Source organism: Methylobacterium guangdongense, from assembly GCF_038442355.1.
GTDB lineage: Bacteria > Pseudomonadota > Alphaproteobacteria > Rhizobiales > Beijerinckiaceae > Methylobacterium > Methylobacterium guangdongense.
Genome location: NZ_JBBXMX010000018.1, coordinates 55523 through 100639 on the forward strand (window position 1 = coordinate 55523; position 45117 = coordinate 100639).

Here is a 45117-nt window from a genome sequence, read left to right on the forward strand (position 1 = left end):
CGGCGGAATTCCAGCATGAAGGCGTCGACATCGGCGGTCTGGCGGGGATCGAGATGACCGACGCCCGTGGGGAACACGTCGAGGCTGCGGGTGCCGTCGGTCAGGACGATCGGGTGCCGGACCCGGTAGTCCGCGACCTCGATCGCCCCGGTGGTGGCGACCGGCTGGCTGTTGCAGCCGGCCGCGAGGGCGCCGAGCGCGCAGGCGGCGAACAGGGGGGCAAGGCGGTGCGGCTGGGTAGCCGGCCGGAGGGGCGGGTGGCGTCCGATCATCGATCCGATCCTGGAAGGCGCTACTCGACGATGAAGCCGACGCGGCCGCGACTGGTGTGCCCGAGCGGGGCCGCGCCGGTGGGGGCGACCTTGCCGTACAGGCGGTTGATCTGGCCGAGCAGCACGGCCTGGCCGTCGGTGGAGTCGACGAAGTTGTCGTCGGGCCGGCTGACCTGCTTCGGCTCCATCGCCCGGGCGATGTACGGGGTGACCATGATCATCAGCTCGGTCTCCATGCGCTGGTAGTCCCGGGAGCGGAACAGGGCGCCGAGGATCGGCAGGTTGATCAGGCCGGGCAGGCCGGAGATCGCCTGCTTGTTCACCTGCTGGATCAGGCCGGCAGTCATCATCACGCCGCCGGAGGGCAATTCGACCGTGGTCTCCGAGCGGCGGACCCGCGTGCCCGGGATGGCGGTGGTGACGCCGTCGTTGGTGTAGTTGAAGCTGGTCGTGGGATCGATCTCGGTCACGTCGGTGGCGACGCGGATCGAGATGCGGTTGTCGGCCAGCACCACCGGCGTGAAGCTCAGGGCGACGCCGTAGGGCTTGAACGTGATGCCGGGGGCCGAGCAGATGCCGCCGACGCAGCTCGACGCCGCCGAGGGAACCGGGAACTCGCCGCCGGCCAGGAACTTGGCGGCCTCGCCGGAGATCGCCGTCAGCGTCGGCTCCGCGAGGACGCGCGAGACCCCGGCCTGCTCGAAGGCCTTGAGCGTCGCCTGGAGCGAGAAGCCCCCGGCCCGCACCGAGGCCTGGATCTGGTTGCCGGTCGGCGTCGTCCCACCGGTGATCGGGAAGGGCAGCTGATTGTTCAGCGACGGGATATTGGTGGCGTTGCCGAGCGGGTTCAGCGCCGACCAGTTGCCGTTCAGGTTGATGCCGAACTGCTTCAGGACGTTGCGCGACACCTCGACCACGGTGACGCGCAGCATCACCTGATCCTTGTTGCGGATCGTCAGATTGTTGATCACCGCACCGCGGGCGCCGGCCGCGACGCCGCCGCTCGCACCCCCCGCGGCCCCCGCGGCACCGGAGCTGCCAAGCCCCACGAAGGCGTTGGCGATGTCGATCGCCTGCTGGGCATCCGCCGAGGAATTGACCGAGCCCGACAGCAGCACCGAGGCCCCGGAGGAGCGCACGTCGAACCGCCCGCCCGGGATGCTCTGGTTGAGCAGCTCGCGCAGCGTCCCGAGATTGAGGTCGCGGGCGACGGTCACGTCGAGGGCGGCGATCTGGCGGCCCTCGGCATCCATGATGAAGATCGAGGTCGCGCCGTCGGCCATGCCGATCACGAAGACCTTCCGGGTCGAGCGGACCACGGCGTTGGCCACCGCGGGATTGGCGACGAACACCTCCTTGGCGTCCCGCGGCAGGTCCACGATCACGGACCGGCCGGCGGTCAGCTCGACGCGGCGGGTCGAGGCGGATTCGGCGGCGCCGACCGTCAGGACCGGCGCCGGGCCGTGGATCGGGCGCTCCTGCGCGGCGGCGGGCGCCGCCAGGGCGGCCAGCAGCGCGAGGACCCGGGTCGGGCGGGCGAGGGGCAGCGGAGCGATCATGGCGGTCACGGCGTCTGCTGCCGCGCGACTCCGAAGCGCACCACGGTCAGTGCGGGATCGGTCTGCGACTGGAGCGAGTCGGAGGGATTGATTTCGGTGGGCTGGCCGGCATCGGCCAGGCTGCGCAGCGACAGCGACAGCGCGCCGTCCTTGCCGGCGAGCGTCAGGGTCTCGGCCTGGGCGGGGGTGACCGCCAGCGTCGCGGTCTCGCCGGTGACGACGTTGGTGCCGTTCTTTTCCTGGATCAGCTGGCCGATCGCCAGGACGCGGATGTCGGTCAGGATCGTCTGCGAGATCTGGACGTCGCGGTTCTCGCCGTTCGTTCGGCTGATCTTGTGGAAGGTGCGGATCACATCGACGTGGTCGTTGGGCAGGATGAAGCCGCCGGCCGAGTTGGTGCCGCGGCTGTCGGTCGTGATCGCGACCGCGCGCTGGCCGGATGGCAGGATCGCCGCCATGAAGCCGCTCTCCGGGCGCACGAGCTTCTGCGCGCGGATCGGCTCGCCCGCCAGGAAGCCCGAGCGGGCCGAGGCACCCGCGGTCTCCTCCAGGCCCTTCGGGTTGGCCTTGCGGGTCACGAAACCGGAATTGACGGCATTGTCCGGCCAGGGCTGCCAGCGCAGGTCCGCGGGGCGCAGCACCTGGCCCATGGGCATGTCGGTGGCGGCCACCAGCACGTCGGTCATCGGCACCGGCGGGGCCTCGACCTTCATCGGCGTCGGCGGTGGGGCCGGATCGCCGCCGCTCATCAGGAAGGCCGCTCCGCTGCCCGCCGCGAGGGCGATGCCGAGGACGGCGAGACGGGCTGGTTTCATCGCATGGCCACGCGCCGGAGACGGCCGAATTGCCGTTCATGACCGGAATCTGCGCGGGGAATCGTGTAATTATGGTTAAGGTTTAATAACCCCGCCGCCCTGACGGTCCGGAAACGGACATTGGCCGAGCCCCGTCGCGGCCGCGCATCACAACCGGCGCGATCCTTCAGCAAACGGTGCAGCTTGGCCGTGGTGTCCCACGGCTGCGTGATCTATTTTGCATCCGGAACCGCCTCAGAAGCGGGCGCCCGGGTGAATCGGGGGGAGACATGATCAAGACATTCGGCAGTGCGGTGCTGGCGGCGGCGCTTGCGGGGACAACACTGGCGGGGATGGCCGGCGGGGCCGCCGCGCAGGGCGGCACGGACGCATTTTCCGGCAACGCGGTGCGCATCGGCGTCCTCAACGACCAGTCCGGCCTCTACGCCGAGTATGGCGGCCAGGGCTCGGTCGAGGCCGCCCGCATGGCGGTGGAGGATATGGGCGGCAAGATCGGCAGCGTGCCGATCGAGATCCTCACGGCCGACCACCAGAACAAGCCCGACATCGCCTCGGCGATCGCCCGGCAATGGTACGACCGGGACGGCGTCGACGCGATCATGGAGCTGACCACCTCCTCGGTGGCGCTGGCGGTCCAGGGCCTGTCCAAGGAGAAGAAGAAGATCACCATCACCACGGGGGCGGCGAGCAGCGACCTCACCGGCAAGGCCTGCACGCCCTACGGCTACCACTGGGCCTTCGACACGCGGGCGCTGGCGGTGGGCACGGGCGGCGCGCTGACCCGGGCGGGCGGCAACACGTGGTTCTTCCTCACGGCCGATTACGCGTTCGGCTCGGCGCTGGAGGCCGACACCAGCAAGGTGGTGATCGCCAACGGCGGCAAGGTGGTGGGCAGCGTCCGGCACCCGCTCTCGAACCAGGATTTCTCCTCGTTCCTGCTCCAGGCCCAGGGCTCGAAGGCCAAGGTGATCGGGCTCGCCAATGCCGGGCTCGACACTTCGAACGCGATCAAGCAGGCGGCCGAATACGGCATCGTCGAGGGCGGCCAGAAGCTCGCGGCTTTGCTGTTCACCCTGTCGGAGGTTCACGGACTCGGCCTGAAGGTGGCCCAGGGCCTGACGCTCACCGAGGGCTGGTACTGGGACGCCAACGACGAGACCCGCGCCTTCGGCCAGCGCTACATGAAGCGCACCGGCCGGATGCCCAACATGATCCAGGCCGGCACCTACTCGGCGGTCCTGTCCTACCTGAAGGCCGTGAAGGCGGCCGGCACCGACGAGACCGACGCGGTCAACGCCAAGCTCAAGGCGCTGCCGGTGGACGACGTCTTCGCCCATGGCGGCGTCGTGCAGCCCGACGGGCTCATGGTGCACGACATGTACCTGTTCGAAGTCAAGAAGCCGGCCGAGTCGAAGGGCGAGTGGGATCTCTACAAGCTGATCTCGACCATCCCCGGCAAGGAAGCCTTCGCCTCGCCGACCGAGAGCGGTTGTCCGCTGACGGCGGCGAAGTAGGGCCGGGCCGACAAAATCGATCCAACCCTCCACCTCATCCTGAGGCGCCGGAGCGCAGCGCAGGCCTCGAAGGAGCCCTCCAGAAGTCTCGCGATCCCTGGAGCCCTCCTTCGACGCCCGCTGACGCGGTCACCTCAGGATGAGGATGAGGGTTGGATACCCTCCGATTGAGGTCCCTGCTGAACCGGGTGGACCATTCAATCGTCCGCATTCAGGTCGGCCATCAGGGCATCGACATCGACGAAGCGCTCGCCCTTCTCCGCCTCGAGTTCCGCGAGGGCCGCGCGCGTCGTCGCGTTCGGTGCAAGGTCCTTCGTGGCGGCATCGATGTACGCACGGACCACCGTATCGGCCGCCATGGCTTCCAGCCCCTGTTGTAGCTCAGACGTAACGACAACAGGGGTCGATTGCCGGTTTGCCCGATCCTGCTCGCTCGCTCACGCCGCCCAGACGCGCCGATACAGCGCCACGATCTCCTCGGCGCTGGGCTCGACCGGGTTGTTGGCCGGCGACCCGGAGGCCAGCGCCTGGGCCGCCATGGTGGGGAGCAGCGCCTCCCAGCGGGCCGAGTCGATCCCGTATTCCTTGGGACCGGGGACGTCGAGGTCGTCGTTGAGCGCTTCCAGTTCCGCCACCAGGGCGGCGGCGGCGGACCTATCGTCGGCCTCCGGCTTGGCGACCCCGATGGCCCGCGCGCAGGCCGCGTAGCGGTCGATGGCGGCCGGCGCCGAGAACGACGTGACCGCCGGCAGCAGCATCGCGTTCGACAGCCCGTGCGCCACGTGGAAATGCGCGCCGATCGGCCGGCTCATCCCGTGGACCAGCGCCACGGAGGAATTCGAGAAGGCGATGCCGGCCTGGGTCGCGCCGAGCATCATCGCCTCGCGGGCCGCCCGGTCGCCGGGATCGGTCCAGACCCGGCGCAGGTTCGGGGCGATCAGCTTCATCGCCTGGAGCGCCAGCCCGTCCGAGAACAGGTTCGACTTGCGCGACACGTAGGCCTCGATCGCATGGGTCAGCGCATCGATGCCGGTATCGGCGGTGAGCCGCTTGGGCTTGGTCAGCGTCAGCTCGTAATCGACCAGAGCCGCCACCGGCAGGTAGGCGAGGCCGATGCAGAGCATCTTCTCGTCGGAGGTCTCGTCGGTCACGATGGTGAAGCGCGTCGCCTCCGAGCCGGTGCCGGCGGTGGTGGGGATCGCTACGATCGGCAGGCCGGGCTCGTCCTGCTGGCGGGGCGCCTTGTAGTCGCGCATGTGGCCGCCGTGGCGGGCGAGCACGGCAACCGCCTTGGCGGTGTCCATCGGGCTGCCGCCGCCGAAGCCGACCACGCAGTCGAAGTCGCCGGCCTTGAGCGCGGCGAGCGCCGCCTCCACGGAGGCCACGGTCGGGTCGGGCACCGTGTCGGCGAACACGGTGGCCTGCGTGCCGGCGCCCGAGAGCCGTTCGGTGAGCCGCTCCACCTGGCCGCTGCCGGCGAGGTAGGGGTCGGTCACCACGAAGGGGCGCGACAGGCCGAGCTGGGCGAGCACCTCCGGCAGGAGCCGCGAGGCGCCGGCGCCGACGCGCATCAGCCGGGGCAGGGCGATCGAGGCGACCATGATGTGTCCTCCGACCCGGCGCCTGTTCCGATCGGCCGGGTTCGCGCGATCTTAAGGCGCCGCCGGATCCGGCGAAACCGCCGGTGCTGACATCGCCGGCCCGGCGAACAGCCCGGCCGCCGCCTCGACCTCGGCGGCGATGAAGGTCGCGACCGCACGGATATGGGCCGCCTTCCGGTGGTCCTCGTGGATGTGCATGTGGAACGCGCGCGTCAGCGAGACCTGCTCGGGCAGCACCGGCACCAGCCCGGGATGGGCCGCCGCGATGAAGGCCGGCAGGACGCACAGGCCGGCCCCGGCGCGCGTCGCGTGGACCTGGGCCAGGAGATTGGTCGAGCGCAGCCGGGCGCTGAGCGGCGGCCCAAGGGCGCCCAGGTAGTTCAGCTCGCGCGTGAACAGCATGTCCTCGATGTAGCCGACGAAGGGGTGCGCCGAGAGATCCGCGACCTCGGTGATCGGCGCCGCAGCGGCGCGGTAGGACTCGGCCGCGTAGACGAACAGCCGGTAATCGGTGAGCCGGCGCGCCACCACCCGGGCCTGCTGCGGCCCGGACAGGCTGATGACGATGTCGGCCTCGCGCTTGGACAGGCTGAAGATCCGGGCGGTCGCCATGATCTCGACCTCCAGCCCCGGATGCCGTGCGGTCAGCCGATGCATGCGCGGGGCGAGGAAGACGCTGCCGAACCCGTCCGGCGCGCCGATCCGCACCGTGCCGGAGACCGTCTGGGCCGCCCCCGTCGCGGCGCTCGCCGAGAGGAACGCGCTCTCCATCGCCTCGGCGACGCCGAGCAGGCTCGCGCCATCCTCGGAGAGCGCGTAGCCCACGTTGCTGCGATGGAACAGGCGGGCGCCGAGGCCATCCTCCAGGGCGCGGATCCGCCGGCCGACCGTCGTGTGCTCGGTGCCGAGCCGCGCGGCGGCGGCGCTGAGCGTGCCGGTGCGCGCGACCGCGAGGAAGTAGCGCAGATCGTCCCAGTTCGGCCCGATCCTGGCCATGGCCGCACTCCCGCTGTGCATCGATGCACAGCGGCTGTAAGCGCATCCGGCTTTATCGCTCAAGCGATCCTGTTAGGGTGCGCCAAAATCATACGCCACATCACAGGGAGGCGCGCATGCGCACGATCGGGCATTACATCGGCGGCCGGAACGTCGGCGGCGAGAGCGGTCGGTTCGCCGACGTGTTCCATCCCTCGACCGGCGAGGTCCAGGCCAAGGTCGCGCTGGCCAGCAAGGCCGAGATGCGCGCCGCCGTCGAGAACGCCAAGGCGGCTCAGCCGGCCTGGGCGGCCACGAACCCGCAGAAGCGCGCCCGGGTGATGATGCGCTTCCTCGAACTCATCCGTGGCGAGAACGATGCGCTGGCCGAGCTGCTGGCCTCCGAGCACGGCAAGACGGTGCCGGACGCCAAGGGCGACATCCAGCGCGGCGTCGAGGTCGTGGAGTTCGCCTGCGGCATCCCGCACCTGCTCAAGGGCGAGTACACCGAGGGCGCCGGCCCCGGCATCGACGTCTATTCGCTGCGCCAGCCGCTGGGCGTGGTAGCCGGCATCACGCCGTTCAACTTCCCGGCGATGATCCCGCTGTGGAAATGCGCCCCGGCCATTGCGTGCGGCAACGCCTTCATCCTGAAGCCGTCCGAGCGCGACCCGAGCGTGCCGATCCGCATCGCCGAGATCTTCCTGGAGGCGGGCCTGCCGCCGGGAATCCTCAACGTCGTCAACGGCGACAAGGAGTCGGTCGACGCGATCCTCGACGACGAGGACATCAAGGCGGTGGGCTTCGTCGGCTCCTCGCACATCGCCGAGTACATCTACGTGCGCGCCGCCGAGACGGGGAAGCGCGCCCAGTGCTTCGGCGGCGCCAAGAACCACATGATCATCATGCCCGACGCCGATATGGGCCAGGCGGTCGATGCGCTGATCGGCGCCGGCTACGGCTCGGCCGGCGAGCGCTGCATGGCGATCTCGGTGGCGGTGCCGGTGGGCGAGAAGACCGCCGACCGGCTGATGGAGAAGCTGATCCCGCGGGTGGAGTCGCTCAAGATCGGCCCGTCGCATGACGGCTCGGCCGATTACGGCCCGCTGGTCACCGCCGAGGCGGTAGAACGCGTAAAAAGCTACATCGACAAGGGCGTCGCCGAGGGCGCGCAGCTCGCCGTCGACGGCCGCGGCTTCAAGCTCCAGGGCTACGAGAACGGCTTCTACATGGGCGGCTCGCTGTTCGACCGCGTGACCCCCGACATGACGATCTACAAGGAGGAGATCTTCGGCCCCGTGCTCTCGGTGGTGCGCGCCAAGGATTACGAGGAGGCGCTGGCGCTGCCCTCGACCCACCAGTACGGCAACGGCGTCGCGATCTTCACCCAGGACGGCGACGCGGCCCGCGACTTCACCGCCCGGGTCAACGTCGGCATGGTCGGCGTGAACGTGCCGATCCCGGTTCCGATCGCCTACCACACGTTCGGCGGCTGGAAGCGCTCGGGCTTCGGCGACCTGAACCAGCACGGACCGGATTCGATCCGCTTCTACACGAAGACCAAGACCGTGACGCAGCGCTGGCCGAGCGGCATCAAGAGCGGGGCGGAGTTCTCCATCCCGACGATGCGGTAAGCCAAAACCCTCCCCCCTCTGCGGGGGAGGGTGCCCTGCGGATGCAGGGCGGGAGAGGGGAGCGACGGTGCAGAACCAGGCATTGAGCTTCATGCCGGTTGCGCCCTGTCCGGACGCGTCGCTCCCCTCTCCCGACCCCCTTCGGGGGCCACCCTCCCCCGCAGAGGGGGGAGGGACACCGCCCGTCTGACCTTTGGAGCCACGCCCATGCGTTTCGGGCTCGATGAGGACCGCACCGCGATCCGCGAGATGGCTCTCGGCTTCGCGGCCGAGCACATCGCCCCCCACGCCCTCGACTGGGACCGCGACAAGACGTTTCCCGTGGGGACCCTGCGGGAAGCGGCCGCTTTGGGCATGGCCGGCATCTATGTCCGCGAGGATGTCGGCGGCTCCGGCCTGTCGCGCCTCGACGCGACCCTGATCTTCGAGGCGCTGAGCACCGGCTGCCCGACCGTGGCGGCGTTCCTGTCGATCCACAACATGTGCGCCTGGATGATCGACGCCTACGGCGACGAAGCCCAGCGCCAGCGCTGGCTGCCCTCGCTCATGGGGATGGAGCGCATCGCCAGCTACTGCCTCACCGAGCCGGGATCGGGCTCCGACGCGGCGGCGCTCCGCACCCGCGCCGAGCGCGACGGCGACCATTACGTTCTCACCGGCGAGAAGCAGTTCATCTCGGGCGCCGGCGCCAGCGACCTCTACGTCTGCATGGTCCGCACCGGCGAGGCCGGCCCGTCGGGCATCTCGGCGATCGTGGTCGAGAAGGGCACGCCCGGCCTGTCCTTCGGGGCCGACGAGCGCAAGATGGGCTGGAACGCCCAGCCGACCCGCGCGGTGCGCTTCGATGGCTGCCGGGTGCCGGTGGAGAACCGCCTCGGCGCCGAGGGCCAGGGTTTCAAGATCGCCATGAGCGGGCTCGACGGTGGGCGGCTCAACATCGCGGCCTGCTCGCTCGGCGGCGCGCAGGCGGCCCTCGACAAGGCGCTCGCCTATATGGGCGACCGGCGCGCCTTCGGGGCGAAGCTCACCGACTTCCAGGCGCTGCAGTTCCGCCTCGCCGACATGGCGACCAGCCTGGAGGTGTCGCGCACCTTCCTGCGCCACGCAGCCGCCGCGCTGGACGCCAAGGATCCGGCGGCCACGCAGCTCTGCGCCATGGCCAAGCGCCATGTCACCGATGCCGCCTTCGAGATCGCCAATCAGGCGCTGCAGCTGCACGGCGGCTACGGCTACCTCGCCGAGTACGGCGTCGAGAAGATCGTGCGGGACCTGCGTGTCCACCAGATCCTGGAAGGGACGAACGAGATCATGCGGGTGATCATCGCCCGCGGGCTGACCGGGGGCCGCCGATGAGCGATGTGATCGTCGAGCGCGTCGGCGCCCTCGGGCGCCTGCGGCTCGACCGGCCGAAGGCGCTGAACGCCCTGACCCACGGGATGGTCGGCGCAATCGACCGGGCGCTCGATCAGTTCTCGGCCGATCCCGGCATCGCCGCGGTGCTGCTCACCGGCGAGGGCGAGCGCGGCCTCTGCGCCGGCGGTGATCTGCGCACCCTGTACGACAGCACCGACCTCGTCGAAGCCGAACGGTTTTGGCGGGACGAGTACCGGCTGGATGCGCGCATCGCCCAGTACGAGAAGCCGTTCGTCGCGGTGATGGACGGCATCACCATGGGCGGCGGCGTCGGGCTCGCAGGCCATGCCGCCCACCGGATCGTCACCGAGCGTTCCCGCGTCGCCATGCCGGAGACCGGCATCGGCTACTTTCCGGATGTCGGCGGCACGTGGCTGCTGCCCCGCGCCCCGGGCGAGGTCGGCACCTATCTCGGCCTCACCGGCGAGCCGATGGGCGCCGCCGACGCGATTTTCTGCACCTTCGCCGATGCGCTTGTGCCCACCGTGGCGCTCCCCGACCTGATCGACGCCCTCGCGGCGCTCCCGCCGGATGCCGGGGATGCGGGCGTGCGGGACCTGATCGCGCGCCTCGCGCAGGATCCCGGACCGGCGCCGCTGGCCGCGCATCGGGAGGTGATCGACCGCTGCTTCACCTTCGACATGGTGGACGAGATCCTGTCGGCGCTGGCCGCCGACGGCTCGGATTTCGCGGCGGCGACGCGGAAAACCCTGCTGACCAAGGCGCCGACGAGCCTCGTCCTGACGCTCTACCTGCTGCGCCTCGGCCGCGCCTCCCCGAACCTGGAAGCCTGCCTGGAGCGCGAGTTCCACGCGTCGCTGGCCGTCCTGGCGGAGGGCGATCTGCGCGAGGGCATCCGCGCCGCGGTGATCGACAAGGACAAGAACCCGCGCTGGAACCCCGCACGCCTCGATGACGTCGATCCCGCGCGGATCGCCCGCTGGCTGGAGAAGCGGGCGGAGCCGGTATTCTCGGACGCGCGCACGGGGGCGGTGTGAGGTGAGGCTGCTCGCCCTGGCCCCGCTCTAAGGCAGCGCCCTTAGTCCTTGTCGGAGCGTAGGTCCCCTCTCCCGTGCGGGAGAGGGACAGGGTGAGGGACCAAGTTTTTCCGGAGAGGGCGTATCCCTCACCCCAACCCTCTCCCGCACGGGAGAGGGGGCGCGTCGCGCTCACCCCGACCGCCATGGCGGGCCGTCATGGTGAGCGCGGCGAAGATAACAAGGGAGGGTTGGATGGCGCAGACCATCGGGTTCATCGGTCTCGGCAACATGGGCGGCCCCATGGCGGCCAACCTTGTGAAGGCCGGCCATACGGTGCGCGGCTTCGATCTGGTGCCGGCCTCGCTGGAGACGGCCCGCGCAGGCGGCATTGCAGTGGCGGACTCGGCCCTGGCCTCGGTCGAGGGCGCGGATGTCGTGATCACCATGCTGCCCGCCGGGCGGCACGTGATCGAGGTCTGGACCCAGCTCGCCGAGGCGCTGCCGGCCGGCACCCTGCTGATCGATTCCTCGACCGTCGATGTCGAGAGCGCCCGCAAGGCCCACGCCCTCGCGGAGGCCCGGGGCTGCCTGTCGGTCGACGCGCCGGTCTCCGGCGGAACCGGGGGCGCGAAGGCCGGCACGCTGACCTTCATGGCCGGCGGCACGGACGCCGCCTTCGCCAAGGCCGAGCCCCTGCTGAAGGCGATGGGCAAGAACGTGTTCCATTGCGGCGATGCCGGCGCCGGGCAGGCGGCCAAGATCTGCAACAACATGATCCTCGGCATCTCGATGATCGGCGTCAGCGAGGCCTTCGCGCTCGGCGAAAAGCTCGGCCTGTCGCATCAGGCGCTCTACGACGTGGCCTCGGTCTCCTCGGGCCAGTGCTGGTCGCTGACCACCTATTGCCCGGTGCCGGGCCCGGTGCCGACCTCGCCGGCCAACAACGGCTACAAGCCGGGCTTCGCCGCCGCCCTCATGCTCAAGGACCTCCGGCTCGCCCAGGCCGCAGCCCTCGCCTCCGGCGCCGCGACGCCGCTCGGCGCCGAAGCCGCACAGATCTATGGCCTGTTCGAGGGCGCCGGCCACGGGGGAGAGGACTTTTCCGCGATCATCCGTATGCTCCGCGGGCAGGGAGGCGAGTCGTGAGCGACCCATACGAGACGATCCTGACGGAGACGCGCGGCCGCGTCCGGCTGATCACGCTGAACCGGCCGAAGGCGCTCAACGCCATCAATCTCCAGCTCACCCGGGAGGTGATCCGGGCGGCGACCGAGGCGGATGCCGATCCGGAGATCGGCTGCATCGTGCTGACCGGCTCCGCCAAGGCCTTCGCGGCCGGCGCCGACATCAAGGAGATGCAGCACGCCACCTACGCCGAGATGTACGCGGGCGACCGGTTCGGCGACTGGGAGCGGTTCACCGCCGTCCGCAAGCCGATCATCGCGGCGGTGGCGGGCTACGCGCTCGGCGGCGGCTGCGAGCTCGCCATGATGTGCGACATCATCCTGGCCGCCGACACGGCGCAGTTCGGCCAGCCGGAAATCAAGCTCGGCGTGATGCCGGGGATCGGCGGCAGCCAGCGGCTGACCCGCTTCGTGGGGAAGGCGAAGGCCATGGAGATGTGCCTCACCGGCCGGATGATGGACGCCGCCGAGGCGGAGCGCGCCGGCCTCGTCTCCCGCGTCATCGCCGCCGACCAGCTCCTCGACGAGGCCCTGAAGGCGGCCGAGACGATCGGGTCGATGTCGCTGCCGATCGCCATGATGACCAAGGAGGCGGTCAACCGCGCCTACGAGACGACGCTCGCCGAGGGCATCCGCTTCGAGCGGCGGGTCTTCCATGCCATGTTCGCCACCAAGGATCAGAAGGAGGGCATGGCCGCCTTCGTGGAGAAGCGGCCGCCCCGGTTCGAGAACACCTGAATGGGCAGAAGGCCATGGATGTCCTGGACCACGATTCGGAACACCGGTTCGAGATGGCCTTCCCCCGCGCGATCGTCGCCCAGAAGGCGCGGGGCCGCGAGGAGACCATCAACGAGCACTTGGTGAAGTTGCTGGCCTTCGAGGTGGCGCCGGAGACGCGGGCGGTCTGGTGGAAGGAGTTGGCGCGCCATTTTCGCTTCCTGGCTGCCCTGCGGGTCAAGCCGGGGGCCAGCCTGATCCCCGCGCGGGACTGGTGGACGTGGCTCTATGCCGACCCGTTCGAACACAACGAAGCCGGCTACACGGCTGGCCTGATCGCGCTGAACGCCGACGATTTTACCCGCAACGGCCGCAGCGTCGGGGCGATTGCCGGGCAGATCCGTGACTTCCACGCCGGCATGGTCCAGCGCCTCGGGCGCGGCGAAGCCGGCGAGGACCTGATCCCGGCCTGAAGAAGCCGGGACAGGAGAGGCAACGACGAGGAGGGGGAACGACCATGCCGAGCTTCCAGGAGGCCCGCGATCTGCTGCTGGCCCATCGCACCGATTACGCCGCCGCCGTCTCGGCCTTCGCGTGGCCCGAGCCGGTGCCGTTCAACTGGGCGCTCGACTGGTTCGACGCCGTGCTGGCCGGCCCGGAGAGCCGCGACCGGGCGGCGCTGCGGATCGTCGAGGCCGCCAGCGGCGCCGAGCAGAGCTTCTCGTTCGGTGACCTCGCCCGGCGCTCCAATCAGGTGGCCAACCACCTGCGGCAGCTCGGCCTCAAGCGCGGCGACCATCTGCTCCTGCTGCTCGGCAACGTCCCGGCCTTGTGGGAGACCATGCTGGCGGCGATGAAGCTCGGCGCCGTGGTCATCCCGGCGACCACCCTGCTGACCGCCGACGAACTGTCCGACCGCCTGGCCCGCGGGCGCCCCCGGGCGATCGTCGCCGGGCCGGAGCAGATCGCGCGGTTCGCGGGCCTCGACACGGGCGGTGCCATCCGCCTCGTCACGGGCGCCGCCCAGGCGGGCTGGGGCGCCTACGACGACGCCTTCGGCACCCCGGACAGCTTCGCGCCCGACGGGGAGACCGGGGCCGACGACCCGCTGCTCCTCTACTTCACCTCCGGCACGACGGCGAAGCCGAAGCTGGTGCGCCACAGCCACCGCTCCTATCCGGTGGGCGCGCTCTCGACCATGTACTGGCTCGGGCTCCGGCCCGGGGACGTTCACTGCAACGTCTCCTCGCCGGGCTGGGCGAAGCACGCGTGGTCGTCGTTCTTCGCGCCCTGGAACGCCGGGGCGACCATCCTGGTGATCAACCAAGCGCCGTTCAACGCTGCTGCCCTGCTGAGCCAGCTGGAGCGCACCGGTGCGACCACGCTCTGCGCGCCGCCGACCGTCTGGCGCATGATCATCCAGGAGGATCTGACCGGCCGGAACCTCGCCCTGCGCGAGGTCTGCGCGGCCGGCGAGCCCCTGAACCCGGAGGTGATCGAGCGCGTGAAGACCGCCTGGGGCCTCACGATCCGAGACGGCTACGGCCAGACCGAGACCACGGCACTCATGGCTAACACCCCCGGCCAGCCGGTGGTGCCGGGCGCGCTGGGCCGGCCCCTGCCGGGCTACCGGGTCCGCGTCCTCGACGCCGACGGCCAGCCGGCCCAGGAGGGCGAGGTCTGCCTGGAACTCGGTGCACATCGCCCGGCGGGCCTGATGCAGGGCTACGACGACGGCCAGGGCCACCTGTCGGGGGCGGAGGGCGACCTGTACCACACCGGCGACGTGGCCTTCGTCGACGGCGAGGGCTGCTACACCTTCGTGGGCCGGGCCGACGACGTATTCAAATCCTCCGGCTACCGGATCAGCCCGTTCGAGCTGGAGAGCGTGCTGATCGAGCACCCGGCGGTGGCCGAGGCCGCGGTGGTCCCGGTGCCGGACCCGATGCGCCACACGATCCCGAAGGCCTACGTGTCGCTGGTGGCCGGCGCCTCCGCGGGGCCCGAGACGGCCCTCGACATCTTCCGCTTCACCAACGCGCGGCTCGCGACGTTCAAGCGCCTGCGCGGGCTCGAGTTCGTGACCGATCTGCCCAAGACGATCTCGGGCAAGATCCGCCGGGTGCAGCTGCGCCGGCTGGAGCATGAAGGGGTCACCGAGGATCCGCACCGGGGGCGGGCCTACACGCAGGCGGATTTTCCGGAGCTGAAGGGCGAGGCGGAGCGCAAGCTCGACCAGACGGCGGGGTGAGGCGGCGACCCTTGCCGGCGCGTCTCGGGGCGCTCAAATCATGAGGATCGGAACGCTCGAGAATCAGGGCCGATGGCCGAGACCTCTACGCCGGACTCGCTCGATCTTGCTGAGCAGATCACACGGGTCTTCCGTGTGATGGACGAGTCACAAAAATTCGTCGCTGAGCAGAAGAAGCTGATGGCCGAAGCTGCGAAGCTCGAGCGGGACCGGGCGCTTGCCCCGTGGCAGGTCGCCCTGGCCGGGATGACGGCGGGTGCTGCCTTCTTCGGAGCCGGCGTCGCCTTCGTGAAGCTCCTCGGCCCTTGAACGAACGGTCAAGGTTTCCGCTTCGCGAAGCCGAACCCGCGGATTTGCCGAGCTTCCCAAGCCACCCGTCGACGCTGTCGCGCAGGACCCGGGGCCCGGCGGCAGATCGATAAAATTGCGCGCATCGCCTTCAGCGCCGCGGAGGCTCTGCGGCGCAATCCTGGCCTCAACAACGGGGACGGGTTCGATGCGCGCGGGGTTTCTCAGGACGGTTCGGGGGGCGCTGGCGGGCGCGGCGGCGCTGCTCGGTCTCGCCGCCACCGCCGAGGCGCAGACGCTCGCCAGCCTGCCCACGGAGGCCGGCGCCACGACTTTGGGCGATGCGAAGCCGATCGCGGCGTGGGTGACGTTCTGCCAGTCCTACGCGGCCGAGTGCGCGGTGGACCGGACCGAGCCCGCCCGCATCAGCCTGACGCCCGCCACCTGGGCGACGATCGTGTCGGTCAACCGCCGGGTCAACAAGGCCGTCGAGCCGATGACCGATCAGGACCACCTGCACGTGGCCGATCGCTGGGATCTGGCCGAGGACGGCATCGGCGACTGCGAGGATTTCCAGCTGCTCAAGCGCCACCTGCTGGTCCAGGCCGGCCTGCCGCGCCGGGCGATGCGCATGACCGTGGTGATCGACGAGAAGGGCGAGGGCCACGCGGTGCTGACCCTGATCACCGACCGGGGCGATCTGGTGCTCGACAACAAGACCAGCGCAATCCTGCCCTGGCACAGGACCGGCTACGTGTTCATCAAGCGCGAGAGCCAGGATGCGGTCGCCTGGGTATCGCTCGGCGGCGTCACATCCCCCGTCACCACCGCGAACCGCTGACGCCAGGACCACGGGGAGCGCCCGGCGGCCTCAGGGACCGGCTCGCGCGGGCCGAAACCGGGCCGAAGCTTCTGCTGCGGGATAGGGACGACGTTAACCGCACGCTAACCGCATCGGCACACTCTGCCCGGGTCGGAGTGCCTGAACGATGCCGCAAGCCCGCCTCGTAGCGCCGGTCCCGTTCCTGATCACCGTGCTTCTGGTTGCCATCGCCTGCCCGGCGCAGGCCGATGCCGGGGCCGCGTCACGTCACACGATCTGGCGCGATTGCCTCGCCCGCAACTTCAAGGTCCAGGCCGCGCTGACGGCACGGGATCTCGCCGCGGACGCCGCCTTTCAGGCCTGCCGGGCTCCCGAGGAGGCCTATCTCGCCGCCCTGACGGGCTCTCCACTCCTCGATGAGGAAGACGTCGCCCGCGCAGGGCCGCTGCTGGCCGGCCGAATCCGTGCGTGGCTCATCAGCAATCCCGGGTAAGCCGACGGGATACTGCCCGGGGGGCGATGCCGGTCGCGTTGCGACCGAAAACAGCGCCCAACCTCGAGTCTGTTGCGCGCACGGTACGCTCACACCCCACAGGCGCAACAGCTTCGAACGTTGGCGATCCTCTGCTCAGGCGATCCGTAGGCCGCCTTCCACGTGCCGTAGGCTCGCCAGTGCCGGATCCACTGCCGGACGTAGTGCCGGCCGTTCGGCGCGGCCGCCAGCTGGTGGGCCGCCCAGCAATCGGCCAGCTTCGTGGATCGCTTGTGAATCGCCAGCTGGCCGTAGGCTTGGACAAGATAGAAATGACTCGCATCGGAAACTTGCGTGTCGGCAATCGCGGCGCGCGATGGGCAATAGAAGATGCCATCTGAAACGACCAGAGCGATTTCACCTTCTGTCATCGAGCAGTTGTTTGTCACCGTAACATCGACAACCTCCCCAAAAGGGCTCCATTGTGCAACGGATGCGCCAATAAAAGAGGTATAAATGATAGACAAATGAATAAAAAATCGGAATTTGATCATAATAGGAGGTGAACCTCGGCTCGCGATAGCTGTCCGACGATAATGCCGAGTCGTCCTACTCTGACAAGAGATATCGCGCCGCTCCAAGCGAACCTTGCGCGGGGGCGTTATACGACCGATGCACCGGGACGGTCCGATCGGCCGCAGGGCGCATGCCATTGCTGCGCGGCTGTCGATCGGCATCGGCGTCTCGAACCGAATGCGCCCGGGCGGGACGGCCGTGATTGCACGGGGTCGGCGCGCGTCGGATCGTGGCCGGCGCTACGCCTTCAGCCGGGCCTTGATCCGCTGCGTGAGCCCGTCGCGGACATCCCGATAGGCGTCGAGCCGTTGCTCGCGCGAGGCCTCCTGCACCAGCGTCGGATCGGGGGTCGGCCAGTACTCGACATCGGCCGCGAGGGTGTGGGTCAGGTCGAGGGCCCGGTGATGGGCCTCCGGCGAGAGGGTGATGATCAGATCGAAGTTCAGCCCCTCCCAGTCCTCCAGTTCCTCGACCGTGCGCGGGCGATGGCGGCTCGCGTCGATCCCGATCTCGTCGAGGGCCGCGATCATGAAGGGGTCTGTCGGCTCGCCGGAGCGGACCCCGGCCGATTGCACGTAGGTGGATTTGCCGAAATAGGCGCGCGCGATCGCCTCCGCGGCCGCCGAGCGCACCGCGTTGTAGTTGCACATGAACAGGACGGACTGCACCCGCCGCTTCTTCGGAGTGCTCTCGGGAGGGCTCGCGGGGGTGAGCTCGGGAAGGGGCTCCGCCATCGACGGTCGGCGCGGAAGGCGCCTCAGCCCTTCCAGTGCAGGGCGAAGATCAGGGTGAACAGGCGGCGCGCCGTGTCGTGGTCGAGGTCGACCTTGCCTTCGAGCCGCTGCTTGAGCGTCTCGGACGCTTCGTTGTGCAGGCCCCGCCGGCCCATGTCGATCGCCTCGATCTGCGAGGGGGAGGCGGTGCGGATCGCGTTGTAGTAGCTCTCGCAGATCATCTCGTAGTCGAGGATCACCCGCCGGAACGGCGTCAGCGACAGCAGGTGCGTCATCACCGGCTCGCCGTCCACGGTGCTGATCGCGAACGAGAGCTTGTTCTCCACGAGGCCCAGCGTCAGCGCGTAGGGACCCTCGCGGCCGGGGATGGTGAAGGAATTGTCCTCCAGGATGTCGAACAGCGCGATCGCGCGCTCGTGCTCCTGATCCGGATTGCCGCGGGCGATGGAGGCCTCGTCGAGGCTCACCTTCGCGAGGCGGTTCGGCCCACGCTGCTTCTCCGCCATCCCCATCCCCTTACAGGTTCAACCGGATCGCGACGGAGCGGGCATGCCCCTCCAGGCCCTCCGACCGGCCGAGGTTTATCGCCGCCGGGCCGAGCGCCCGCAAGCTCTCGGGCGTACAGGCGAGAATCGTGGTCCGCTTCATGAAATCCAGCACCCCGAGCCCGGAGGAGAACCGGGCCGAGCGGGCGGTGGGCAGGACGTGGTTGGGGCCGCCGACGTAGTCGCCGATCGCCTCTGGCGTGTGCGAGCCGAGGAAGATCGCGCCGGCATTGCGGATTTTCGCGGCCAGCGCCTCGGCGTCGTCCGTCTCGATCTCCAGATGCTCGGGGGCGAGCCGGTCGACGAGGGGCACCGCCTCGTCGAAATTTCGCACCCGCACGATGGCGCCGTAATCGCGCCAGCTCGCCCGGGCGATCTCGTGGCGGGGCAGGGTGGTCAGCGCGCGCTCGACCGCGGCTTCGGCCGCCTCGGCGAGATCGGCGCTGTCGGTGATCAGGATCGCCTGGGCGGCCACGTCGTGCTCGGCCTGGGCCAGGAGGTCGGCGGCGATCCAGTCCGGGTTGGCGTGGCCGTCGGCCAGGATCAGCACCTCGGACGGTCCGGCGATCATGTCGATGCCGACCTGCCCGAACACCCGGCGCTTGGCGGCCGCCACCCAGGCGTTGCCGGGCCCGACGATCTTGGCGACCGGTGCGATCGTGGCGGTGCCGTAGGCGAGCGCCGCCACCGCCTGGGCGCCGCCGACCCGGTAGATCTCGTGGACGCCGGCGCGCTGCGCGGCGGCGAGCACCAGCGGATTCATCTGGCCGTCCGGGGTCGGCACCACCATGACGACGCGCGGCACCCCGGCGACCCGGGCGGGCAGCGCGTTCATCAGCACGGAGGAGGGATAGCTCGCCGTCCCGCCCGGAACGTAGAGGCCGACCGATTCCAGCGCCGTCCAGCGCCAGCCGGCGGTGACCCCGAGCGCGTCGGTGGCGCGGTGGTCGGATGGCCGCTGGCCACGGTGAAAACTCTCGATCCGCTCCGCGGCGAGGTCCAGGGCGTCGAGGAGGTCGCGCGGGCAGGCCTCGACCGCCGCGGCGATCTCCGCCTCGGTCACCCGGAGATGCGCGGCGGTGAAGTCCGCGCCGAGCCGGTCGAAGCGCCGCGTATAGTCCACCAGGGCATCGTCGCCACTCTGGACGACGTGCCGGATGATGCCGCGCACGGCTTCATCGACATCCTCGGCGATCTCGCGCTTGACCGTGAGCAGCCGCGCGAAATCGGCGGCGAAATGCGGATCGCTGCTGTCGAGCCGGACCATCGGAAGTCTCCTCTCAGGCGGCCGTGTTGGGGGCCGCGTCCGGCCGATCGACCTCATGGCCGGGCCGCGTGGCCGCCTCCCAGACCGGGCCGAGATCCTTCATCCGGACTTCGATGCACTCGACCTCCAGGCGCACATCCACACCTCCGGAAAAGACGAGATCGATGACGCCCGAGGGCGCGTCCGTCGGCGTGAAGGTCAGGGCGAGCAGGCTCATGGGCATCGCGTCGTCGCGCCGGAGACCCCGCGTCTTCACGGCGAGCACGCGCTCGATGTGCAGCCCGGTCAGCCGCCGCCGGGGCGGCACGTCGGGCGTCCAGTCGAAGCGCCGCGCCACCATCAGGAACCGCTGCTCGTCCGCGAGATAGGTCAGATCCTCCGGCCGCAGGATCGCGTCCTGAAGGTGCGCGGAGATCACGGTCAGGTCCTCGGCGTCGAGGGCGGCGAGCCTGAGCAGCTCCATGAAGGGGTCCTTGGGGAACACGGGGTGCGTGGGCGTCCGGTGCGCGTACGCGAGGGGCGCGGCAGGGCGTAGGTAGCGGCACCGCCCCGTTCGGGCAACGGCCGCAACCGCGATCGCGGTCCGGCTGCGCCACAGGTTCGCGCCAGCCCGGGCGTGCAGGATCACCCGGCCGACGATTCGAGGCGGGACCGGGATGGGAATGCGCATCACGCACGCGGCCTTGGTCGGAACACTTGTGGCCGCCCTGACGCTGGGCCTCCCGCTTGCCGTCCCGGTGCGCGCGCAGATGGAGCCCCCGGCCAAGACCTACATGTACGGGGAGCCCGGACCGGGCCGCTACGAGTACGGGGCGCCCCGGCCGCACCACCGGCCGCCGCCGCCGCCGCCCGCGGACGACGACTGGAACCTGCCGCCTTTGCCGCCACCCCCGCCGCCGCCCTATGACGCGTACGATCGGCCACGGGACCGATGGCGGGGGCCCGAGGCGCGCCGCCGGTGGGACGACGCCGTCTGCGTCACATCCCGCGGCACGTGCGCGGCACCGCCCGGGCTGCCCAATACGCCGTGCGGCTGCGAGATCCCGGGCTTCGGTTACAAGCGCGGACTGATCGGCGATTGAGCTCTCAGGCGGCGTCGTCCTCCAGGCGGTAGGGGGCCGCCAGCAGCGCGATCGGCAGGTTCCAGGCCGCGCTGATCGCCCGGATCTGGCCGAGGCTCAGCGCCCGCTTCCGGTTCAGGATTTCCGACGCGCGCGCCCGCGAGCCGAGCAGGCTGGCGAGTTCGCTCTGGGAGCGGCCCATATCGGTGATGGCGAAGTGCAGGATCTCGATCGGATCGGCCGCGGGAATCGGGAAATGTTGCTCTTCGTAGGCGGCGATCAGGGTGAGAAGAACCTCGAACCGATCGCCGTCAGGGGTCCCCACGACGGGCTCCTGCGCGAAGTAGCGGTCGACCTCCGCGAGCGCCCACCCTGATCCGCGGGCGTGCGGATCGGCCTGATATCCGCGACCGGTCCTGCGTGCTGCGTCCGATTCGTGTCGCTCTGCATTATCTGATCTCCACCGTAAGTGGATCGATGGCATCATACTCACTGTGGGTGCCGATACACTTAACTTGGCATGCCTTTCATGTGTAAGATATCCTGACAATTAATCGGTATTTGTTGCCGCCGATGTCGAAAATAGCGCGATTGTCGCCAATGAAATCGACGGCGTTGCCGGGCGCCGATTTGATGTCGGCGGGACTTGCCCACGTCGCCTTCGTGACTTGATCATACCACGTCTTGAGCGGCACTTCCGGCCGGGGATACCGCTTCCAGAAGGCCACGAGGGCAGAGCGCGCGATGACGTTCACAGCCAAACTAGGCTGTTCCCAAAAAGGGAACAAGCCGTGTGACGCCTTGCTGGAATCAGACCGGCCTCAGGCCCGCACCCGCTCGATCTGCGCGCCGCAGCGGCCGAGCTTGGCCTCCAGCGCCTCGAAGCCGCGGTCGAGGTGATAGACCCGGTTGATCTGGGTCTCGCCCTCGGCGGCGAGGCCGGCGATCACCAGGGAGACGGAGGCGCGCAGGTCGGTGGCCATCACGGGGGCGCCCTTCAGCCGCTCCACGCCCTCGACCACCGCGAGGTCGCCGTCGAGCCGGATCTTCGCGCCGAGGCGGGCCAGCTCCTGCACGTGCATGAACCGGTTCTCGAAGATCGTCTCGCGGATATGCGACTGGCCCTTGGCGAGCGTCATCAGCGCCATGAACTGCGCCTGCAGGTCGGTGGGGAAGCCCGGATAGGGATCGGTGGTGACGTCGACGGCGGCGATGCCGGCGCCGTTGCGGCGGACCCGGATCCCGCCCTCGACCGAACTGATCTCGGCGCCCGTCGTGGACAGGATGTCGAGGGCCGCGTGCAGCAGGTCGGCTCGCGTATCCTGGAGCACCACGTCGCCGCCCGCCATCGCCACCGCCATGGCGTAGGTGCCGGTCTCGATCCGGTCGGGCAGCACCGCGTGGCGGGCGCCGCCGAGCCGGGCCACGCCCTCGATCTCGATATGGGGCGTGCCGGCGCCGCGGATCTTGGCGCCCATCTTGTTCAGGCACTCGGCGAGGTCGACCACCTCGGGCTCCCGGGCGGCGTTCTCGATCACCGTGGTGCCGTAGGCGAGGGAGGCCGCCATCAGCGCCACGTGGGTGCCGCCCACGGTGACCTTCGGGAAGGCGATCTCGGCCCCGCGCAGGCCGTTCTTCGTCCGGGCCACCACGTAGCCGGCATCGATCTCGATCTCGGCCCCGAGCTTCTCCAGGGCCATGATCAGCAGGTCCACCGGCCGGGTACCGATGGCGCAGCCGCCCGGCAGCGAGACTTTCGCCTCGCCGAACCGCGCGAGCAACGGCGCGACGACCCAGAAACTCGCCCGCATGGTCGAGACCAGCTCGTAGGGGGCGGTCGTGTCGATCACGTTCGAGGCGGTGAGCCGGATCGTCTGGCCGGTCTCGGTGGTCTGCCCGGGCCGCTTGCCCACCACCATGTGGTCGACGCCATGGTTGCCGAGGATCCGTGTCAGCGCCGCGATGTCGGCGAGGCGCGGCACGTTGATCAGCTCCAGCGTCTCGCCGGTGAGCAGGCTCGCGATCATCAGCGGCAGCGCCGCGTTCTTGGCGCCCGAGATCGGGATGACGCCGTTGAGCGGCGTGCCGCCGGTGATGTGGATGCGGTCCATGCTGTGTCCTTGGGGCGGCGCGCCTCAGGGCGCGCGACCGTGCTCCTCGTCGGCGCCGCGGCGCCCAGGCTTGACCGTTCCTATAGCCGGGATTTGTCGGAATCGGGACCGTCCGAATCGGTCTCGTTCCCGCGGGTCTGATCCGCGCCGGGCGCCGGCGCCGGCTCGGAGCGGCCGCGGACCTGTGCCTTCCGGCGACGCAGATTCTCCCGGAGCGCGGCCGCCAGGCGCGCCGCGCGCGTCTCCTTCGCGTCCGTCATCGCGCGACCCTTCGTCGCCGCAAGATCCGATCGAGGCCAGCGTCCGGACAGGCGCCGGTTTCGGAGGACGAGGATCGGCGGCTCAAGGAACTAACACCCTATTGAGGGGGACGAGAGTGCCGCAACGCTAGCGCGTTCGGGCGGCCCTCTCAACGGATGCAGGGCAGCGATGCCGGAACCTTACCTTGAACCAGTTCCAGATCCGCGCGTATCTTGCGCCCCTCACGCGAAGGACTGACCGAGGCCGTACCTCGATCGCGGGACTGAGGGCGCCGGAGGGTGCCGCCCGCGCGGCCGAACACGCGAAGGACGCTCGATGACCGTGACCCGGATGCCCAGCACGACGCTCGCCCCCACGGGATCGACGCGGGCCGGATCCGGCTACGAGCGCTATTTTCGCGGTGCGCTCGATCAGCTCCACGGCGAGCGGCGCTACCGGGTCTTCGCCGATATCGAGCGTATTTCCGGCCGCTTCCCGACCGCGAAGTGGCGCCAACCGGACGGCAAGACCGCCGAGATCACCGTGTGGTGCTCCAACGACTATCTCGGCATGGGCCAGCACAAGGAGGTGGTGGCCGCCATGACCGAGACCGCCGCCCGCTGCGGCGTCGGCGCCGGCGGCACGCGCAACATCGCCGGCAACAACTCGCCGCTGGTCGATCTCGAGCGCGAACTGGCCGACCTGCACGGCAAGGAGGCGGGCCTCGTCTTCACGTCCGGCTACGTCTCGAACCAGGCCGGCATCTCGACCATTGCCAAACTGATCCCGGACTGCCTGATCCTGTCGGACGCCTTCAACCACAACTCGATGATCGAGGGCGTGCGCCATTCCGGCTGCGAGAAGAAGATCTTTCGCCACAACGACCTCCAGCACCTGGAGGCGCTGCTGCGCGAGGCCGGCGACCGGCCGAAGCTGATCGTGTTCGAGTCGGTCTATTCGATGGACGGCGACGTGGCGCCGATCGGCGCGATCTGCGACCTCGCCGACCGCTACGGGGCGATGACCTATCTGGACGAGGTCCACGCGGTCGGCCTGTACGGGGAGCGCGGCGCCGGCATCGCCGAGCGCGACGGGGTGATGCACCGGGTCGACGTGATCGAGGGCACGCTGGCCAAGGGGTTCGGCTGCGTCGGCGGCTACATCACGGCCTCGGCGGCGATCTGCGACGCGGTGCGCAGCTTCGCCCCGGGCTTCATCTTCACGACCGCGCTGCCGCCGGCTGTTGCGGCGGCGGCCCGGGCCTCGGTGCGCTACCTCAAGCGCTCGAGCGTCGAGCGGGAGGCGCACCAGCGCCAGGCGGGGGCCACCAAGGCGGCGCTCAGCGCGGCGGGCCTGCCGGTGCTGGAGACCGAGACCCACATCGTGCCGGTGATGGTGGGCGACGCCGAACTGTGCAAGGCGGCGGCGGATCACCTGCTGGAGCACCACGGCATCTACATCCAGCCGATCAACTATCCGACCGTGCCGCGCGGCACCGAGCGCCTGCGGATCACGCCCTCGCCGTTCCACGACGCCACGCATATCGAGCGCTTGGCTGCGGCGCTGACCGAAACCTGGGAGACGCTGGACCTACCGCGGGCCGGGACTGTGTTCGTCGAGGCGGCGGAGTAGGGCGCACGGCGCTCTCCGCGCGTCTCCCTCTCATCGCAGAGGGCTACGATAGTCACGCTTCGCGGGCCAGAGCGCGCTCTCCTCCCCCTTGCGGGGAGGAGTTGGAGGTGGGGGTGGTTCAGGATCGAGTGTTGCGGTGCCTCCTGCACCACCCCCACCCCTGACCCCTCCCCGCAAGGGGGAGGGGAAAGCCGCTCTGTTCTCATCGTGTTGGTGCCAGACGGAAACGTGTGAATCCCGGGCCCTCAGGTGTGGAGGGGAGCCGTGATGCGCTCAGCGCCGTTGCCGGCATCCCCCCATCTCCCGCCCCCATCTCGTCTTTTCCGGCGCCGGCCTGTAACGACGGCGCCAACCCGTCCTCGCGAAAAGTCCCGAACGATGATCTCCTCACCCCTCATGACCGTGATGGTCGATGCCGTGCGCAAGGCCGCCCGCGGCCTGCGCCGCGACTTCGGTGAGGTCGAGAACCTCCAGGTCTCGCGCAAAGGCCCCGGCGACTTCGTCTCGGCGGCCGATCGCAAGGCCGAGGAGGTGGTGCGCGACGGGCTCATGAAGGCGCGCCCCGGCTACAGCCTCGTGCTGGAGGAGAACGGCCTCATCGAGGGCACCGACAAGAGCCACACGTGGCATGTCGATCCCCTCGACGGCACGTCGAACTTCCTGCACGGCGTGCCCCACTTCGCCGTCTCGGTCGGCCTGGAGCGCGAGGGCCAGATCGTGGCCGGCGTGATCTTCGATCCGATCAAGGACGAGCTGTTCGTCGCCGAGCGCGGTAAGGGCGCCTATCTCAACAACCGGCGCCTGCGCGTCTCCGGCCGTCAGGACATGGCCGATGCGCTGGTCGGCTACGGCACGCCCTATCTCGGCCGGGGCAGCCATCCGCGCCTGCTGCGCGAGCTCGGCGCCGTGATGGCGGTGGCGGGCGGTACCCGCCGGATGGGCTCGGCGGCCCTCGACATGGCCTATGTCGCCTGCGGGCGCCTCGACGCCTACTGGGAGCGCGACCTCCAGACGTACGATTTCGCCGCCGGCGTGATCCTGGTGCGCGAGGCCGGCGGGTTCGTGAGTTCGGCGGACGGCGCGGCCGAGCCGCTGGCCCCCCGCTCGGTGGCCTGCGGCAACGAGGGGCTGCACCGGGAGCTCGTCGCCATCCTCAAGAAGGTCCAGGCGGCCTGAGCCGTCGTTCGGGCATCATTCCGAGAGCCGGTGACCGCCTCTCGGAATGATGCATGAAACTGGTCAGGGCGCCGGGCTTCTGCTTTAAGCCCGCGGTTCCTCACGGAAGGCCGAACGCATGGAAGCCCGCCGCCACGTCGCGCTGAAGGAATCGATCCGCTCGATTCCCGACTACCCGAAGCCCGGCATCATCTTCCGCGACATCACCACGCTGCTGAGCGACCCGCGCGCCTTCCGGCGGGCGGTGGACGCCCTGGTCCACCCCTATGCGGGCGGCCAGATCCAGCAGGTGGCCGGCATTGAGGCCCGGGGCTTCATTTTGGGCGGCGCCATCGCCCATCAGCTCTCCGCGGGCTTCGTGCCGATCCGCAAGAAGGGCAAGCTGCCGCACAAGACCGTCTCGATGGCCTACGCGCTGGAATACGGCACCGACGAGATCGAGATTCACGTCGACGCCGTGAAGCCCGGCGACAAGGTGCTGCTGGTCGACGACCTGATCGCCACGGGCGGCACCGCCACCGCGGCGGTGAACCTGCTGCAGAAGATCGGCGCCGAGATCGTGGCCGCCTGCTTCGTGATCGACCTGCCCGAGATCGGCGGCGCGCAGCGCCTGCGCGACATGGGCGTGGAGGTGCGCACCCTCATGCAGTTCGAGGGTCATTGAGGCCGGCGGGGAGAAATTCTGAGCCGCTGCGCGGCGCCTTGTGCGCTGGATCCCGGATCAGGTTCTGCTTTGCTCCACCGGTCCGGGAAACGATGGCGCCTGAGAGTGAAGCGCGGCGCCCTTTCCCGGGCGCATGCCGCGCCGGCGGAATGCGACCCGGGACTCAGCACCAGAATTGCCGCGTCGCGGCCCCGATCGAACGCCACAAAACGTTGACTTCGCCGGACCCATCCGCCATAAGCCCGCCACTCGCGACGTGGCGCCCCGCATGGGCGCCCTTCGTGTTTGCAGACAACCAGGACGCGTGAAGGTCGGGTGCAGCATCAGCTGCCCGCGAGCGCGCCTCGACCTTTGAAGGCTCTGTGCCATGAAGAGAACCTACCAGCCGAGCAAGCTCGTCCGTAAGCGCCGCCACGGTTTCCGCGCGCGCATGGCCACCGCCGGTGGCCGCAAGGTGATCGCGCGCCGCCGCGCCCACGGCCGCAAGAAGCTGTCGGCCTGAGGCCGGAGAGCCCCTCGCGGCCATGCCGCGGGGACTGGGATTGGCCGGGATCGGACCATCGATGGCGACGATCGAGCGGCTTAAGAAACGACCGGACTTCCTGGCGGCGGCCGAGGGTCGCCGCTTCCATACCGAGCGGATGAGCGCCCAGGGCCGTCTCCGGACTTCGGATGGACCGCCCGGGCTGCGGCTCGGCTTCACCATCACGAAGCGGGTCGGCCACGCGACGGAGCGCAACCGCATCCGCCGCCGCCTGCGCGCCGCCGTGACCCTGGTCGCGGCCGATCTTCCCGGCGACCTCGCGACCCTGCCGGCCGATATCGTGCTGATCGCCCGCCGCCCCGCGCTGAACGCACCCTTCGAGGCCCTCGCTGAGGATCTGCGACGTGCCTTGCCCGTGGTGACGCGCCCGGCCGCCCCGCGGCCGCCCGGCCAGGGCCGCGGCAAGCGGTCCGCGAACACGTCTGGCGACCGGCCGACCGACACCACACCTCTTCTCTCTGAGGCGGGCCAGCCCGCCCCGTCCGGCCAAGCCGACATCGGCGCGTCGTACGGGCGCGGCAGAGGTCCCCAAATCACAGGCGCGCGCGGGTCCGACGGGACCGGCGCCCGCCCTGACGTCACTCCGAACGCGTGCGGCGGTGTCCCTGATGGGCAATGACAAGACGAACATGTTCGTGGCCATCGGCCTGTCGCTGCTGGTGCTGCTCGGCTGGCAGTACTTCGTGGCCGGCCCGCGCATGGAGCAGCAGCGGCTGATCGAGGCGCAGAACAAGGCCGCGCAGCAACAGCAGCAGCCCCCGGGCGTGACCCCGGACGGGGTGCCGTCGCCGTCCCCGAAGGAGGGCGGCCCGGCCGCGCCGGTCCCCGGCACGCTGCCGACTCCGCAGGGCGGCCCGGTCTCCCGCGAGGCGGCGCTCGCCCGCTCGCCGCGCATCCGGATCGACACCCCGGCGATCTCGGGCTCGATCGCCCTGAAGGGCGGCCGCGTCGACGACGTGTCGCTGAAGAACTACCACGAGACCGTCGACCCCAAGAGCCCCGAGATCGTGCTGCTCTCGCCGGCCGGCAGCGAGACGCCCTACTACGCCGAGTTCGGCTGGGTCGGCGCCAATGCCGGGCCGCTGCCGACCAACGACACCCTCTGGACCAGCGACGGCAAGACGCTCTCCCCCGGCAGCCCCGCGACCCTGACCTGGGACAACGGCGCGGGCCTCGTGTTCAAGCGGATCATCGCGGTCGACGACAAGTACATGTTCACGATCCGCGACGAGGTCGAGAACAAGGGCTCGGGGGCGATCACGCTCTACCCGTACAGCCTCGTCTCCCGCTGGGGTAAGCCGCACACCCAGGGCTACTACGTCCTGCACGAGGGCATGATCGGCTATCTCGGCAACGACGGCCTGCAGGAACTCACCTACGACAAGCTCGCCAAGGAGGGCGCCTACGGCGGCGCCAACACCAAGGGCAAGGCCTGGACCGGCGTGACCGGCGGCTTCGTGGGCATCACCGACAAGTACTGGGCTGCGGCCGCGATTCCCGATCAGGACACGCCCTATACCGGCGCCTTCACCGACCGGACCGACGGCACCACCAACGTCTATCAAGCGAGCGTGCGCGGCGACGCCGTGAACCTCGCGGCCGGCGCCTCCGCCACCGCGACGCAGCGGCTGTTCGCCGGCGCCAAGGAAGTCAACGTCATCAACGGCTACGAGAAGGACCTCGGCATCAAGCACTTCGATCTGATGATCGATTGGGGCTGGTTCTTCTTCATCACCAAGCCGATGTTCCGGGCGCTGGACTTCTTCTTCCACCTGTTCGGCAATTTCGGCGTGTCGATCCTGGTGGTGACCTTCTGCCTGAAGCTGCTGTTCCTGCCGATCGCGAACCGGTCCTACGTCTCCATGGCCAAGATGAAGGCCGTGCAGCCGGAGATGGCCGCCATCCGCGAGCGGTATAAGGACGACCGCATGAAGCAGCAGCAGGCCACGATGGAGCTGTACAAGAAGGAGAAGATCAATCCGGTCGCCGGCTGCTGGCCGGTGCTGATCCAGATCCCGGTCTTCTTCGCGCTCTACAAGGTCCTGTTCATCACCATCGAGATGCGCCACGCGCCGTTCTTCGGCTGGATCCACGACCTCGCGGCGCCGGATCCGACGAGTATCGTGAACCTGTTCGGCCTGCTGCCCTTCCCGGCGCCCGACTTCGTCCATCTGGGCGTCTGGCCGCTGATCATGGGCGTGACCATGTTCGTGCAGATGAAGATGAACCCCGCGCCGCCGGACCCGGTCCAGGCGCAGATCTTCACCTTCATGCCGATCGTGTTCACCTTCATGCTGGGCTCGTTCCCCGCCGGCCTCGTGATCTACTGGGCCTGGAACAACACCCTGTCGGTGACGCAGCAATACATCATCATGCGCCGCAACGGCGTGAAGGTGGAGCTGTGGGACAACCTGCGGAACACGTTCCGGCGCGGGGGCACCAAGGCGGCCACCACCAAGGGCTGACGGGCGAGACGCCGTGCAAGAGATCGAGACCACCGACGACGCGGCCGACCTCACCGAGGCCGGCCGCCTTCTCTTTGCCGGCGCCGCCGACTTCTACGCGGCTGCCCAGACCCTCGACCGGCTGCCGCCGATGGAGGGCGTCGAGATCGCCTTCGCGGGGCGCTCGAATGTCGGCAAGTCGAGCCTGATCAACGCGCTGACCGGCCGCAACACCCTGGCGCGGACCTCGCACACGCCGGGGCGGACCCAGCAGCTCAACTTCTTCCGGATCGGCGAGCGCCTGTCGCTCGTCGACATGCCGGGCTACGGCTACGCGGCGGTCGAGAAGGCCAAGGTCGAGGCCTGGACCCGGCTGATCCATTCTTATCTCAAGGGGCGCTCGAACCTCGCCCGGGTGTTCATGCTGATCGACGCCCGGCACGGCTTCAAATCGATCGACACCGACGTGCTCGATGGCCTCGACAAAGCGGCGGTGAGCTATCAGGTCGTGCTGACCAAGGGCGATTCGCTCAAGAAGAGCGAGGTCGCCGCCCGCATCGCCGGGATCGAGGCGGGGCTCGCCAAGCGCCCAGCCGCCTATCCGCAGGTGATCCTCACCTCGAGCCGGGACGATTCCGGCGTGCCGGAGCTGCGGGCGGCGATCGCCAAGCTTCTGGTGGAGCGCGGCGCGTGAGGTTTTCGGGCGTCGACCGCGCGCTTGCGGCGCTCGCCTGCCTCTCCGGGCTGCTCGGGGTCGCGCTCAGTGCCGCGGCGGCGCACATCCCCGGGGCGGATTCGCTGAAGACCGCGGCGCAGTTCCTGCTGTTCCATGCGCCTGCGATCCTGGCGCTGGTCGCCTTCGGAGCCACAGGTCTCGCCCGAGCAGCACTCGCCCGCGCCGCGGCGGCGCTGCTGGTGCTCGGACTGGTCCTGTTCTGCGGCGACCTCGCGGTGCGGACCTGGCTTCAGCACCCGCTCTTCCCGATGGCCGCACCCACCGGTGGCTTCGCCCTGATGGGTGGCTGGCTGGTGGGGATGCTCTGTGCGCTCGTGCCTGTGCGGCACGGCGCCTGAACGCATCCGCGGGCGTCGCCTTATCGTGCTCTGACCTGCAGGAGGGCCAGCGCCGGCCCCCGCATCTCGGAAAAGACTCCGGCCGTGAGCATCCCGCCATAAACCGCCCCCGTATCGAGGTTGGTGCGGAATCGGCGCTGCTCCGGGCGGCCGTTGCGCTGGGGCGTGTGGCCGTGGACCACGTGCCGGCCGAAATCGTGATCGCCCTCCAGGAACGGCTCGCGGATCCAGAGCCGGTTGTGATCATCCGGATCCGGAATATCGGCCCCGGGCCGGAACCCGGCGTGGACGTACCAGTGGGCTGCGTCCCCGTGCAGGGTCGGCAGCGCCTCGATCCAGTCGAGGGTGTCGCGCGGCAGGTCGGCGGCCTCGTGGGCGCCGAACGAAGCGAGCGTCGCGTCGCCCCCATTGTACAGCCAGCGCTCGGCGGCCTGCGGCGTGTGGAGCGCGTCGAGCAGCATGCGCTCGTGATTGCCCATCAGGCAGGTGACGCGGTCCGGCTCGGCCCAGGCGAGGCGGCTGATGGTATGCAGGACCCCCGCGCTGTCCGGGCCGCGGTCGATGTAGTCACCCAGGAAGACGAGCCGGTGGGCGCGGTCTCCGGCGTGGTCGGCGATGCGTTCCAGCAAGGCGTCGAGGAGGGCGGCGCAGCCATGGACGTCGCCGATGGCATAGGTGAAGGGTCCGGAATCCATGGCCGCATCGTCCACCGGGGCGATCCGGGCCGCAAGTCCGGGCGGGACTCTATTCCGCGAGGTCCCGCATCACGGCGATCAGATCCGCCTTGCCCTCGAAGCCGATGCCGGGCAGCTCCGGCATGGTGATGTGGCCATCCTCGACCCGCACCCCGTCCGGGAAACCGCCATAGGGCTGGAACAGGTCCGGATAGCTCTCGTTGCCGCCGAGCCCGAGGCCGGCCGCGATGTTGAGCGACATCTGGTGGCCGCCATGCGGGATGCAGCGGGCCGGCGACCAGCCGAACTCGGCCAGCACGTCGAGGGTGCGCAGATACTCGACCAGCCCGTACGACAGGGCGCAGTCGAACTGCAGCCAGTCGCGGTCGGGCCGCATGGCGCCGTAGCGCAGCAGGTTGCGGGCATCCTGATGCGAGAACAGGTTCTCGCCGGTGGCCATCGGCCCGGGATAATAGGGCGCGAGGGCTGCCTGGAGCGCGTAGTCGAGGGGATCACCCGCCTCCTCGTACCAGAACAGCGGGTAGTCCCGTAGCATCCGGGCATACGCGATGGCGGTTTCGAGGTCGAAGCGGCCATTGGCGTCCACCGCGAGGCGGCCGCGTCCGTCGATCTCGGCGAGCACGGCCTCGATCCGGCGCCGATCCGCGTCGATCGGCGCGCCGCCGATCTTCATCTTCACGACGGTGTAGCCACGGTCGAGATAGCCGCGCATCTCGGCCCGGAGGGCGGAATCGTCCTTGCCCGGATAGTAGTAGCCGCCGGCCGCGTAGACGAAGACCCGCGGGTCGGCCGTGCGGCCCTTCTGCTCCGCCAGCATCCGGAACAGCGGCTGTCCGGCGATCTTGGCCGCCGCATCCCAGACCGCCATGTCGAGGGTGCCGACCGCCACCGAGCGCTCGCCATGGCCGCCCGGCTTCTCGTTGCGCATCAGCGCGGCCCAGATCCGGTGCGGATCGAGGTTGTCTCCGGCATCCGTCAAGAGGCTGGCCGGATCGGCCTCGAGGATCCGGTCGCGGAACCGCTCGCGGATCAGGCCGCCCTGGCCGTAGCGTCCGTTGGAGTTGAAGCCGTAGCCGACGACCCGGCGCCCGTCCCGCACCACGTCGGTGACCACCGCGACGAGGCTCGTGGTCATCTTCGAGAAGTCGATATAGGCGTTGCGGATCGGCGAGGCGATCGGCTTGGTGACCTCGCGGACGTCGACGATGCGCATGGCGGACCCTCCGGGCTGACTGATCCCGGCGCCGTAGCGTCGATCGGGGTCGATCGGCCAATGCCGTTTCCGGTATGCGCGATGCCCGGACGGCATCGGCCGCCCCCGGCGCGGAGCCTCCCATGGACCTCGACTGGCTGAAGGATTTCCTGGCGCTCGCCGAGCACGGGACCTTCTCGCGGGCGGCCGAGGCCCGCCACGTCACACAGCCCGCCTTCAGCCGGCGGATCCGCGCCCTGGAGGACTGGATCGGCACGCCGCTGTTCGTCCGGGGTGCGCAGGGGACGATCTCGACCCGCGCGGGCGAGGGCTTCCGGCCGCAGGCGGAGGCGCTGGTCCGCGACCTGGAGCGCGCGCGGCGGGAGGCCCGGGCGGCCGACGAGCGGGCGGCGGCGAGCCTCGCGATCGCCGCGACCCACGCGCTGTCGTTCACCTTCTTCCCCGGATGGATCCGGCAGCGCGTGCAGTTCGAGGCCCTCGGCGCCCTCAACCTGATCTCCGACAGCATGGAGGCCTGCGAGGCGATCATGCTCGCCGGGGAGGTGCAGTTCCTGCTGTGCCACCATCGCGCCGACGTCGCGCTGCGCCTCGACCCACGCTTCGAATCCGTCCGCGTCGGCCGGGACAGCCTCGTCCCGCTCTGCGCGCCCGCGGCGACGGGCGCGCCGCTCTGGCCGCTCGCGGACCAGGGGCAGCCCGCCCGCTATCTCGCCTATGGCAGCGCCTCGGGTTTGGGCCGGATCCTGGCGGCGAGCGGCGTCGCGGGGGCGTGCGAACCCGTCTTCACGTCCCATCTCGCGGCCACGCTCCTGACCATGGCCCGGGAGGGCTACGGCGTGGCGTGGCTGCCGGCGACCCTCGCCGCCGAGGCGCTGGAACGCGGGCAGCTCGTCCGCGCGGGGCACGAAACGCTGGATGTCCCGGTGGAGATCAGGCTGTTCCGCTCGCCGACGAACCGGACCGGCGCGGCCGACGCGCTCTGGCGGGGGCTGGGCGACGTCGATCCGGCGGGTCCGCCTCAGCCGTTCGCGGGCCTGGCGTAGCGTCCGTCGTAGCGGCCGGACCGGATCAGCGCGAGCACCTCCGTTTCCCGGATGGCTTGCGCGCGCACGGCCTCGCGCAGGTTCGGGATGATCCCGGGCGGGAAGGTGACGACCCCGTCCGCGTCACCCACCACCACGTCGCCCGGATTGACCGTCCATCCGCCGATGCTGACCGGCAGGTTGGTCGCGCCGGGCCCGGTCTTGAACGGGCCGCGGGGCGTCGCGGCGCGGGCATAGCAGGGGAAATCGGACGTGGCGAAGGCGTCGGTGTCCCGCACGGCGCCGTCGATGACGAAGCCCGCGAGGCCGCGGCTCTCGGCGATCGCCTTCATGATGTCGCCCACGAGGGCGCGGCTCGTGTCGCCGCCGCCATCGACCACGATCACGTCGCCGCGCCGAGCCGCCTCGAGGGCCTGATGGATGGCGAGGTTGTCGCCCGCCCGGACCTGGACCGTGAAGGCCGTGCCGATCAGCTGGCCGCCGCGATGGAAGGGGCGCAGGCCCGCCAGGACCGGCATGCGATCGAGGCAGTCGCTGATCATCGCCGTGGCGATGCCCCGGAAGGCGCCGAGCAGGCCGGGATCGACGGGATGCGGCAGCGGGTGGTGCGTAACGTCTGTCATCGGCCCGGATCTCTTCCCATGTCGCGGTCGCCGGAACCCTGAAGGGTTGGGCGCGTCGGCGCGGGATCCTGCCTCAAGCGGGGCGCGCTGTCGCGCGGCGTCCCGCGCCCGTCAGCGATCGGCCCCCGGCGCGGCACTGCTCGTGGCGAGCCTGCGGCGGGCATCCGCTTGGCTGCTGGTCGCGCCGAAATAGTTCGCCGAGTCGCCGAGCTGCACCGCGGGCTGGCAGTTCGGCGTGCAGGACAGCGACTCCCGCTCGAGCCCGCGCTGGACCGTGATGGTCGAGTCCCGCGAGGCCTCCACGCGGATCATCGTCTCGGCGACCATCGAGCCGGCATTGTCCAGGGCGATCAGGTTGGTCGACCCGAAGCTCTTGCCCGTGAGGACGAGCACGCCGTTCTTCTGCGGCGTGACCTCCGCGATGATCGGATTTCCGACGATGACGGTCGAGGTCTTCTCCGGCAGCCGGATCACTTTGGCGTTATCCACCAGCACGGTCACCACCGGCAGCGGCTCGGGCTGGCCGGCCGCGACCGCCGCGGTGCTCATCATCAGGACGAGGAGGCCGGCTCGGCCCGCCTGCGACAGGGTGCGGCGCATCGAAAAGGCTCCCGTGGAAGCGGTCGGTTGACGGGACCAGGCCCGCACCTGTGGATACGGGACACGGGTGAAGGAAGCGCTAAGCAAACCCAAGTCCTCGGCCCTGTAGGCGATACCGGGATCGGCGCACGACCGCTGAAACCGAACCTTCACCACGCTGGCGGCCGATGAGGTTCTTGGTGCGACCAAAATCGAGTTTAACCGATTTTCAAGGCGATATCGGCAGTTTGTGCGAGCCGCCGATCGAGACCTGAAAATTCTTCGTCGGTCATCGCGTAAGTTTTGGTCGCACTGAATTGATCGAAGGATCGTTCCTCATGAAGAGCCTGTTCACGCGCTTCGCCTCTGACGAGTCCGGCGCCACCGCCATCGAGTACGGCATGATCGCGGCCCTGATCGCGGTCGCCATCATCACCGCCCTGCGGACCGTCGGTACCAACCTGACGAACAAGTTCACCCAGATCTCCGGCAACCTCCAGTAACGGGTCGAGGCTTCACGGCCACGATCTGCGGCAGGTCCGAGCCGCCCCTGTCGTGCATGAGCCGACGGGGGCGTTCTCGACCGGCCGCCGCTGCCGTAGCGGACGCGTAGACGGCTTCCGAGGGTCGGATGGTCCCGGCCCCGTACCAGTTCCACCAACAGGCATCGCAGGTTGGCTCCGAGATGATCGGTGCAGGCGTCGCAAGTTCTCAGATGGCAAGTCTGGGTCTGGCAGGCTTCGGCCTGCTCGTGCTGTTCCCGTTCCTGATGGCCTATGCCGCAGCGAGCGACCTGCTGACCATGCTGATCCCGAACCGGATCTCGCTGGCCCTGGTCCTGGGCTTCGCGGTGCTCGCGGTGACGGGGCCGATGAGCTGGACCGAGATCGGTTTCCACCTCGGCGCCGGGGCCGCGATCCTGGTGGCGACGTTCACGCTGTTCGCCTTCGGGGTGATCGGCGGCGGCGATGCCAAGCTGGCCGCCGCGACGGCCCTGTGGCTCGGCTTCGACGGCCTGGGCGATTATCTCCTCGTCGCATCCCTGCTGGGCGGCGGCCTGACCCTGGCGATCCTGTTCGCGCGCGCCCATCCGCTGCCGATGCGGATCGCGCGCATGCCCTTCGCCCTGCATCTGCACGATGCGAAGACCGGCATTCCCTACGGCATCGCGCTCGCCGCCGCCGCCCTCATCGTCCTCCCCGAGACGGATGTCTGGAGCCGGGCGCTCGCGGGCTGAGCGTCCGAACGCGCTATCGCGGGCCCTTGGAGATCGCCGGTCTGCATCGAGAGCGGGTTCCGGGATCTGGAGCCCCGCCGCCGGCCCCGCTAGAAGTTGGGCATGCCCCTCGCGCTGCTGCGTCGTCCCGATCCAGATCACCTTGAGGTCCAGCACGAGGGCGTGCGGTTCCGCATCGCCCTCCGGCGGCGTCCGACCGCGCGGCGCATCACCCTCCGGGTGTCGGCCGCCACCGGCGAGGTGGTGATCACGCTTCCGAGCCGGACGGCCGTGAACACCGCGCAGCGTTTCGCGACGAGCCATGCCGGCTGGATCGCCGCGCGCTTGGCCCGCCTTCCCGAACGCGTGACCTTCGAGCCGGGCGCGAGCGTGCCGCTGCGGGGCGAGCCACACCGTGTGTGCCTGCGGGGCGCCCGGGGCGGCGTGCGCGTCGAGCGCGAGGCCGATGGGCCGGTCCTCTCCGTCGCCTGCGATCCTGCCCACGTGGCGCGTCGGATCCGGGATTTCCTGGCCCGGGAGGCCCGGAGCGACCTGACGGAGGCGGTCGAGCGCTACACGCCGCGCCTCGGGCAGCGGCCGGTCCGCATGACCCTGCGCGACACCCGCAGCCGCTGGGGCTCCTGCACGGCGCGCGGCGAGCTGAATTTCTCGTGGCGCCTGATCCTGGCTCCGCCGATGGTGCTCGACTATCTCGTCGCCCACGAGATGGCGCACCTGCGGGAGATGAACCACTCACCCCGGTTCTGGGCGCTCCTGCGCGAACTCTGCCCGAACGTGGACGCCGCGGAGGCGTGGCTCAAGCGGAACGGCGCGAGTCTTCACCGCTACGGCTGAGCGCTGCCCGATCCATCGGTCAGGCAGCCCCGGGCTTCAGCCCTTGGAGTGCAGCACCCGCTCGCGGGCGATGGCGTCGGCCGGCCAGGTCGGCCGCGGATCGACTTCGCCGGGGTTCAGGGTGCGGGGGGCGACGCTGTCGCAGACCTCGCGCTGGCGGATGATCACCGGGTTGTCGAACGCGTCCCGCCGACGGACCAAACCTCCCTCCCGGCAGAAGCCCGCGATCGCCGCCTGCCCGTTGCGACGACCGTACGGATTCACCGCGACAGGCGGATGCTCGATAATCAGCGTATCGCTGCGATTGAGTGAGCGCTCGACATAGGTGGTCTCGCCGACCGGCAGGCTCTGAGCCCCGGCCTGCGTGAGGGCGGCCATCAGGCAGGCGGCCGAAAGGGCGAGCGTACGCATCACGGCGACAGAATCCGGCGCTTGAGGACTGACCGACACTTATCTAGATCGCGTTGCCGTGTTCGGATAGCGCCGCCGCGCAACACAGGGCCCGGATCGCTTGACAGCGCGGGGCCGGCCATGGTCCCAACACGCCCGATTGTACGGCTCCCGCCCGCAGGCGGCCGGAGCGTTCCGAAGGGATCGGTGGTGCCGCTTCACGCGAGGCTCGTTCGATTTCGGCGCGCAGTTCGGTGCGCCGCGCTGCCGGTTGTCCTCGCCCTCATCGCGGCGGCGCTCGCCCCCGCGGGGCCCGCCATGGCCCAGGGCATGGTGCGCAATACCTTCGACGATTGGCAGTTGCGCTGCGAGACGCCCGCTGGCGCCAAGGCCGAGCAATGCGCCCTGGTGCAGTATCTCGCGGCCGAGGACCGGCCGAACCTGACCCTGGTGGTCATCGTGCTGAAGACCGCGGATAACCGCGGCTACCTGCTGCGGGTGGTGGCGCCTCTGGGCGTGCTCCTGCCCTCGGGCCTCGGCCTGAAGATCGACCAGACCGATATCGGCCGGGCCGGGTTCGTCCGCTGCCTCACCACCGGCTGCGTCGCCGAGGTGGTGATGGATGACGGCCTGATCCGCCAGTTCAAGAGCGGCACGCAGGCGACCTTCATCGTGTTCCAGACGCCCGAGGAGGGCGTCGGCATCCCGCTCTCGATGAAGGGCTTTGCAGCCGGGTTCGACAGCCTGAAATGACGGGGCCGCTCGGGAGCCGCGCGATGATCGGAGAACGGGACATCTTCGGAGGCCGGCGCCGGCCCGCCGCCGCGCTTCTCGCCCTCGCCGCGATGCTCGCCGCGGTGCCGGCCCGGGCCGAGGAGGGCAACGTCTTCTCGAACCTGTTCAAGTTCGGCGGCACCACGGTCCCGCCGTCGCAGTCCGAGAGCCTCGATCCGCCCTATTGCCCGCCCGTGGAGGTTGCCGACGGCGCCGCCGCCTCACGCACCATGGCCGGCGCGAACGTACGCACGCAATTCTCCCTCGCCCGCCTCGCCCGCGAATGCACGCGGCTTCCGGACGGCTCGATCACCGTCAAGGTCGGGGTCGAGGTGAACGTTCTGCTCGGGCCGGCCGGGGCGCCGGGCCGGTTCGACGTGCCGGTCACGTTCCAGATCCGCCACGACGACAAGGTGATCGTGAGCCGCGTCGAGCGCGCGGGTGTCGTCGTCGGGCCCGGTGAGGCGCAGGGTTTCGCCAACATCGTGGCCGATGCGCTGTCGGTTCCCGCCGCGATGACGGCGGATTACGACATCGCGGTCGGCGTCGGTGCGGTGGGCAAGGGAGCGACGGGCAAGAAAGCCGCAAAGCCCCGCCGCCGGAAGCCCGCGGTCGCCGAGGCGCCCCCGGGCGGAGGCGATGACGCTGCCCAGTGACGCCGCGGCGCGCCGCGTCGATTCGGGTTCATCCGCCGCTTATCGCGACCGACTCTGGCCCGGCCGCGCGACCCGATTCCGCCTGGAGCCGGCGGATGATCCGGTCTTCGATCGCCGCCTCGTTCTCCCGGACCATCCGACCGGCTGGGTCGTGCTGAGCTATCGGGACGGCGCCACGGTGGCGCCGCGCCGCCCGGTTCTGCGCGTCCTGCGCCATTCAAGCGAGACGCCCCAGGATTTCGTTCTGCCGGGCGCGTCCCAGGGCGTCGCGCACTGGCTCGGCCTGATCCCGCCGGATGCGCAGGAGATCCGCCTCTGCGCCGGGCCCGATTTCACCCTGGAACGGGTCGGCGCCCGGCGCGAGATCGGCGTCCTGGCGCAATGTCTCCTGCGGCGCCCCTGGCGCTGCGTCGGGGCGCTCTACGAGCGGGCCCGCGGTTCGGAGCGCCGCTACCGCGATACACTGCGCGGGACCTGCGCGGTGACGCCTCTCGCCCGGTTCGACGCCTGGGCTGCCGCGCGGACCCGGCCGATCCCCATGGCGTCCGCGAACCTGCGAATTCGGTGCCTCGTTCTCTCCCATCCCGCCGAGCCGGCGGCCCTGGCCGCGACCCTCGACGCCCTTCACGCGCAGACGCACGGCCCCGACGCGATCGGTGTCGTCTGGGACGGAGCAGTCCCCGGTACGCCCGATGCCCGCGCCGATCATCGAAGCTGGGACGAGCGCGCCGGACCGGAGGATCTCGTCGCACGCTCCGACGCCCTGTGCCTGCTGCGGTCGGGGGACATCCCGGAGCCCGATGCCCTGGCGCTCTTGGCGCAGGCGCTGGCCGACGCGGATCTCGCCTACGGCGACGCCCTCGGGCCGGACGGCAGGCCGCGCTTGAAGCCGGACTGGAGCCCGGACCTCGCCCTGGCGACGGGCTATCCGGGCCGTCCGCTGCTCGCCGCGCGCCCGTTCCTGGCCGCATCCCTGCCGGCGCCCCTGGGGCCGATGGTGCAGTTGGAGCTGGCGCTTGAGAGCGCCGCCGTTTCGGCGCGGGCGCGGGTGGCCCATGTCGCGCGCCCGCTCGCCCGCAACGCAGCCGATCCCCTCGATCCGCCCGCCCGGGTGTCGGCCCTCGGCGCGCGCCTGAAGACGCCGGCGGCCACGCTCCGGAACGGCGCCGTCCGGCTGCTCTGGCCGCTGCCGGATCCCGCGCCGATGGTCAGCATCGTGATCCCCTCGCGCGACCGGCTCGAGCTGATCTCCCGTGTCTGCCGCGGCGTCCTGCACGAGACGGCCTACGCGCCGCTCGAGCTGATCATCGTCGACAACGGCTCCACCGACCCCGCGGTGCTGGCCCATTACGAGACCCTGCGCCGGGATCCGCGCGTTCGCATCCGGATCGACCCGCAGCCCTTCAATTTCGCCGCGATGGTCAATGACGGCGTCGCGCTGGCATCGGGGGCCGTGATCGTCCTCCTCAACAACGACGTGGCGGTGCTGGAGCCCAGCTGGCTGGACGCGATGGTCCGGCAGGCCTGCCGGCCCGAGGTCGGCGCGGTCGGCGCCAAGCTCCTCTACGGCGACGGCACCCTGCAGCATGCCGGTGTCGTGGTCGGGCTCGGCGGACGGGCGGGCCATATCCTGCGGCGGCGCCCCGGGGATACGCCGGGCCATCTCGGGCGCCTGCGGGTCGCCCACGAGGTCTCCGCCGTGACGGCCGCCTGTCTCGCGGTGTCACGCGAGAAATATCAGGCCGTGGGCGGCTTCGACGCCGAATCCTTCCCGGTCGACTTCAACGACGTCGATTTCTGCCTGCGGCTCGGCGCGGCCGGCTGGAAGAGCGTCTGGACCCCGGACGCGACCCTCGCCCACCTCGAATCCGTGAGCCGCGGCCCATCGGTGGGTCCCGAGCGCGCCCGGTTCGAGCGGGAGGCCGCGCGCTTCTCCGAGCGCTGGCGCGACGTGATCCGGCACGATCCGTTCTACCATCCCGCCCTGTCGCTCACGACCTTCGGTGAGGATCTGGAATGATACGCCGCCCCCCCCGGCGCGGCCTCGCCGACGCGGCGCGCCGGATCCTGGGCCATCCCCGCGAGGCCGGCGCGATCCTCTGGGCGCGCCTGACGGGCAAGCGCCTGCGCGCCCGGCAGAGGCTCGCGGCGCTGGTGGGCATCGATCACCGGCTCGCCCTCCCGAGACGGATCCTCGACCGCTTTCCGCCGGCTCCGGAGGCGCCGGGCGACGACATCCGCCTGATCGGCAACGGCACCCTCGTGGCCGGCGCCCCCGCGCGGATCGCCGCGGCCTTCGCGGCCGATCCCAGCCTCCAGGCCCTCTACGGCGACGCCCTCGTACAGGCGCGGCCGGGCGGTCCGGTGCTACCGCTCCTGCTGCCGGTCTTCGACGCCGACCGGCTCGCCGCCTTCGATGACCTCGGCCCCGTCCTGGCCTATCGGCAGACTGCCCTCGATCCGGATTTTCGCCCGCTCACCCCGGCCGATGCCGCGTTCCGCATCGCCGAGCGGCACGGCCCGCGGGCCATCGGCCATCTGCCGGAGATTTTATCGATTCGGCGTGAGGACGGCGATCCCCTCGCCCCGCGTGCGGGGAGAGGGCCGCGTCTCCCCCTTGTCGGGGAGCGCGGCGAGGCGGCAGCCGAGGGTGAGGGGGCTCGAACGGACGAGCCTCTTCCGGAGCCGCCCCCTCACGGCCGCTTCGCTGCCCGCACGGACGACGGGGTCCGTGCGGGCCTCTCCCCGCAAGCGGGGAGAGGGGGACCTGCGCTTCAGCCTGAAAGGGGTGAACATCACAGGGCAGGGGAGGGGGGCCAGATCCATCACCGCGTGGTGGAGGCTCATCTCTATCGTACGGGCCGCGCCGGGGCCCGCATCATCGTGGCGCCGGACGGGCTCCTGCGCGTGGACCATCCGCTCCCGGATCCGCCGCCGCTCGCCAGCCTGATCGTGCCGACCCGCGACCGGCTCGACCTGCTCCGCCCCTGCCTCGACAGCCTGCGGGCCTGCACCGACTGGCCGTCCATCGAGATCCTGGTCTGCGACAACGACAGCCGCGAGCCGGAGACTCTGGCCTACCTGATCGCGCTCGAACGAGAGGGGAGGGGGCATGTCGTGCCCTGTCCCGGGCCGTTCAACTTCGCCGCCATGAACAACGCCGCCGCCGCCCGGGCGCGGGGCCGGCTGCTGGTCTTCGTCAACAACGACGTCGAGGCGTTCCGGCCCGACTGGCTGACCCTCATGGCCTGCGAGGCCCTGCGCCCGGAGGTCGGTGCCGTCGGCGCCAAGCTCCTCGACGGCGAGGGCCGGATCCAGCACGGCGGCATCGTGCTGGGCACCGGCGGCCTCGTCACCCACGGGCACCGGCATTTCCCGGGGGACGCCCCGGGTTATCGCGGGGCGCTGCGGGCCACGCACGCGGTCTCGGCGGTGACGGCGGCCTGCCTGGTCGTCGAGGCGGACAAATTCCGGGCGGTCGGCGGCTTCGACGACGCGGCCTTCGCGGTCGATTTCAACGACGTCGATCTCTGCCTGCGCCTCAACGCGGCCGGCTACCGGACGCTGCTGGTCCCGGAGGCGGTGCTCCACCACCGGGAGGCGGCGAGCCGCCGCTGGACCCCGGAGGCCCGGGCCCGGCACGCCCGCGAGATCGCGGCCCTCAAAACGCGATGGGGGCCGCTGCTGGCGCAGGACCCCCATTATCACCCGGGCTTCGACCCGGACCTCTCGACCCACGCGCGCCTGCGCCGGGACTTTCCGGCGGCAGGGCCGGCGTCGGTCCGCCGCCCGCCCGCCTGAGCGCGCCTACTGGACGAGCCGCGGCCCGCCGCCCTGCACCTTCTCGTTCTCCGACATGATCCCGAGCCGCTTGGCGACCTCGGTATAGGCTTCGATCAGGCCGCCGAGATCCTTCCGGAACCGGTCCTTGTCGAGCTTGTCGGAGGACTTGATGTCCCAGAGCCGGCACGAATCCGGGGAGATCTCGTCGGCCACGACGATGCGCATCATGTCGCCTTCCCAGAGGCGGCCGGTCTCCATCTTGAAGTCGACGAGCCGGATGCCGACGCCAAGGAAGAGGCCCGACAGGAAGTCGTTGACGCGGATCGCCAGCGCCATGATGTCGTCGATCTCCTGGGGCGTCGCCCAGCCGAAGGCCGTGATGTGCTCCTCGGAGACCATCGGGTCGTTCAGCGCGTCGTTCTTGTAGTAGAACTCGATGATCGAGCGCGGTAGCTGGGTGCCTTCCTCCAGGCCCAGCCGCGTGGCGAGCGAGCCGGCCGCCACGTTGCGCACCACCACCTCGAGCGGGATGATCTCGACCTCGCGGATCAGCTGCTCGCGCATGTTGAGCCGGCGGATGAAGTGCGTCGGCACGCCGATGTCGTTGAGGTGCTGGAAGACGAACTCGGAGATCCGGTTGTTCAGCACGCCCTTGCCGTCGATGACCTCATGCTTCTTCGCGTTGAAGGCCGTCGCGTCATCCTTGAAGTGCTGGATGAGCGTGCCGGGCTCGGGCCCCTCGTAGAGGACCTTCGCCTTGCCCTCGTAGATGCGACGGCGGCGGTTCATAGGCGTGTACCGTGGTTTGAGGAAGTCCATGGGCCGAGGCTCCTGATGCGCAACGATGGGGAGGATCCGCGGCGCGGCGACCGGACGCGAGGTCGGGCAGCCGGACGGCCTCTGCCCGACGGCCCCGGCGACCGGGCGCCAAACTAGCCGAACCGGGTTGCCAGCACAACGCGTTAGCCCGCGGGACGGGATTGCGGAGGACGTCCCGCACGGGCCCCGGATGCCATCACGCCGTCGTCTTGGACGGGTATCGACAGAGATCCGCGATGCCGCAGCGCGGGCATTCGGGCTTGCGCGCCTTGCAGGTGTAGCGGCCGTGCAGGATCAGCCAGTGATGGGCGTGCAGGCGGTAGGCGTCCGGGACGATCGCCTCGAGCCCGGCCTGGACCTTGTCGGTGGTGGTGCCGACGAAGAGCGGGATCCGGTTCGAGACCCGGAAGATATGGGTATCGACCGCGATCCGCGGAACCCCGAAGGCGATGTTCAGGACGACGCTCGCGGTCTTGGCGCCGACGCCGGGCAGCACCTGAAGCGCCTCCAGGCTCGCCGGCACGGCGCCGCCATGCTGCTCCATGAGGATGCGCGAGAGCGCGACGACGTTCTTGGCCTTGGTGTTGAACAGGCCGATCGTGCGGACGAAGTCGCGGACCCGCTCCTCGCCGAGGGCCAGCATCTTCTCCGGCGTGTCGGCGACCGCGAAGAGCGGGCCAGTGGCGAGGTTGACGCCCCGGTCGGTGGCCTGGGCCGAGAGCACCACCGCGACCAGCAGGGTGAACGGGTTGACGTAATGCAGCTCGCCCTTCGGCTCCGGCTCGGCCTCCTGGAACCGGCGGAAGATCTCCGCGAGGGTCTCCGAATCGACGGCGTCCGGCACCGTATCGACCTGCGCGGTGACGGCCGGTCGGATCGGACCGGCGAGCCGACCGGTGGCGGCGGCCTTGCTCCGCTTCGCCGGCCCGCGCGCGGCGCGATCCGTCACGGGAGTGGATGTCTTTCTGGCGGGCATGAGCGCGTTATATGGATCGCATGGCGAGCGGCAATCCATCCGTCCATCCCTATGGCCTCGATCCCGATTCGATGGATCGGCCCGTGTTCGCGGCGACCATCCGGCCGCACCAGTCGCTGAGCCGGCTCGGTTTCCGCGTGGTGATGACCGGCTGCTGCGCGGTCTCGCTCACGGTCTCGGTCTGGGCGTGGCGGATGGGGTTCTGGCCGGTCGCCGGCTTCTTCGGCCTCGACATGCTGGCGATCTACGCGGCGCTGAAGGTGAGCGCCCGCCGCGGGCGCTCCTTCGAGGAGGTGATGATCTCGCAGATCGAGATCCTGCTCGCCCGGGTCAGCCACCGGGGCGAGCGGCGCGAGTGGCGGTTCAATCCGCTCTGGACCAAGATCGAGACGGTGGAGGACGACGAGTACGGGCTTCAGCGCCTGACCCTGGTGTCGCGCCGGCAGCAGGCACTTGTGGCTCGGGATGCCGGCCCGGACGAGCGCGCCCGTGTAGCTCAGGGTCTGAGTGCGGCGCTGGCACAGGTGAAGAAGGGCTACTGAACACGCCTTCTCGGTTGCACGCTGCAGATCGCGTGAGGGGGGCCGCCAGGGCCCGCGCCCGGGCCGGATCGAAAAAATGACCCAGCCTTGAACAAAGCCGTTGACGGGTCGGGATGGTGGATCTATACCCCGGTTCATCGGCGCCGGCCGCGGAAGTGGACCGGGCGCTGAGCCATCTTCTGACAAGCGGCGGGACTGGCCGGCGAAGTAGCCGGGCGGGCCTCTGTTTGCCTCTGATGAGCCTCGGGATACCGAGGTGCTCTTTGACAAGTTGGAATTGAGGAAGGGAGACGCGGGCGGCGTTTGTCCTTGCGGCCAGGCCTTAGGGTCTGGCGTGAGTAGACTTGTGCCGATCTTGTGTTCTTCTTTCTGAGCTCACCGACGGGT

General features: G+C 70.1%; 51 protein-coding genes (1 of these 51 running past the window's edge). 29 read left to right on the forward strand and 22 right to left on the reverse strand.

Annotation, left to right across the window (positions count from 1 at the left end; all coding sequences use genetic code 11):
• The 3 genes in view from AAHG09_RS25195 to cpaB are tightly spaced (at most 20 nt apart) and all read right to left on the reverse strand, a layout consistent with a single transcriptional unit that may run on beyond the window.
• On the reverse strand, positions 1–272 hold the beginning of the coding sequence (locus AAHG09_RS25195) for a CpaD family pilus assembly protein (protein ID WP_342110240.1). It extends 487 nt beyond the left edge of the window; the window shows 272 of its 759 coding nt (coding positions 1–272); it begins with the start codon at positions 270–272; its stop codon lies off the left edge, out of view.
• Between the two features lie 20 nt (positions 273–292).
• A complete protein-coding gene (locus AAHG09_RS25200) occupies positions 293–1831 on the reverse strand; it encodes a type II and III secretion system protein family protein (RefSeq protein ID WP_342110283.1) in 1539 nt (512 codons plus the stop codon).
• A gap of 5 nt (positions 1832–1836) precedes the next feature.
• Positions 1837–2646, reverse strand: coding sequence for a Flp pilus assembly protein CpaB (gene cpaB / locus AAHG09_RS25205; protein ID WP_342110241.1), 810 nt, complete (start codon positions 2644–2646; stop codon positions 1837–1839).
• Positions 2647–2915: 269 nt separating this feature from the next.
• Between cpaB and AAHG09_RS25210 the strand changes: the two genes are divergently transcribed.
• Entirely contained in the window at positions 2916–4160 is a 1245-nt protein-coding gene (locus AAHG09_RS25210) for an ABC transporter substrate-binding protein (RefSeq protein WP_412760088.1), read from the forward strand.
• Positions 4161–4357: 197 nt separating this feature from the next.
• Here AAHG09_RS25210 and AAHG09_RS25215 read toward each other — a convergent pair whose 3' ends face one another.
• From AAHG09_RS25215 to AAHG09_RS25225, 3 genes are all read right to left on the reverse strand, one after another.
• Positions 4358–4519, reverse strand: coding sequence for a hypothetical protein (locus AAHG09_RS25215; RefSeq protein WP_342110242.1), 162 nt, complete (start codon positions 4517–4519; stop codon positions 4358–4360).
• Positions 4520–4597: 78 nt separating this feature from the next.
• Positions 4598–5761, reverse strand: coding sequence for an iron-containing alcohol dehydrogenase (locus tag AAHG09_RS25220; RefSeq protein ID WP_342110243.1), 1164 nt, complete (start codon positions 5759–5761; stop codon positions 4598–4600).
• Positions 5762–5812: 51 nt separating this feature from the next.
• On the reverse strand, positions 5813–6757 hold the full coding sequence (locus AAHG09_RS25225) for a LysR family transcriptional regulator (RefSeq protein WP_342110244.1): 945 nt from the start codon (positions 6755–6757) through the stop codon (positions 5813–5815).
• Positions 6758–6873: 116 nt separating this feature from the next.
• Here AAHG09_RS25225 and AAHG09_RS25230 point away from each other — a divergent pair, with 116 nt between their 5' ends.
• From AAHG09_RS25230 to AAHG09_RS25275, 10 genes are all read left to right on the forward strand, one after another.
• Positions 6874–8370, forward strand: coding sequence for a CoA-acylating methylmalonate-semialdehyde dehydrogenase (locus AAHG09_RS25230; RefSeq protein ID WP_342110245.1), 1497 nt, complete (start codon positions 6874–6876; stop codon positions 8368–8370).
• A 207-nt stretch (positions 8371–8577) separates the two neighbouring features.
• Complete coding sequence (locus tag AAHG09_RS25235) at positions 8578–9723, forward strand: isobutyryl-CoA dehydrogenase (protein WP_342110246.1); 1146 nt, start codon at positions 8578–8580, stop codon at positions 9721–9723.
• The gene (locus AAHG09_RS25240) at positions 9720–10781 is read left to right on the forward strand and encodes an enoyl-CoA hydratase/isomerase family protein (protein ID WP_342110247.1); all 1062 of its coding nucleotides are present in this window, start codon (positions 9720–9722) and stop codon (positions 10779–10781) included. The genes AAHG09_RS25235 and AAHG09_RS25240 overlap by 4 nt, the downstream gene beginning before the upstream one ends.
• A 234-nt stretch (positions 10782–11015) precedes the next feature.
• Entirely contained in the window at positions 11016–11909 is an 894-nt protein-coding gene (gene mmsB, locus AAHG09_RS25245; RefSeq protein WP_342110248.1) for a 3-hydroxyisobutyrate dehydrogenase, read from the forward strand.
• Positions 11906–12685 carry an enoyl-CoA hydratase gene (locus AAHG09_RS25250; protein WP_342110249.1) on the forward strand — a complete coding sequence of 260 codons (780 nt, stop codon included), beginning with the start codon at positions 11906–11908 and terminating at the stop codon, positions 12683–12685. Before mmsB ends, AAHG09_RS25250 begins: the two co-directional genes overlap by 4 nt.
• Before the next feature lie 14 nt (positions 12686–12699).
• Positions 12700–13137 carry a hypothetical protein gene (locus tag AAHG09_RS25255; protein ID WP_342110250.1) on the forward strand — a complete coding sequence of 146 codons (438 nt, stop codon included), beginning with the start codon at positions 12700–12702 and terminating at the stop codon, positions 13135–13137.
• A gap of 44 nt (positions 13138–13181) precedes the next feature.
• Entirely contained in the window at positions 13182–14915 is a 1734-nt protein-coding gene (locus AAHG09_RS25260) for an AMP-binding protein (protein WP_342110251.1), read from the forward strand.
• 72 nt (positions 14916–14987) lie between these two features.
• Positions 14988–15224: a hypothetical protein gene (locus AAHG09_RS25265; RefSeq protein ID WP_342110252.1), complete on the forward strand. Its 237-nt coding sequence runs from the start codon at positions 14988–14990 to the stop codon at positions 15222–15224.
• Between the two features lie 187 nt (positions 15225–15411).
• Positions 15412–16044, forward strand: coding sequence for a transglutaminase-like cysteine peptidase (locus tag AAHG09_RS25270; RefSeq protein ID WP_342110253.1), 633 nt, complete (start codon positions 15412–15414; stop codon positions 16042–16044).
• A 148-nt stretch (positions 16045–16192) separates the two neighbouring features.
• A complete protein-coding gene (locus AAHG09_RS25275) occupies positions 16193–16519 on the forward strand; it encodes a hypothetical protein (RefSeq protein WP_342110254.1) in 327 nt (108 codons plus the stop codon).
• A gap of 89 nt (positions 16520–16608) precedes the next feature.
• On the opposite strand, the gene AAHG09_RS25280 is transcribed toward AAHG09_RS25275, so the two are convergent.
• The 5 genes from AAHG09_RS25280 to AAHG09_RS25300 all read right to left on the reverse strand — a co-directional run bounded on the left by AAHG09_RS25280 (position 16609) and on the right by AAHG09_RS25300 (position 20083).
• Complete coding sequence (locus AAHG09_RS25280; protein WP_342110255.1) at positions 16609–17052, reverse strand: hypothetical protein; 444 nt, start codon at positions 17050–17052, stop codon at positions 16609–16611.
• 261 nt (positions 17053–17313) lie between these two features.
• On the reverse strand, positions 17314–17808 hold the full coding sequence (locus AAHG09_RS25285; RefSeq protein ID WP_342110256.1) for an arsenate-mycothiol transferase ArsC: 495 nt from the start codon (positions 17806–17808) through the stop codon (positions 17314–17316).
• 23 nt (positions 17809–17831) lie between these two features.
• Entirely contained in the window at positions 17832–18314 is a 483-nt protein-coding gene (locus AAHG09_RS25290; RefSeq protein ID WP_342110257.1) for a UPF0262 family protein, read from the reverse strand.
• A gap of 10 nt (positions 18315–18324) precedes the next feature.
• The gene (gene hisD, locus AAHG09_RS25295; RefSeq protein ID WP_342110258.1) at positions 18325–19620 is read right to left on the reverse strand and encodes a histidinol dehydrogenase; all 1296 of its coding nucleotides are present in this window, start codon (positions 19618–19620) and stop codon (positions 18325–18327) included.
• Positions 19621–19633: 13 nt separating this feature from the next.
• Positions 19634–20083: a DUF2948 family protein gene (locus tag AAHG09_RS25300; protein ID WP_342110259.1), complete on the reverse strand. Its 450-nt coding sequence runs from the start codon at positions 20081–20083 to the stop codon at positions 19634–19636.
• Between the two features lie 199 nt (positions 20084–20282).
• Here AAHG09_RS25300 and AAHG09_RS25305 point away from each other — a divergent pair, with 199 nt between their 5' ends.
• Positions 20283–20702 carry a hypothetical protein gene (locus AAHG09_RS25305; RefSeq protein WP_342110260.1) on the forward strand — a complete coding sequence of 140 codons (420 nt, stop codon included), beginning with the start codon at positions 20283–20285 and terminating at the stop codon, positions 20700–20702.
• A 4-nt stretch (positions 20703–20706) separates the two neighbouring features.
• On the opposite strand, the gene AAHG09_RS25310 is transcribed toward AAHG09_RS25305, so the two are convergent.
• The 4 genes from AAHG09_RS25310 to AAHG09_RS31990 form a co-directional block, all read right to left on the reverse strand.
• Positions 20707–21006 (reverse strand): helix-turn-helix domain-containing protein, encoded by a 300-nt coding sequence (locus AAHG09_RS25310; protein ID WP_342110261.1) that lies wholly within the window; start codon positions 21004–21006, stop codon positions 20707–20709.
• A gap of 202 nt (positions 21007–21208) precedes the next feature.
• A complete protein-coding gene (locus AAHG09_RS25315) occupies positions 21209–21436 on the reverse strand; it encodes a type II toxin-antitoxin system HigB family toxin (protein WP_412760092.1) in 228 nt (75 codons plus the stop codon).
• 66 nt (positions 21437–21502) lie between these two features.
• Positions 21503–22792: a UDP-N-acetylglucosamine 1-carboxyvinyltransferase gene (gene murA, locus AAHG09_RS25320; protein ID WP_342110262.1), complete on the reverse strand. Its 1290-nt coding sequence runs from the start codon at positions 22790–22792 to the stop codon at positions 21503–21505.
• A gap of 80 nt (positions 22793–22872) precedes the next feature.
• Positions 22873–23052, reverse strand: a complete 180-nt coding sequence (locus AAHG09_RS31990; RefSeq protein ID WP_412760089.1) for a hypothetical protein — start codon at positions 23050–23052, stop codon at positions 22873–22875.
• 316 nt (positions 23053–23368) lie between these two features.
• Between AAHG09_RS31990 and hemA the strand changes: the two genes are divergently transcribed.
• The 8 genes from hemA to AAHG09_RS25360 all read left to right on the forward strand — a co-directional run bounded on the left by hemA (position 23369) and on the right by AAHG09_RS25360 (position 30566).
• Positions 23369–24664 carry a 5-aminolevulinate synthase gene (gene hemA / locus AAHG09_RS25325; RefSeq protein WP_342110263.1) on the forward strand — a complete coding sequence of 432 codons (1296 nt, stop codon included), beginning with the start codon at positions 23369–23371 and terminating at the stop codon, positions 24662–24664.
• Between the two features lie 378 nt (positions 24665–25042).
• Positions 25043–25840, forward strand: coding sequence for an inositol monophosphatase family protein (locus tag AAHG09_RS25330; RefSeq protein ID WP_342110264.1), 798 nt, complete (start codon positions 25043–25045; stop codon positions 25838–25840).
• 118 nt (positions 25841–25958) lie between these two features.
• The gene (locus AAHG09_RS25335) at positions 25959–26504 is read left to right on the forward strand and encodes an adenine phosphoribosyltransferase (protein WP_342110265.1); all 546 of its coding nucleotides are present in this window, start codon (positions 25959–25961) and stop codon (positions 26502–26504) included.
• Positions 26505–26871: 367 nt separating this feature from the next.
• Positions 26872–27006 carry a 50S ribosomal protein L34 gene (gene rpmH, locus AAHG09_RS25340; protein WP_039893469.1) on the forward strand — a complete coding sequence of 45 codons (135 nt, stop codon included), beginning with the start codon at positions 26872–26874 and terminating at the stop codon, positions 27004–27006.
• 61 nt (positions 27007–27067) lie between these two features.
• Positions 27068–27667, forward strand: a complete 600-nt coding sequence (gene rnpA, locus AAHG09_RS25345; protein ID WP_342110266.1) for a ribonuclease P protein component — start codon at positions 27068–27070, stop codon at positions 27665–27667.
• On the forward strand, positions 27657–29513 hold the full coding sequence (gene yidC / locus AAHG09_RS25350) for a membrane protein insertase YidC (RefSeq protein WP_342110267.1): 1857 nt from the start codon (positions 27657–27659) through the stop codon (positions 29511–29513). Before rnpA ends, yidC begins: the two co-directional genes overlap by 11 nt.
• A gap of 13 nt (positions 29514–29526) precedes the next feature.
• Positions 29527–30186 (forward strand): ribosome biogenesis GTP-binding protein YihA/YsxC, encoded by a 660-nt coding sequence (gene yihA, locus AAHG09_RS25355; RefSeq protein WP_412760090.1) that lies wholly within the window; start codon positions 29527–29529, stop codon positions 30184–30186.
• A complete protein-coding gene (locus AAHG09_RS25360; RefSeq protein WP_342110268.1) occupies positions 30183–30566 on the forward strand; it encodes a DUF423 domain-containing protein in 384 nt (127 codons plus the stop codon). Before yihA ends, AAHG09_RS25360 begins: the two co-directional genes overlap by 4 nt.
• 20 nt (positions 30567–30586) lie before the next feature.
• Here the strand turns inward: AAHG09_RS25360 and AAHG09_RS25365 are convergent, their stop codons facing one another.
• Positions 30587–31261, reverse strand: coding sequence for a metallophosphoesterase family protein (locus tag AAHG09_RS25365; RefSeq protein WP_342110269.1), 675 nt, complete (start codon positions 31259–31261; stop codon positions 30587–30589).
• A gap of 49 nt (positions 31262–31310) precedes the next feature.
• Positions 31311–32474, reverse strand: coding sequence for a mandelate racemase/muconate lactonizing enzyme family protein (locus AAHG09_RS25370; protein ID WP_342110270.1), 1164 nt, complete (start codon positions 32472–32474; stop codon positions 31311–31313).
• A gap of 122 nt (positions 32475–32596) precedes the next feature.
• Here AAHG09_RS25370 and AAHG09_RS25375 point away from each other — a divergent pair, with 122 nt between their 5' ends.
• A complete protein-coding gene (locus AAHG09_RS25375; protein WP_342110271.1) occupies positions 32597–33517 on the forward strand; it encodes a LysR family transcriptional regulator in 921 nt (306 codons plus the stop codon).
• Here the strand turns inward: AAHG09_RS25375 and AAHG09_RS25380 are convergent.
• Both AAHG09_RS25380 and AAHG09_RS25385 read right to left on the reverse strand, forming a co-directional pair.
• Positions 33493–34140, reverse strand: a complete 648-nt coding sequence (locus AAHG09_RS25380) for an RraA family protein (RefSeq protein WP_342110272.1) — start codon at positions 34138–34140, stop codon at positions 33493–33495. The two genes, AAHG09_RS25375 and AAHG09_RS25380, sit on opposite strands and share 25 nt — an antisense overlap.
• Positions 34141–34251: 111 nt before the next feature.
• Positions 34252–34740: a pilus assembly protein N-terminal domain-containing protein gene (locus AAHG09_RS25385; protein ID WP_342110273.1), complete on the reverse strand. Its 489-nt coding sequence runs from the start codon at positions 34738–34740 to the stop codon at positions 34252–34254.
• Between the two features lie 317 nt (positions 34741–35057).
• Here AAHG09_RS25385 and AAHG09_RS25390 point away from each other — a divergent pair, with 317 nt between their 5' ends.
• From AAHG09_RS25390 to AAHG09_RS25400, 3 genes are all read left to right on the forward strand, one after another.
• Positions 35058–35222, forward strand: coding sequence for a Flp family type IVb pilin (locus AAHG09_RS25390; RefSeq protein ID WP_342110274.1), 165 nt, complete (start codon positions 35058–35060; stop codon positions 35220–35222).
• Between the two features lie 182 nt (positions 35223–35404).
• On the forward strand, positions 35405–35956 hold the full coding sequence (locus AAHG09_RS25395) for an A24 family peptidase (RefSeq protein WP_342110286.1): 552 nt from the start codon (positions 35405–35407) through the stop codon (positions 35954–35956).
• A gap of 102 nt (positions 35957–36058) precedes the next feature.
• Positions 36059–36790 carry a M48 family metallopeptidase gene (locus AAHG09_RS25400; protein ID WP_342110275.1) on the forward strand — a complete coding sequence of 244 codons (732 nt, stop codon included), beginning with the start codon at positions 36059–36061 and terminating at the stop codon, positions 36788–36790.
• A 36-nt stretch (positions 36791–36826) separates the two neighbouring features.
• Here AAHG09_RS25400 and AAHG09_RS25405 read toward each other — a convergent pair whose 3' ends face one another.
• A complete protein-coding gene (locus tag AAHG09_RS25405) occupies positions 36827–37201 on the reverse strand; it encodes a hypothetical protein (protein WP_342110287.1) in 375 nt (124 codons plus the stop codon).
• A 189-nt stretch (positions 37202–37390) separates the two neighbouring features.
• Here AAHG09_RS25405 and AAHG09_RS25410 point away from each other — a divergent pair, with 189 nt between their 5' ends.
• From AAHG09_RS25410 to AAHG09_RS25425, 4 genes are read left to right on the forward strand one after another with little or no spacing between them, the layout of a single operon-like run.
• On the forward strand, positions 37391–37933 hold the full coding sequence (locus AAHG09_RS25410; RefSeq protein WP_412760091.1) for an invasion associated locus B family protein: 543 nt from the start codon (positions 37391–37393) through the stop codon (positions 37931–37933).
• 23 nt (positions 37934–37956) lie between these two features.
• On the forward strand, positions 37957–38610 hold the full coding sequence (locus AAHG09_RS25415; protein ID WP_342110277.1) for a hypothetical protein: 654 nt from the start codon (positions 37957–37959) through the stop codon (positions 38608–38610).
• Positions 38594–40630 carry a glycosyltransferase family 2 protein gene (locus tag AAHG09_RS25420; RefSeq protein WP_342110278.1) on the forward strand — a complete coding sequence of 679 codons (2037 nt, stop codon included), beginning with the start codon at positions 38594–38596 and terminating at the stop codon, positions 40628–40630. The genes AAHG09_RS25415 and AAHG09_RS25420 overlap by 17 nt, the downstream gene beginning before the upstream one ends.
• Positions 40627–42411, forward strand: a complete 1785-nt coding sequence (locus AAHG09_RS25425; protein ID WP_342110279.1) for a glycosyltransferase — start codon at positions 40627–40629, stop codon at positions 42409–42411. Before AAHG09_RS25420 ends, AAHG09_RS25425 begins: the two co-directional genes overlap by 4 nt.
• Positions 42412–42417: 6 nt before the next feature.
• Here AAHG09_RS25425 and purC read toward each other — a convergent pair whose 3' ends face one another.
• The gene (purC, locus tag AAHG09_RS25430; RefSeq protein WP_010684691.1) at positions 42418–43212 is read right to left on the reverse strand and encodes a phosphoribosylaminoimidazolesuccinocarboxamide synthase; all 795 of its coding nucleotides are present in this window, start codon (positions 43210–43212) and stop codon (positions 42418–42420) included.
• Between the two features lie 196 nt (positions 43213–43408).
• On the reverse strand, positions 43409–44188 hold the full coding sequence (gene nth, locus AAHG09_RS25435; protein WP_342110280.1) for an endonuclease III: 780 nt from the start codon (positions 44186–44188) through the stop codon (positions 43409–43411).
• A 20-nt stretch (positions 44189–44208) separates the two neighbouring features.
• On the opposite strand from nth, the gene AAHG09_RS25440 reads away from it, so the two are divergent.
• Positions 44209–44730 (forward strand): DUF2244 domain-containing protein, encoded by a 522-nt coding sequence (locus AAHG09_RS25440; RefSeq protein ID WP_342110288.1) that lies wholly within the window; start codon positions 44209–44211, stop codon positions 44728–44730.
• Positions 44731–45117: the final 387 nt, after the last annotated feature.

Excerpts from the sequence above, each read along its gene's own strand:
- AAHG09_RS25375 (WP_342110271.1), top strand. The coding sequence starts at position 32,597 with ATGGACCTCGACTGGCTGAAGGATTTCCTGGCGCTCGCCGAGCACGGG.
- AAHG09_RS25415 (WP_342110277.1), top strand. The coding sequence starts at position 37,957 with ATGATCGGAGAACGGGACATCTTCGGAGGCCGGCGCCGGCCCGCCGCC.
- nth (WP_342110280.1), bottom strand. The coding sequence starts at position 44,188 with ATGCCCGCCAGAAAGACATCCACTCCCGTGACGGATCGCGCCGCGCGC.
- AAHG09_RS25300 (WP_342110259.1), bottom strand. The coding sequence starts at position 20,083 with ATGGAGCTGCTCAGGCTCGCCGCCCTCGACGCCGAGGACCTGACCGTG.
- AAHG09_RS25255 (WP_342110250.1), top strand. The coding sequence starts at position 12,700 with ATGGATGTCCTGGACCACGATTCGGAACACCGGTTCGAGATGGCCTTC.
- AAHG09_RS25230 (WP_342110245.1), top strand. The coding sequence starts at position 6,874 with ATGCGCACGATCGGGCATTACATCGGCGGCCGGAACGTCGGCGGCGAG.
- AAHG09_RS25390 (WP_342110274.1), top strand. The coding sequence starts at position 35,058 with ATGAAGAGCCTGTTCACGCGCTTCGCCTCTGACGAGTCCGGCGCCACC.
- AAHG09_RS25305 (WP_342110260.1), top strand. The coding sequence starts at position 20,283 with ATGCGCATCACGCACGCGGCCTTGGTCGGAACACTTGTGGCCGCCCTG.
- AAHG09_RS25370 (WP_342110270.1), bottom strand. The coding sequence starts at position 32,474 with ATGCGCATCGTCGACGTCCGCGAGGTCACCAAGCCGATCGCCTCGCCG.
- AAHG09_RS25210 (WP_412760088.1), top strand. The coding sequence starts at position 2,916 with ATGATCAAGACATTCGGCAGTGCGGTGCTGGCGGCGGCGCTTGCGGGG.
- AAHG09_RS25335 (WP_342110265.1), top strand. The coding sequence starts at position 25,959 with ATGGAAGCCCGCCGCCACGTCGCGCTGAAGGAATCGATCCGCTCGATT.
- AAHG09_RS25395 (WP_342110286.1), top strand. The coding sequence starts at position 35,405 with ATGATCGGTGCAGGCGTCGCAAGTTCTCAGATGGCAAGTCTGGGTCTG.
- AAHG09_RS25440 (WP_342110288.1), top strand. The coding sequence starts at position 44,209 with ATGGCGAGCGGCAATCCATCCGTCCATCCCTATGGCCTCGATCCCGAT.
- AAHG09_RS25420 (WP_342110278.1), top strand. The coding sequence starts at position 38,594 with ATGACGCTGCCCAGTGACGCCGCGGCGCGCCGCGTCGATTCGGGTTCA.
- AAHG09_RS25225 (WP_342110244.1), bottom strand. The coding sequence starts at position 6,757 with ATGGCCAGGATCGGGCCGAACTGGGACGATCTGCGCTACTTCCTCGCG.
- AAHG09_RS25220 (WP_342110243.1), bottom strand. The coding sequence starts at position 5,761 with ATGGTCGCCTCGATCGCCCTGCCCCGGCTGATGCGCGTCGGCGCCGGC.
- AAHG09_RS25280 (WP_342110255.1), bottom strand. The coding sequence starts at position 17,052 with ATGATCAAATTCCGATTTTTTATTCATTTGTCTATCATTTATACCTCT.
- AAHG09_RS25285 (WP_342110256.1), bottom strand. The coding sequence starts at position 17,808 with ATGGCGGAGCCCCTTCCCGAGCTCACCCCCGCGAGCCCTCCCGAGAGC.
- murA (WP_342110262.1), bottom strand. The coding sequence starts at position 22,792 with ATGGACCGCATCCACATCACCGGCGGCACGCCGCTCAACGGCGTCATC.
- AAHG09_RS25400 (WP_342110275.1), top strand. The coding sequence starts at position 36,059 with ATGCCCCTCGCGCTGCTGCGTCGTCCCGATCCAGATCACCTTGAGGTC.
- AAHG09_RS25425 (WP_342110279.1), top strand. The coding sequence starts at position 40,627 with ATGATACGCCGCCCCCCCCGGCGCGGCCTCGCCGACGCGGCGCGCCGG.
- yidC (WP_342110267.1), top strand. The coding sequence starts at position 27,657 with ATGGGCAATGACAAGACGAACATGTTCGTGGCCATCGGCCTGTCGCTG.
- AAHG09_RS25385 (WP_342110273.1), bottom strand. The coding sequence starts at position 34,740 with ATGCGCCGCACCCTGTCGCAGGCGGGCCGAGCCGGCCTCCTCGTCCTG.
- AAHG09_RS25270 (WP_342110253.1), top strand. The coding sequence starts at position 15,412 with ATGCGCGCGGGGTTTCTCAGGACGGTTCGGGGGGCGCTGGCGGGCGCG.
- AAHG09_RS25240 (WP_342110247.1), top strand. The coding sequence starts at position 9,720 with ATGAGCGATGTGATCGTCGAGCGCGTCGGCGCCCTCGGGCGCCTGCGG.
- AAHG09_RS25260 (WP_342110251.1), top strand. The coding sequence starts at position 13,182 with ATGCCGAGCTTCCAGGAGGCCCGCGATCTGCTGCTGGCCCATCGCACC.
- hisD (WP_342110258.1), bottom strand. The coding sequence starts at position 19,620 with ATGGTCCGGCTCGACAGCAGCGATCCGCATTTCGCCGCCGATTTCGCG.
- AAHG09_RS25380 (WP_342110272.1), bottom strand. The coding sequence starts at position 34,140 with ATGACAGACGTTACGCACCACCCGCTGCCGCATCCCGTCGATCCCGGC.
- AAHG09_RS25405 (WP_342110287.1), bottom strand. The coding sequence starts at position 37,201 with ATGCGTACGCTCGCCCTTTCGGCCGCCTGCCTGATGGCCGCCCTCACG.
- AAHG09_RS25365 (WP_342110269.1), bottom strand. The coding sequence starts at position 31,261 with ATGGATTCCGGACCCTTCACCTATGCCATCGGCGACGTCCATGGCTGC.
- AAHG09_RS25265 (WP_342110252.1), top strand. The coding sequence starts at position 14,988 with ATGGCCGAGACCTCTACGCCGGACTCGCTCGATCTTGCTGAGCAGATC.
- AAHG09_RS25275 (WP_342110254.1), top strand. The coding sequence starts at position 16,193 with ATGCCGCAAGCCCGCCTCGTAGCGCCGGTCCCGTTCCTGATCACCGTG.
- AAHG09_RS25215 (WP_342110242.1), bottom strand. The coding sequence starts at position 4,519 with ATGGCGGCCGATACGGTGGTCCGTGCGTACATCGATGCCGCCACGAAG.
- hemA (WP_342110263.1), top strand. The coding sequence starts at position 23,369 with ATGACCGTGACCCGGATGCCCAGCACGACGCTCGCCCCCACGGGATCG.
- rpmH (WP_039893469.1), top strand. The coding sequence starts at position 26,872 with ATGAAGAGAACCTACCAGCCGAGCAAGCTCGTCCGTAAGCGCCGCCAC.
- rnpA (WP_342110266.1), top strand. The coding sequence starts at position 27,068 with ATGGCGACGATCGAGCGGCTTAAGAAACGACCGGACTTCCTGGCGGCG.
- AAHG09_RS31990 (WP_412760089.1), bottom strand. The coding sequence starts at position 23,052 with ATGACGGACGCGAAGGAGACGCGCGCGGCGCGCCTGGCGGCCGCGCTC.
- AAHG09_RS25200 (WP_342110283.1), bottom strand. The coding sequence starts at position 1,831 with ATGATCGCTCCGCTGCCCCTCGCCCGCCCGACCCGGGTCCTCGCGCTG.
- purC (WP_010684691.1), bottom strand. The coding sequence starts at position 43,212 with ATGGACTTCCTCAAACCACGGTACACGCCTATGAACCGCCGCCGTCGC.
- mmsB (WP_342110248.1), top strand. The coding sequence starts at position 11,016 with ATGGCGCAGACCATCGGGTTCATCGGTCTCGGCAACATGGGCGGCCCC.
- cpaB (WP_342110241.1), bottom strand. The coding sequence starts at position 2,646 with ATGAAACCAGCCCGTCTCGCCGTCCTCGGCATCGCCCTCGCGGCGGGC.
- AAHG09_RS25290 (WP_342110257.1), bottom strand. The coding sequence starts at position 18,314 with ATGGCGGAGAAGCAGCGTGGGCCGAACCGCCTCGCGAAGGTGAGCCTC.
- AAHG09_RS25330 (WP_342110264.1), top strand. The coding sequence starts at position 25,043 with ATGATCTCCTCACCCCTCATGACCGTGATGGTCGATGCCGTGCGCAAG.
- AAHG09_RS25235 (WP_342110246.1), top strand. The coding sequence starts at position 8,578 with ATGCGTTTCGGGCTCGATGAGGACCGCACCGCGATCCGCGAGATGGCT.